This is a genomic window from Bacteroidota bacterium, from assembly GCA_018266835.1.
GTDB lineage: Bacteria > Bacteroidota > Ignavibacteria > Tepidaquicellales > Tepidaquicellaceae > JAFDZO01.
Map to the genome: position 1 here is coordinate 138,419 of JAFDZP010000002.1, position 57,671 is coordinate 196,089.

Annotated in this window: 63 protein-coding genes and 1 tRNA gene (1 of these 64 cut by a window edge); 21 read left to right on the forward strand and 43 right to left on the reverse strand. The window is 35.7% G+C overall.

What is annotated here, in order from left to right:
* Positions 1–675: 675 nt before the first annotated feature.
* A complete protein-coding gene (locus JST55_02445) occupies positions 676–3,273 on the reverse strand; it encodes a response regulator (protein ID MBS1492339.1) in 2,598 nt (865 codons plus the stop codon).
* A gap of 173 nt (positions 3,274–3,446) precedes the next feature.
* Here JST55_02445 and JST55_02450 point away from each other — a divergent pair, with 173 nt between their 5' ends.
* Genes JST55_02450 through ppx form a run of 8 tightly spaced genes read left to right on the forward strand, consistent with a single transcriptional unit; the run spans position 3,447 to position 9,658 of the window.
* Positions 3,447–4,130: a hypothetical protein gene (locus tag JST55_02450; GenBank protein ID MBS1492340.1), complete on the forward strand. Its 684-nt coding sequence runs from the start codon at positions 3,447–3,449 to the stop codon at positions 4,128–4,130.
* Positions 4,131–4,170: 40 nt separating this feature from the next.
* Positions 4,171–5,289, forward strand: coding sequence for a succinate--CoA ligase subunit alpha (sucD, locus tag JST55_02455; protein ID MBS1492341.1), 1,119 nt, complete (start codon positions 4,171–4,173; stop codon positions 5,287–5,289).
* Between the two features lie 3 nt (positions 5,290–5,292).
* Positions 5,293–5,646, forward strand: coding sequence for a dihydroneopterin aldolase (folB, locus tag JST55_02460; protein ID MBS1492342.1), 354 nt, complete (start codon positions 5,293–5,295; stop codon positions 5,644–5,646).
* 5 nt (positions 5,647–5,651) lie between these two features.
* Positions 5,652–6,152: a 2-amino-4-hydroxy-6-hydroxymethyldihydropteridine diphosphokinase gene (gene folK, locus JST55_02465; protein ID MBS1492343.1), complete on the forward strand. Its 501-nt coding sequence runs from the start codon at positions 5,652–5,654 to the stop codon at positions 6,150–6,152.
* A complete protein-coding gene (locus tag JST55_02470; protein MBS1492344.1) occupies positions 6,139–6,798 on the forward strand; it encodes a deoxynucleoside kinase in 660 nt (219 codons plus the stop codon). The genes folK and JST55_02470 overlap by 14 nt, the downstream gene beginning before the upstream one ends.
* 10 nt (positions 6,799–6,808) lie before the next feature.
* Entirely contained in the window at positions 6,809–7,000 is a 192-nt protein-coding gene (locus JST55_02475; GenBank protein ID MBS1492345.1) for a hypothetical protein, read from the forward strand.
* Positions 7,001–7,005: 5 nt separating this feature from the next.
* Complete coding sequence (locus tag JST55_02480; GenBank protein ID MBS1492346.1) at positions 7,006–8,103, forward strand: glycosyltransferase family 9 protein; 1,098 nt, start codon at positions 7,006–7,008, stop codon at positions 8,101–8,103.
* Position 8,104: 1 nt separating this feature from the next.
* Positions 8,105–9,658, forward strand: coding sequence for an exopolyphosphatase (gene ppx / locus JST55_02485; GenBank protein ID MBS1492347.1), 1,554 nt, complete (start codon positions 8,105–8,107; stop codon positions 9,656–9,658).
* 14 nt (positions 9,659–9,672) lie between these two features.
* Here the strand turns inward: ppx and JST55_02490 are convergent, their stop codons facing one another.
* From JST55_02490 to JST55_02500, 3 genes are read right to left on the reverse strand one after another with little or no spacing between them, the layout of a single operon-like run.
* Positions 9,673–10,716 (reverse strand): hypothetical protein, encoded by a 1,044-nt coding sequence (locus tag JST55_02490; GenBank protein MBS1492348.1) that lies wholly within the window; start codon positions 10,714–10,716, stop codon positions 9,673–9,675.
* Complete coding sequence (locus JST55_02495; protein ID MBS1492349.1) at positions 10,713–11,747, reverse strand: hypothetical protein; 1,035 nt, start codon at positions 11,745–11,747, stop codon at positions 10,713–10,715. Before JST55_02495 ends, JST55_02490 begins: the two co-directional genes overlap by 4 nt.
* Positions 11,748–11,762: 15 nt before the next feature.
* Positions 11,763–12,602 (reverse strand): enoyl-CoA hydratase/isomerase family protein, encoded by an 840-nt coding sequence (locus JST55_02500; GenBank protein ID MBS1492350.1) that lies wholly within the window; start codon positions 12,600–12,602, stop codon positions 11,763–11,765.
* A gap of 163 nt (positions 12,603–12,765) precedes the next feature.
* Between JST55_02500 and JST55_02505 the strand changes: the two genes are divergently transcribed.
* Complete coding sequence (locus tag JST55_02505; GenBank protein ID MBS1492351.1) at positions 12,766–14,157, forward strand: tetratricopeptide repeat protein; 1,392 nt, start codon at positions 12,766–12,768, stop codon at positions 14,155–14,157.
* 110 nt (positions 14,158–14,267) lie between these two features.
* Here the strand turns inward: JST55_02505 and JST55_02510 are convergent, their stop codons facing one another.
* From JST55_02510 to JST55_02530, 5 genes are all read right to left on the reverse strand, one after another.
* Complete coding sequence (locus JST55_02510) at positions 14,268–14,936, reverse strand: ATP-binding cassette domain-containing protein (GenBank protein ID MBS1492352.1); 669 nt, start codon at positions 14,934–14,936, stop codon at positions 14,268–14,270.
* Positions 14,933–15,949 carry a 4-hydroxythreonine-4-phosphate dehydrogenase PdxA gene (gene pdxA / locus JST55_02515; protein MBS1492353.1) on the reverse strand — a complete coding sequence of 339 codons (1,017 nt, stop codon included), beginning with the start codon at positions 15,947–15,949 and terminating at the stop codon, positions 14,933–14,935. The genes JST55_02510 and pdxA overlap by 4 nt, the downstream gene beginning before the upstream one ends.
* A gap of 32 nt (positions 15,950–15,981) precedes the next feature.
* Positions 15,982–16,473, reverse strand: coding sequence for a ribosome silencing factor (gene rsfS / locus JST55_02520; GenBank protein ID MBS1492354.1), 492 nt, complete (start codon positions 16,471–16,473; stop codon positions 15,982–15,984).
* The gene (locus JST55_02525) at positions 16,474–16,947 is read right to left on the reverse strand and encodes a LytR C-terminal domain-containing protein (protein MBS1492355.1); all 474 of its coding nucleotides are present in this window, start codon (positions 16,945–16,947) and stop codon (positions 16,474–16,476) included.
* 111 nt (positions 16,948–17,058) lie between these two features.
* On the reverse strand, positions 17,059–17,538 hold the full coding sequence (locus tag JST55_02530) for a hypothetical protein (protein ID MBS1492356.1): 480 nt from the start codon (positions 17,536–17,538) through the stop codon (positions 17,059–17,061).
* A 172-nt stretch (positions 17,539–17,710) separates the two neighbouring features.
* On the opposite strand from JST55_02530, the gene JST55_02535 reads away from it, so the two are divergent.
* Both JST55_02535 and JST55_02540 read left to right on the forward strand, forming a co-directional pair.
* Entirely contained in the window at positions 17,711–19,954 is a 2,244-nt protein-coding gene (locus JST55_02535; GenBank protein MBS1492357.1) for a UvrD-helicase domain-containing protein, read from the forward strand.
* Between the two features lie 152 nt (positions 19,955–20,106).
* Entirely contained in the window at positions 20,107–20,511 is a 405-nt protein-coding gene (locus tag JST55_02540) for an EVE domain-containing protein (protein ID MBS1492358.1), read from the forward strand.
* Between the two features lie 974 nt (positions 20,512–21,485).
* On the opposite strand, the gene JST55_02545 is transcribed toward JST55_02540, so the two are convergent.
* The 26 genes from JST55_02545 to JST55_02670 all read right to left on the reverse strand — a co-directional run bounded on the left by JST55_02545 (position 21,486) and on the right by JST55_02670 (position 41,150).
* The gene (locus tag JST55_02545; GenBank protein MBS1492359.1) at positions 21,486–25,148 is read right to left on the reverse strand and encodes a CoA activase; all 3,663 of its coding nucleotides are present in this window, start codon (positions 25,146–25,148) and stop codon (positions 21,486–21,488) included.
* Between the two features lie 16 nt (positions 25,149–25,164).
* Positions 25,165–25,362 carry a type II toxin-antitoxin system HicA family toxin gene (locus JST55_02550; GenBank protein MBS1492360.1) on the reverse strand — a complete coding sequence of 66 codons (198 nt, stop codon included), beginning with the start codon at positions 25,360–25,362 and terminating at the stop codon, positions 25,165–25,167.
* On the reverse strand, positions 25,355–25,579 hold the full coding sequence (locus JST55_02555) for a type II toxin-antitoxin system HicB family antitoxin (protein MBS1492361.1): 225 nt from the start codon (positions 25,577–25,579) through the stop codon (positions 25,355–25,357). Before JST55_02555 ends, JST55_02550 begins: the two co-directional genes overlap by 8 nt.
* Before the next feature lie 21 nt (positions 25,580–25,600).
* Positions 25,601–27,379 carry an activator of (R)-2-hydroxyglutaryl-CoA dehydratase gene (locus JST55_02560; protein ID MBS1492362.1) on the reverse strand — a complete coding sequence of 593 codons (1,779 nt, stop codon included), beginning with the start codon at positions 27,377–27,379 and terminating at the stop codon, positions 25,601–25,603.
* Between the two features lie 22 nt (positions 27,380–27,401).
* Complete coding sequence (locus JST55_02565) at positions 27,402–28,712, reverse strand: oleate hydratase (protein ID MBS1492363.1); 1,311 nt, start codon at positions 28,710–28,712, stop codon at positions 27,402–27,404.
* A 107-nt stretch (positions 28,713–28,819) separates the two neighbouring features.
* Positions 28,820–29,695, reverse strand: a complete 876-nt coding sequence (locus JST55_02570) for a phytoene/squalene synthase family protein (GenBank protein ID MBS1492364.1) — start codon at positions 29,693–29,695, stop codon at positions 28,820–28,822.
* Entirely contained in the window at positions 29,696–30,562 is an 867-nt protein-coding gene (gene hpnC, locus JST55_02575; protein ID MBS1492365.1) for a squalene synthase HpnC, read from the reverse strand. It lies immediately after the preceding gene.
* An 8-nt stretch (positions 30,563–30,570) separates the two neighbouring features.
* Positions 30,571–32,361 carry a tetratricopeptide repeat-containing sensor histidine kinase gene (locus tag JST55_02580; GenBank protein MBS1492366.1) on the reverse strand — a complete coding sequence of 597 codons (1,791 nt, stop codon included), beginning with the start codon at positions 32,359–32,361 and terminating at the stop codon, positions 30,571–30,573.
* 369 nt (positions 32,362–32,730) lie between these two features.
* The gene (locus JST55_02585; GenBank protein MBS1492367.1) at positions 32,731–33,099 is read right to left on the reverse strand and encodes a VOC family protein; all 369 of its coding nucleotides are present in this window, start codon (positions 33,097–33,099) and stop codon (positions 32,731–32,733) included.
* Positions 33,100–33,119: 20 nt separating this feature from the next.
* Positions 33,120–33,632: a 2'-5' RNA ligase family protein gene (locus JST55_02590; GenBank protein ID MBS1492368.1), complete on the reverse strand. Its 513-nt coding sequence runs from the start codon at positions 33,630–33,632 to the stop codon at positions 33,120–33,122.
* 90 nt (positions 33,633–33,722) lie between these two features.
* Positions 33,723–34,154, reverse strand: coding sequence for a VOC family protein (locus tag JST55_02595; protein MBS1492369.1), 432 nt, complete (start codon positions 34,152–34,154; stop codon positions 33,723–33,725).
* Positions 34,155–34,269: 115 nt separating this feature from the next.
* Positions 34,270–34,665, reverse strand: a complete 396-nt coding sequence (locus tag JST55_02600) for an SgcJ/EcaC family oxidoreductase (GenBank protein MBS1492370.1) — start codon at positions 34,663–34,665, stop codon at positions 34,270–34,272.
* A 4-nt stretch (positions 34,666–34,669) separates the two neighbouring features.
* Positions 34,670–35,095, reverse strand: coding sequence for a DoxX family protein (locus tag JST55_02605; protein MBS1492371.1), 426 nt, complete (start codon positions 35,093–35,095; stop codon positions 34,670–34,672).
* Positions 35,096–35,119: 24 nt separating this feature from the next.
* The gene (locus tag JST55_02610; GenBank protein ID MBS1492372.1) at positions 35,120–35,659 is read right to left on the reverse strand and encodes a dihydrofolate reductase family protein; all 540 of its coding nucleotides are present in this window, start codon (positions 35,657–35,659) and stop codon (positions 35,120–35,122) included.
* A gap of 10 nt (positions 35,660–35,669) precedes the next feature.
* Positions 35,670–36,218 carry a dihydrofolate reductase family protein gene (locus JST55_02615; protein MBS1492373.1) on the reverse strand — a complete coding sequence of 183 codons (549 nt, stop codon included), beginning with the start codon at positions 36,216–36,218 and terminating at the stop codon, positions 35,670–35,672.
* Positions 36,215–36,784 (reverse strand): dihydrofolate reductase, encoded by a 570-nt coding sequence (locus JST55_02620; GenBank protein MBS1492374.1) that lies wholly within the window; start codon positions 36,782–36,784, stop codon positions 36,215–36,217. Before JST55_02620 ends, JST55_02615 begins: the two co-directional genes overlap by 4 nt.
* Positions 36,785–36,799: 15 nt before the next feature.
* Positions 36,800–37,006 (reverse strand): hypothetical protein, encoded by a 207-nt coding sequence (locus JST55_02625; GenBank protein MBS1492375.1) that lies wholly within the window; start codon positions 37,004–37,006, stop codon positions 36,800–36,802.
* Positions 37,007–37,020: 14 nt separating this feature from the next.
* Positions 37,021–37,506: a VOC family protein gene (locus JST55_02630; protein MBS1492376.1), complete on the reverse strand. Its 486-nt coding sequence runs from the start codon at positions 37,504–37,506 to the stop codon at positions 37,021–37,023.
* A gap of 80 nt (positions 37,507–37,586) precedes the next feature.
* Positions 37,587–37,997, reverse strand: a complete 411-nt coding sequence (locus JST55_02635) for a VOC family protein (GenBank protein ID MBS1492377.1) — start codon at positions 37,995–37,997, stop codon at positions 37,587–37,589.
* A 24-nt stretch (positions 37,998–38,021) separates the two neighbouring features.
* On the reverse strand, positions 38,022–38,462 hold the full coding sequence (locus JST55_02640; protein MBS1492378.1) for an SRPBCC domain-containing protein: 441 nt from the start codon (positions 38,460–38,462) through the stop codon (positions 38,022–38,024).
* A 36-nt stretch (positions 38,463–38,498) separates the two neighbouring features.
* Positions 38,499–38,855 carry a nuclear transport factor 2 family protein gene (locus JST55_02645; protein ID MBS1492379.1) on the reverse strand — a complete coding sequence of 119 codons (357 nt, stop codon included), beginning with the start codon at positions 38,853–38,855 and terminating at the stop codon, positions 38,499–38,501.
* 32 nt (positions 38,856–38,887) lie between these two features.
* Positions 38,888–39,226 carry a nuclear transport factor 2 family protein gene (locus JST55_02650; GenBank protein MBS1492380.1) on the reverse strand — a complete coding sequence of 113 codons (339 nt, stop codon included), beginning with the start codon at positions 39,224–39,226 and terminating at the stop codon, positions 38,888–38,890.
* Positions 39,227–39,242: 16 nt separating this feature from the next.
* The gene (locus JST55_02655; protein ID MBS1492381.1) at positions 39,243–39,752 is read right to left on the reverse strand and encodes a DinB family protein; all 510 of its coding nucleotides are present in this window, start codon (positions 39,750–39,752) and stop codon (positions 39,243–39,245) included.
* A gap of 29 nt (positions 39,753–39,781) precedes the next feature.
* Positions 39,782–40,159: a DoxX family protein gene (locus JST55_02660; GenBank protein MBS1492382.1), complete on the reverse strand. Its 378-nt coding sequence runs from the start codon at positions 40,157–40,159 to the stop codon at positions 39,782–39,784.
* Positions 40,160–40,170: 11 nt separating this feature from the next.
* Complete coding sequence (locus JST55_02665) at positions 40,171–40,746, reverse strand: dihydrofolate reductase family protein (protein ID MBS1492383.1); 576 nt, start codon at positions 40,744–40,746, stop codon at positions 40,171–40,173.
* Between the two features lie 17 nt (positions 40,747–40,763).
* Positions 40,764–41,150: a DUF1428 family protein gene (locus tag JST55_02670; GenBank protein ID MBS1492384.1), complete on the reverse strand. Its 387-nt coding sequence runs from the start codon at positions 41,148–41,150 to the stop codon at positions 40,764–40,766.
* A gap of 132 nt (positions 41,151–41,282) precedes the next feature.
* Here JST55_02670 and JST55_02675 point away from each other — a divergent pair, with 132 nt between their 5' ends.
* Complete coding sequence (locus JST55_02675; protein MBS1492385.1) at positions 41,283–42,266, forward strand: helix-turn-helix domain-containing protein; 984 nt, start codon at positions 41,283–41,285, stop codon at positions 42,264–42,266.
* A 6-nt stretch (positions 42,267–42,272) separates the two neighbouring features.
* On the opposite strand, the gene JST55_02680 is transcribed toward JST55_02675, so the two are convergent.
* The 3 genes from JST55_02680 to JST55_02690 form a co-directional block, all read right to left on the reverse strand.
* Positions 42,273–43,976 (reverse strand): CocE/NonD family hydrolase, encoded by a 1,704-nt coding sequence (locus JST55_02680; GenBank protein MBS1492386.1) that lies wholly within the window; start codon positions 43,974–43,976, stop codon positions 42,273–42,275.
* Positions 43,977–44,081: 105 nt separating this feature from the next.
* Positions 44,082–44,489 (reverse strand): DUF2809 domain-containing protein, encoded by a 408-nt coding sequence (locus JST55_02685; protein ID MBS1492387.1) that lies wholly within the window; start codon positions 44,487–44,489, stop codon positions 44,082–44,084.
* 133 nt (positions 44,490–44,622) lie between these two features.
* A tRNA-Ser gene (locus JST55_02690) sits at positions 44,623–44,712 on the reverse strand.
* A 211-nt stretch (positions 44,713–44,923) separates the two neighbouring features.
* On the opposite strand from JST55_02690, the gene JST55_02695 reads away from it, so the two are divergent.
* Both JST55_02695 and JST55_02700 read left to right on the forward strand, forming a co-directional pair.
* On the forward strand, positions 44,924–45,244 hold the full coding sequence (locus JST55_02695) for a rhodanese-like domain-containing protein (GenBank protein MBS1492388.1): 321 nt from the start codon (positions 44,924–44,926) through the stop codon (positions 45,242–45,244).
* Between the two features lie 66 nt (positions 45,245–45,310).
* Positions 45,311–46,639 (forward strand): MBL fold metallo-hydrolase, encoded by a 1,329-nt coding sequence (locus JST55_02700; GenBank protein MBS1492389.1) that lies wholly within the window; start codon positions 45,311–45,313, stop codon positions 46,637–46,639.
* Positions 46,640–46,643: 4 nt separating this feature from the next.
* On the opposite strand, the gene JST55_02705 is transcribed toward JST55_02700, so the two are convergent.
* On the reverse strand, positions 46,644–46,802 hold the full coding sequence (locus JST55_02705; protein MBS1492390.1) for a hypothetical protein: 159 nt from the start codon (positions 46,800–46,802) through the stop codon (positions 46,644–46,646).
* 2 nt (positions 46,803–46,804) lie between these two features.
* Entirely contained in the window at positions 46,805–47,314 is a 510-nt protein-coding gene (locus JST55_02710) for a hypothetical protein (protein ID MBS1492391.1), read from the reverse strand.
* A gap of 465 nt (positions 47,315–47,779) precedes the next feature.
* Between JST55_02710 and JST55_02715 the strand changes: the two genes are divergently transcribed.
* Both JST55_02715 and JST55_02720 read left to right on the forward strand, forming a co-directional pair.
* Entirely contained in the window at positions 47,780–49,876 is a 2,097-nt protein-coding gene (locus JST55_02715) for a tungsten formylmethanofuran dehydrogenase (protein MBS1492392.1), read from the forward strand.
* 84 nt (positions 49,877–49,960) lie between these two features.
* Positions 49,961–51,571: a M1 family metallopeptidase gene (locus JST55_02720; GenBank protein MBS1492393.1), complete on the forward strand. Its 1,611-nt coding sequence runs from the start codon at positions 49,961–49,963 to the stop codon at positions 51,569–51,571.
* Here JST55_02720 and JST55_02725 read toward each other — a convergent pair.
* The gene (locus tag JST55_02725) at positions 51,534–52,205 is read right to left on the reverse strand and encodes a hypothetical protein (protein ID MBS1492394.1); all 672 of its coding nucleotides are present in this window, start codon (positions 52,203–52,205) and stop codon (positions 51,534–51,536) included. The two genes, JST55_02720 and JST55_02725, sit on opposite strands and share 38 nt — an antisense overlap.
* Position 52,206: 1 nt before the next feature.
* Positions 52,207–53,859 (reverse strand): acyl--CoA ligase, encoded by a 1,653-nt coding sequence (locus JST55_02730; protein MBS1492395.1) that lies wholly within the window; start codon positions 53,857–53,859, stop codon positions 52,207–52,209.
* Between the two features lie 78 nt (positions 53,860–53,937).
* Here JST55_02730 and JST55_02735 point away from each other — a divergent pair, with 78 nt between their 5' ends.
* Genes JST55_02735 through JST55_02745 form a run of 3 tightly spaced genes read left to right on the forward strand, consistent with a single transcriptional unit; the run spans position 53,938 to position 56,832 of the window.
* Positions 53,938–54,522 carry a hypothetical protein gene (locus JST55_02735; GenBank protein MBS1492396.1) on the forward strand — a complete coding sequence of 195 codons (585 nt, stop codon included), beginning with the start codon at positions 53,938–53,940 and terminating at the stop codon, positions 54,520–54,522.
* A 28-nt stretch (positions 54,523–54,550) separates the two neighbouring features.
* Positions 54,551–56,212 (forward strand): ABC transporter substrate-binding protein, encoded by a 1,662-nt coding sequence (locus JST55_02740; GenBank protein ID MBS1492397.1) that lies wholly within the window; start codon positions 54,551–54,553, stop codon positions 56,210–56,212.
* 8 nt (positions 56,213–56,220) lie between these two features.
* A complete protein-coding gene (locus tag JST55_02745) occupies positions 56,221–56,832 on the forward strand; it encodes a hypothetical protein (GenBank protein ID MBS1492398.1) in 612 nt (203 codons plus the stop codon).
* Positions 56,833–56,862: 30 nt separating this feature from the next.
* Here JST55_02745 and JST55_02750 read toward each other — a convergent pair whose 3' ends face one another.
* Complete coding sequence (locus JST55_02750; protein ID MBS1492399.1) at positions 56,863–57,054, reverse strand: hypothetical protein; 192 nt, start codon at positions 57,052–57,054, stop codon at positions 56,863–56,865.
* Positions 57,055–57,206: 152 nt separating this feature from the next.
* On the opposite strand from JST55_02750, the gene JST55_02755 reads away from it, so the two are divergent.
* Both JST55_02755 and JST55_02760 read left to right on the forward strand, forming a co-directional pair.
* Positions 57,207–57,452, forward strand: a complete 246-nt coding sequence (locus JST55_02755) for a hypothetical protein (protein MBS1492400.1) — start codon at positions 57,207–57,209, stop codon at positions 57,450–57,452.
* Positions 57,453–57,468: 16 nt separating this feature from the next.
* On the forward strand, positions 57,469–57,671 hold the 5' portion of the coding sequence (locus JST55_02760) for a VOC family protein (protein ID MBS1492401.1). Its footprint extends 169 nt past the window's final position; only the first 203 of its 372 coding nucleotides appear in the window; it begins with the start codon at positions 57,469–57,471; the stop codon falls past the right edge of the window.

The window sequence follows — 57,671 nt, forward strand, 5'->3', positions numbered from 1 at the left end:
GAACACAAAATGTGACAATAATGTGACTATTATTATTCGACCTGACAGGATTAAAAACCTGTCAGGTTAGCCGGAACAAAATGCGACAATAATGCGACTATTATTATTCGACCTGACAGGATTAAAAACCTGTCAGGTCAGCCGCAACAAAATGTGACAATAATGTTACTATTGTAATAATCAGTGACATCATAAAAATCATAATAATCTGTGCCTCAGAATGCGAAGCGAAGCGGAGTCCCGCTTTAGCGGGATGACAATAATGCGACTATCCGTTCCAACGCTAGAGCATTGGAACGAGTGGGACAAGCCCCCCTTCATTTTCTAGGAGAGGACGAATAAAAATGTGACAATAATGTTACTCTGATGCTGATTGGATTTCCGTGCCCCCGCCGGAGTTTATTCCTCACTTGGTGCGGGACGGGAATGACAACTTGGGTGAATAAATGTAGTTGTGAAATGTACTTTATACATTCTACTTTCTACCTATTACTAAAGAAAAATTTTTAAATGGATTTTAAAACCTGACTGAGGTAATTTAAAAAAAGTAGTTTTAAGAACTAAAAAATGTGAAATGAGTTTAACGGCAATAGTGGTATCTTTTATACTTTCAACGGTAATACTGTTCATATCAATGATACCGATGTTTATAAAAGAAAAAAAATCCAAATAATTTCAGCTTACTTTTTCAGCTCTGTATTCCTGAATTTTTGTATATGCGCGCGAAAGGCTATCCGATAATTTTACTATATCGATTGGTTTAAGTATCACATCATTCATACCAACTTCAAAACACTTATTGTACTCTTCTTCCAGCGCCGATGCAGTCAATGCAACGATGTAGAGATTTCTGTTATCAAATTCATCATCGGGCAATGCACGTATGGCAAGGGTTGTTTCAAGTCCGTCCATCACAGGCATCTGTACGTCCGTAATAATTAAATCGTATTTTTCTTTGTTGATTTTCTCTAATACCTGTTGACCGTTTGAAACGATCTCAGCTTTGTATCCGAAACGTTCCAGCACTTTTGCAATTAGCTTCTGATTGATAAGATTATCTTCAGCTAATAATATCTTCAGCGGATTTTTCTCGGCGAAGACGTAATCCATTTTGTGATATCCGTTAGTCTTTACTTCTGCAGCCTGCTGAGTTTTTACATCGGTAGCTTTTGCTTTAATATTAAAATAGAATACTGAGCCTTTGCCGACAATACTTTCAACCCAGATGTTGCCTTCCATAAGCTCGCAGAGACGTTTGCAGATAACAAGTCCCAGACCTGTGCCGCCGAACTTTCTTGTATTGGATGAATCAACCTGACTGAACGGTTTGAAGAGCTTATTAATTTTATCCGGTGGAATACCGATACCGGAATCTATCACGCAGAATTTCAACTGCCATTTTCTTTCATCAAATAAATATTCAGCATCAACTTTTATAATTACTTCGCCTCTGTTTGTAAACTTAATTGAGTTACCTACAAGGTTCATTAAAATCTGTCTTATGCGGACTTCATCGCTTAAAACTATCTCAGGTGTATTTTTACCGAAGACTCTCAGTAACTTAATTCCCTTTTCAGAGGCACGAATGCTTAATGTACTTATTACTTCATCAACGCATCGTATTAAATTGAACGGCTTATCTTCAAGTTCAAATTTTCCTGACTCAATTTTACTGAAGTCAAGAATATCATTTATAATATTAAGCAGATTAGTTCCGCTGATGCGAATCGTCTTCATGTAATCAGCCTGCTCTTTATCAAGCTTGCTGCCGAGCAGAAGCTCAGTGAAGCCGATGATTGCATTCATAGGAGTACGGATTTCATGGGACATCATTGCAAGGAATTCACTCTTAGTCTTGTTTGCTTTTTCAGCGGCGACTTTAGAATCTATTAATTCCTTATCCTGTTTTCTTCTTGTTGTAATGTCTCTTATAATTCCGCTGATGGCAATAATTTTTCCTTCGTCGTTCTTTATAAGAGAAGCCGTCATGTAAATCGGGAATATAGAGCCGTCTTTCTTTCTTTCAAGTTTTTCACCGACCCAACCACCCTGCTCAGTAAGTGATTTGAACACTGCCTCTGATACTTCCGGTTCATCTCCGTTTAAAATAGAAATGTGCTGATTGACAAGCTCATCAATTCCGTACTGATAAAGATTTGAAGCGGTCTCATTATAATAGAGTATGTGTCCCGATATATCGCAGATGATTACTGCATCCAATGAGTTCTTAATACAGTGGGAGAACAGCTTTAAACTTTCCTGAGTCTCTTTTCTTACTTTTACTTCGTCTTCAATTTTTTTCTTCTGAATAAAGAAGCCCTCTATAAGCTTAGCAATTTCACTGAACTCAGAGTGCTGAAGCTTTATGGGCTGCAGCTGCGTTACATCTTCCGTTATAAGACTTTTTGATACGGCGTTAAGCGGACGCGTTACCCATCCGTAAAGTGAAAGTAAAAGTATTATAATAAGTATGATGGAAAATACAACGTACAGTATGAAGTAAAATGTAGATGTCTTTAAAATTTCTTTTGCAACGGGAGAGTCAACTGTTATCTGAACTTTTGCAATCGGCTTGTTTTCAAAATCCTTAATAATTTTGTAAACTTTTATAACTCCGTTATCAAGCTTCTGAACTGTTTCAACCGTATCTTCCCCAGTAATTTCTGTAAGCGATGTCCTGTTACCTGTAAGGTCGGTGAGGCCGTTCATGTAGTCCGTATCCCAGAGTTTTCCCAAAAGAAAATATCCCTGTCCCGGAGTCTTACGCATGTTGTCACCTGTCGGATGAATTGTAGAAGCTTTCACTTCCATAAGACCCTTAGTGGTGTTTACAAAAAAGCTTGGAGTGTTTGAGTATCTGAAAATTTCTTTGAGTTTTTCTTTTGCGAGCGGAAACTCTTTGTAAGGTCCGTCAATGGAACTATTGGAATAGACTAAATCAAAATTTAAATCGTAAATGTAAGCAGCAGAGTAATTGTAATTTTTACCTAGAAGGAAATCGATATTTTCTTTTGCAAATTCTCTGTCACGGGTTTTAAGAAAATTTACCATCTCAGACCAGACGCTTAAATTAAAATCAGCGACAGTCTCCATCATCTTGCTGTTGAGAGAAACTACCTTATCGTAATACTCAGCCCCTTCTTTTGTAATATCGCCGTATATTCTATCAACCTTCTGTTTTTCAAGAATGTTCAACATGAAAAGTCCCGCAATAAAAAATGCGACGACAACGGTGAGTAGAACAACGACTCTATTTCTTATACTTCCTGACATTTATACCTGCTTGACAAACAAAATACGTTAAATAATAATTAAATTAAAGAAAAAAAGTAGTCGTACGACTATGTTTTTTTCCGCAAAATAAGAGAAAAATTATAAAGTAATTGTTAAATTTTCTAAATTGAATATAAAACAAGAAAAGGGTAATTTGAATAAATTTTGATAACATGAACCGTAAGAATTTATTATTTACAGCGATATTTATTTCGTTGCTTATCATTGCAGGTTGTAATAAAAAAGAAGAGCAGCCGCAGACATTCATTCCCCCGCCGCAGGAAACTTCCTCCGATAAGGAAAAAGAGCTTAAGGAAAAAGAAGAGTTCTTAAAGCTAAAAGAAGAAGAATTAAAAAAGCAGGGCATACAGGATACCACTACAAAAAAACTTTCAAAGAAAGATTCGATTGCTGCAATAACTAAAGACACTACTAAAACAAAAAAAGAAGTTAAAAAAGAAGAGCAGAAAAAAAAGTTTACTGAAAAAGAAAAAGAATTAAATAAAAAATTCAGCGACCCTAAATCTGCAGTGAAAGATTATCTTGAATACATCAAGCGCGGTGTGTCAGAGTCAGGAAGTTTCGACGGCAACATGAAGAAAGCAAATGAAGTGTGGGATAGCAACTCACTCGATAAATTCAAAGCAAATTATAAAAACACTAAAAAGTTTGTAGTGCTTACCGAGCCTGAGCTTGTATCACAAAAAGGATCTACTGCAGTTATAAAAGTAAAAGTTAAAAAGACTGATAAAGTTAAGAGTAAAGAAGTTGAATCGGATTTGACCGTAACATATACACTTGTTGCAGATGCAAACGGCAAATGGAAAATTAAAAGCAACGCAGTAAAAAAGAATTAAGAAACACACATAAAAAATTATAAAAAATCATACAATATAAATGAGCGTATTAGTTAATAAAAAAACCAAAGTAGTAGTACAGGGAATTACCGGCGGTGAAGGAACATTTCACTGCTCACAAATGCTTCAATACGGAACGAATGTAGTTGCAGGTGTTACACCAGGCAAAGGCGGAACCGAATACTCAGGCAAGGGTGAAGACATGTTCACAAGACCTGTTCCTGTATTCAATACAGTAGCAGATGCAGTGAAAGCAACCGGCGCAGACGCATCAGTAATTTTTGTACCTGCAGCATTTGCAGCGGATGCAATCATCGAAGCAGCAGATGCCGGCATTCATGTTATAGTTTGTATCACAGAAGGAATTCCTACAAAGGATATGATTAAAGCTTATGACTTTGTACAGAAGAAAAATAATGCAGGCGGCAACGTAAGATTTATCGGGCCAAACTGTCCCGGAATAATTACTCCCGGCGAATGTAAGATCGGAATCATGCCGGGCTTCATTCACAAAAAAGGAAACGTCGGTGTTATATCAAGAAGCGGTACTCTTACCTATGAAGCAGTGTTTCAGTTAACATCACTCGGCTTAGGTCAGTCAACATGTATCGGTATCGGCGGCGACCCTGTTATCGGAACAAGATTTATAGATGCAATAAAATTATTCAACGAAGATAAAGATACACATGCAATTATAATGATTGGTGAAATTGGCGGAAGCGCAGAAGAAGAAGCTGCTTATTATATAAAGAAGAATGTAAAGAAACCTGTTATCGGATTTATCGCAGGAAGAACAGCTCCTCCCGGAAGAAGAATGGGGCATGCAGGCGCAATTATTGCTGGCGGAAAAGGAACAGCAGAAGAGAAACTGAAAGTAATGAAGTCATGCGGAATTTTAACAGTTGAATCACCTGCTGATATGGGTATCACAGTAAAAAAAGCTCTGGATAAAAAAGCAGGTAAAGCTGCTCCTGCTAAGAAAGCTTCTGCAAAAAAACCTGCAGCGAAAAAATCAGCTCCGGTAAAAAAATCAGCTCCGAAAGCAACAAAGAAAGTTGCAGCAAAACCTGTAAAGAAAGCTGCTGCAAAGAAAACAGCGGTGAAAAAATCTGCTCCTGTTAAGAAAGCAGCAGTGAAATCAAAAGGAAAGAAGAAATAATTATTGACTACAATAAAAATAAATAACGCTAAGTTCTATGCATACCATGGAGTATTGGATTACGAAAAGCAATACGGCAACTTGTTTGAAGTGGATATAGTTATGCAATGTGATTTATCCGAGCTGCAAAATTCTGATGACCTGCATAAAACGGTGAACTATCTTGAAGTCTATAACAGAGTGAAAGAGTTATTTCACAAAGATAAATTCCACCTGATTGAAACAATGAATCAGCATATATGCGATATGGTTCTGAAAGAATTTAAGCTTGTAAAAGAAGTTACTGTGAAGATAAGAAAACCGAATGCTCCATTGGGAATAATTGATTCTGTAGAAATAATTAATACAAAATCCTGAGTCTGATGACAAAAGTTTTTCTCGGACTGGGCTCAAATATCGGCGATAGAAAAAAGTATCTTGAAGAAGCAATCGAAGAGATAAAAAAAATTCCTCAGACGAATGTTGTTAAGCTCTCCGGAGTTTATGAAACTGAGCCTTGGGGATTTTCAGAGCAGGATGAATATTTAAACGCAGTAATTGAAATTGAAACTGGCATTAACTATCCTGAGCTTTTAAAAGAAGTAAAAGATATTGAAAAAAGATTAGGGCGTGATAAAACGGATAAGTGGAAATCACGAAAGATTGATATAGATATTTTGTTCTTTGGAGATTTGGTTTACGACGGCGAGAATCTCCAGATTCCCCACAGGCATATCGAAGACAGAAATTTTGTATTGGTACCGTTGAATGAGATCGAACCTGATTTTGTTCATCCCGTTACTAAGAAAAAAATTTCTGAGATTTTAGAAAATTCAAACGATAAATTGAAAGCAGGTTTTCATTCAAAATTTGAGCAGCAATAAAGTTAAATACATAGCAATTGAAGGCGTTATCGGCGCCGGGAAAACCACACTTTCAAAAAGATTAAGCGAATCACTCAACGCCCAGCTTGTGCTGGAAGATTTCGATGAGAATCCTTTTCTTGAAAGATTTTACGAGAATCCGAAAGCATATGCTTTCCATACTCAGATTTATTTTCTGCTAAGCCGCTTTAAGCAGCTACAGAAACTAAAGCAGCCGGAATTATTTCACGAATATATTGTTGCAGATTATATATTTGAGAAGGATAAGATTTTCGCTTACTTAAATCTGCACGATGACGAACTGAAACTTTACGAGACGATAACAAGTAATATAGAGAAAGCAGTTATAGTACCTGATATAATAGTCTATCTTCAGTCAACTACTGAGAGACTTATGAATAACATAATGTACAGGAACAGAAGCTACGAGCAAAATATGTCCGAGCAGTATATAAACGATCTGAACGAAGCGTACAATTATTTTTTCTTCAGATACAGAGCAACTAAAGTTATGATTGTAGATACAAACGAAGTAGATTTTTTAAACAACGAACAGGATTACCAGAATCTCCTTGCAGAGATCTTAAAAAACGACCATCCTTCTTTATCATATTTTAACCCTGCATCCAAAAGGATTGCGAAATGAGGATTGCAAAATGATAAGAGCACTTGGAATATTAATAATAGGATTTTTTATGTATTACGTTATCAAAGTTCTTGTAAGAATGTTTTTAACAAGTTTATCACGTAAGGCAAATACAAACCCGCCTTACTCCGCACCTCCAAAGCCAAAAAGCAATCTGGATAAATCCAAAGCAATAGAAGCGCAATTCGAAGAACTTAAATAGTTTAATTGGCACTGAAATTACTTAAATCAATTTCCAAGACCAGAAATATAAGTGCCGGGAAAATTTCACCCGATAAGGTGAAAAGCATATTGATTGTGCGCCAGCATAACCAGCTTGGAGATATGCTCTGCTCACTTCCAATGTTTGCATCAATACGAAAAGAATTTTTTAATGCCGAAATAACTCTCGTTGCTTCTCCCGATAATTATGAAATTTTAAACTCCCCTTCCAATAAATATCTTGACCATATAATTTTATATAAAAAAGATTCGCCGAAAAGTTTACTGAATTTTTATTCTAAGCTTAAAAAAAGGAAATACGATATTGGTATTGTTCCCAGCACAGTTTCTTTTTCAAAGACATCGCATCTGATAAATCATTTATCAGCCGCGAAGATAAGAGTCGGTGTTTCACAGATTGTCACTAAAGACGGATTACTCATAAACGAAAGCGAATTTCTTCTCGATATAAAAAAAGAATTCAGTTGGGATAAGGATAAAATTCATCAGTGGGATAGAACATTATCTATTGCAAAACAAATTGGCTGCGGATTAACAAAAGAAGAAATTCAGAATGTTGAACTTAATTTAAGCAAAAGCGAAATTGCATTTGCAGATAAATTTTATTCGACTTATTTTCGTGAGAACGATATTGTAATAGGTCTGCACATAGGCGCAGGCAAACCTCCTAACAGGTGGAGCGTGAAAAATTTTATAAAGCTTGCGAAGAAGTTGAGCGATAATCCAAAGGTAAAGTTTCTTTTAACAATCGGACCGATGGATGATGAAGTTGCATTTGAATTCAAAAAGCAGGCTGTTGCAGAAAAGTTAAAAATTACTTTTCTTGAAAATGAAAAGATAAGAAACGTTGCGGCAGTTTTAAGCAAATTAAATTTATATATTACTAATGATACAGGAACGATGCACATAGCGGGATTTGTGAAGACAAAATTAATATCACTCTTCGGTCCTACTCCCGGATGGGAATGGTCGCCGAAATTTGAAAATCAACTGTACATACAGTCGAAATCAGATAACATCAACGAAATAACTGTTGATGAAGTTTACGAAAAAGCGTTAAAATTATTAAAACCCGTAAAATAACTTGGAAACACTCGGCGCTATAGATATAGGCACAAACTCATTTCACTTAGTTGTTGCACAGATACACAGCAACAAAAGTTTTACAGTGCTTACAAAAGATAAAGAAGTTGTGCGGCTTGGAAATGCATCTAATGATATGAAGTACATCACTGAAGAAGCAATGCAGAGAGGTATTTCCGTTCTGAAAAGATTCAAGCTCGTTTGTCAGTCATTCGAAGTTGAAAAAATCCGTGCAGTTGCAACCAGCGCAACAAGAGAAGCTATAAATAAAGACGAATTCATAAGAAGAGTAAAGCATGATACAGGAATTGAAATAGAAGTTATATCAGGAAACGAAGAAGCGCGCTTAATTTATCTTGGAGCACTACAGGCATTACCAATTTACAATGAAAAAGTTTTAGTAATCGATATCGGCGGCGGAAGTACTGAATTTCTTATTGGTAAAAGAGGAAATATAAAATATGCTAACAGCATAAAGCTCGGCGCAGTGAGAATGACTCAGAAGTTTTTTCCTGATGATAAAGTAAAGAAGAGTTCAATTGAAGAAGCAAGATTATTTGTAAAAGGAGTTATTACTCAGGTTGTCCGTGAGATAAAAAATGAAGAGTATGATTTAGTAGTTGGAACATCAGGTACAATTTCCAATATAGGATTTTTAATCCGCGCAGACAATAAATTTGAGTTCGAAGACAATATCAGTATGAATAAATATTCATACGATAAATCAGGGATGGAATCTGCCGTCAAGAAAATTTTAAAAGCGGAAAATCATAACGAGAGGCTGAAAATTCCCGGCATTGACCCCAAGCGTGCCGATATTATAACTGCGGGAGCAATTATCCTTGAGCAGATTTTTGAAGAACTGAAATTCAAAAAACTTACTGTTTCCAGTTACGCTCTTAGAGAAGGAATAATCTTCGATACCATTTCAAATTTTGCAGGAGATGATTTAACCAGCCACTTATCGAACGTTAGATACAAAAGCGTAATAGGTCTCGGTGAAAAAATGAAGTTCGACGGCAAACATGCTGAACAGACACGAAGCATTGCAGTTAAAATTTTTGATTTCCTTGGAGAGAAGTATTCAATGACTGAAAACGATGAAGAGTGCCTTGAAGCCGCATGTTTATTGCATGATGTAGGATATTACATTTCACACTCGCAGCATCACAAACATTCATATTACTTAATAAGAAATTCCGAGCTGCTCGGCTTCAATGAAAACGAAATTGAACTCATTGCAAACGTTGCCCGCTATCACAGGAAGTCACATCCAAAGATGAAGCATGAGAATTTCAATAAACTTGATGTGGAAATGCAGGAGAAGATTAGAAAGCTTGCAGGAATTTTACGAATTGCGGACACTCTGGATAGAAGCCACAAATCACTTGTGAATAACCTTGGAATTAAAATAGAAGACAAAACACTTGTAATCACAATCGGAACAAAAAATAATACTGAACCAACTCTTGAAATGTGGGGAGTGAATCTGCGAAAGGATTTATTCGAGCAGTCTTTCGGACTGGAACTCAAAATTGTGTTCCAGCCCGTTTAATTTTTTTCTTTCTATTAAGCTACTTTATAGCCGCGTAAGAATCTTTCCATCTTTGCTTTATTCTTGGAAGCTTTCAGGAATGCAGCATTCATTTCTTTGAATGATTTCTTTCTCTTATAAATCAGCTCATCTATTATTTCATAAGCATTATTATCGGATATAAAATTACTATAGTATGCCTGAACAAGTTCGCTGGCAAGTTTTGCCTTATTATCCATCACTTCAACTAAGCGCTCCGACGGAGAATCTTTTGTACCGTCAAAATAAATTATATTAAAATAACCTCCGACTCCCATATTAAATCTTGCAGCAGCATTCGTTGCGCGAATCAGCTGAATTATCCCTTCAACTCTGTCAATTTTATTTCTTCTCTCATCAAGAGTTTTTACTCCTGAATAAGCTGCAAAAATAATCTGCGATGCATCAGAGCCTGAGCCGACTGTTTCAAAAATACTCGGCACTAAATCACACGTCATATCTGTTTTCAAGTTAAGCTTAAAAATTTTAAACTCCCCTGTTTCATCAAATCCGCAGATAATAGCTGCATTGAGAAAAATTCCGTCCGCCTCTTCTGCATCCTTCCAGTTAATTAATCCGAAGACTTTATCCTTAACATCTTTCTGGGAAATTTCAATTTTTTTATCTTCTTCCTTATTGTAAAATCCCTGATTGAAATCCTTGCTTTCAAAACTGAAATATCCTTTTATTATATCGTTCACGTGTCTGTGTTTCACTTTCATCATTTCTTCAAAACCTATCTGAGCAATTTCATCAATTGTTTTTAAGTGGTCTATTCTTTCCTTCGTTTTGTTTTTCAGCTCTTCGTATTCTTTTAATAATCGTGTCTTCATCCCTTTACGGATTTCATCGCCAATTGCAGTTGTACCCGTTCCGCCGTATAATACTTCAAGCTTTACATTTTTTCTTATAGCTGTAGGAACTATCTGCTGGATTTTATCAGAAGACATCATTCTTCTCACGTCTCCGATAGTCGTCTGCTCATCACAGCACATTGCCCCTGTGTTTTTATCGAACTTAATTGCGTTGATTACTGTCATATTTTGTACCCCCTGAGATAAAGACTTAAGTCTTCTTTGTTTTTGCAGCCTGCATACATTTCTTTTTCAAGATCGTCAATTTTAGGTTTCGATTTTGAAAAGAAAATTTTATCTATAAGGTTAAAACATGTTTCTTTTTTCAGGTAGCCTTTATCATAAGCTGATACAATTTCTTTAGTAATTTGAGCAGTATCTCCCGTGATTTCCGTTAATCTCTCTTTGTGATTTTTTCCTTTACCATTGAGGTAAAGAATATTATAGTAACCGCCTATCTCGTTATTTTTTTCCAGAGAATAGTTTGTACCTCTTATCAATTCAACTAATCCAAAGACTTTATCAATGCCGTCTCTGCGCTCATTTAATGCAAGTGAATTTATAAGATTGGAGAAATATAACGAAGTGGATGTTGAACCTGCGCCGAGCGCATTATACAATCCTGTTGAAAGGTAAAACTGAGTTGAGCCTCCGTAAAAATCAAACGAAGCATATCCATTGGTCATATCTGTTCCGACAACCATACCGGAGTTATCAAAAATATCTTTACATCCGGCAGCGCCGTCGTTAGTCATTATCTTCAGCGCCTTGCTTATAACTTTCTCTTCTTTAATCTCTATCTTCTTTTCATCAATCATATAAAAACCTCTAATAAGGTCTTCCCCCGTAAATCCGAAAAGACCATAGAGCTTCTTATCAACTTTATCTCTGCAGACTTCCTGAAAAGTTATGAAAGCAATCCGCGCAATTTCCTCAACGGAGTTAAATCCGTCCTTGGCATCATTCGTTCTTTTATATACTTTGTATTTTTTTTCAATTGCCTGTTTCGTCTTTACAATAACTTCATTTGTAAAAGCGATTGCACCGGTACCGCCATAGATTGCTTCAATTCCGAATTCATTACTGATTTCATCGGAGAGAAGTGACTGAAGAGAATCGGCTATCTGCGCCCTGCGCCTGCCCAGAATATAATATTCTTCGTCAGTGATTATTGCCCCCGAATAACCATTGAACTTTAAGGAATTGACTAATCCCATTTAAGTGTGTTTAATTTATTTTGTCTTTCTAACTTTTTTGTAGTTTATTTTTCTCTTCTCGTTAAAAGCAGAAATACCTTCCTTCACTTCGGCAGAATGATTATGAATGGAGAGCCAGTCCCTAGCGTGACCGATTGTAGTATGCCATGAAACATCTCTCCAGTAATTGAGCTGCTGCTTTGCATAACGCAGACACTCAGGCAGTTTATTGAAAAGTTTTTCAGCCATTACATCAACTGCAGCATCAAGCTCGTCATAAGGGACAACCTGATTTACAAGTCCCCAGTCAAGCGCTTTTAATGCAGGGATTTCCTCACATAAAAATAAGATCTCGCGGGCACGTCTGTCTCCGACAAGCAGCGGTAAAAATTGAGTAGCGCCTGCAGCAGCTACGCTTCCGCGCGCAGCGCCGACTTGTCTTATAATAATGTGGTCAGCAGCTATTGCAAGGTCGCAGCTCATGTTAAGCTCGTTCCCGCCGCCAACTACCATTCCGTTAAGTCTTGCAATGGTTGGCTTTCCTAAGTTACGCATTACTTCATGGAGCTGTATGAATTCATACATCCATTTATAGTAGTCATTCGGATTTCCTAAGAAATATTTTTGCTGCTCATCAAGGTCAGCACCTGTTGAAAAAGCGCGCTTGCCTGTTCCGGTAAGGACAACGACTGCGATGTTATCATCCCATGCTGCATCTTTAAAGCAGGCAGTGAGTTCCTGAATTGTCTGCAAATCTAAGCAATTCAGCTTCTTTTCGCGGTTAATTGTGATTGTAGCTTTGTAACTCTTCTTTGTGTAAATTAAAGTTTTTAATTTAGACTTCTTTGGTAAGTAAGATTGAAATTTTTCGGTCATATTGTTGGTTAAATAATATAAGTAACAATTTACGGATAAAAAATTAAAGTTCTAAATTATTACATATCCAAAAAAATTTACCTCAGTACTAATTACTTGACTTATGCTGAGGTTTTATATAATTTATTCTTGATTCATTTAAAGCAAAATTAACAGAGGTAAAATGGAAAATTTTGATGATCTCGACTACTACGACTCGAACAATAAAAACGACGACGAAAAAAAGAGAATATCCAAATTAGAAGAAGAAACACTAAGCAACTTAGACGCGGAAAATCTTGAAGAATTAGTAAACCTTTATTTCGATAAGGGCAACTTCGATAAAGCACTAAACTACGTAAACGTACTACTTGATTTATATCCATACTCTACAGATTCCTGGCATAAAAAAGCTCTTATTTTAGACGGATTAGGCAGATATGATGAAGCTATCGAATACTTCGATAAGGCTTTAACATTGAATCCCACCGATATTGACCTTTATATCAATAAAGGAATTGCATTGGATAATTCAGAAAATCACGAGAAGGCAATTCTGAATTTTCAGAAGGCGCTTTCATTCAATCCTGAAAATCTTGATGCAATGTTCAATCTTGGATTAACTTACGAGAAGACAGAAAAATTTACTGAAGCATGTGAGTGCTTCGAAAAAATTATAAAGCTTTATCCTGAAAACATCGATGCTTATTATGAGCTCGGCTACTGCTATGATTTTCTTGAGAGATTAGACGAGTCTCTTGTTGCATACGATGCGCACTTGGATAAAAATCCGCTGAACTTCAACTGCTGGTATAATAAAGGCATCGTTCTTAACAGAATGGGACGTTATATGCAGGCAATTGAAAATTATGAGATGTGCTTAGCCATTAAGAGCAACTTTGCTCCTGCATGGTATAACTGCGGAAACGCATATGCATCCGTGGGAAGATTTTATAAGGCAATTGAGTATTATAAAATTTCGCTTCAGTATAAAAAAGATAATGCATTCGCATTGCAGAATATCGGCAACTCATATGAGGAAATCGGAGAGTATGAAGAATCGATAAAGTATTTTTCAGATGCAATTAAATATGATGTAAAAAATTACGAGTCGTTCTACGGCCGCGGCAACTGTTACTTTAATCTGAAGGAATATGAAAAGGCAATTGAAGATTTGAAATCTGCTCTTGTGCTTTGTAAAGATTATTCGGACATCTGGTACTTAAAGGGCGATGCTGAATTTGCATTGAACAGACTTGAAGATGCGAAGAAGAGCTATGAAACAGTTTTAAATCTTGACCCTGATAACTACGATGCATGGTTTGATTACGGATGCGTTCTTTGCGATACAAAAGAATATGATGATGCAGTTAAGGCGCTTGATGAAAGCTTAAAATTAAATCCTTCATGGGCAGACCCGCATTTTGAAAAGGCAAAGATATATTTTTCAATCGGAGATCTTGAGCAGGGAGTATTTTCTTTAGAGCATGGATTTAAATTAAGTCCCGAAGAAAGATTTGAATACGACTTCAATAAAGACTGGAAAAAAATTCTTGAGTTTTTAACTGCAAGATAAATTCAAAATAAAATTAAATATAAAAAGAAAAGGCGCAGAGTATGCGCCTTTTTTGTAACACTTAAAATTTTTTGTTGTTCTCAATACCCACTACTCAATACTCAATACTATCAAGACTTCAACCTCACCTCAAACAACTTCTTTTCTTTTATCTGAATAATTCTCTTATCCTTCATCTTCCTTACGATTTCAAAGTTATGCGTTGAAAGTATTACTGCCGTTCCGAATAAATTAATTTCATTTATAAGTTTCAAAATCTCAACTGATACAAACGGGTCAAGGTTACCTGTCGGTTCATCGGCTATTAATGCAATCGGGTCATTTATAATTGCGCGGGCTATGGCTAGTCTTTGCTGCTCTCCGCCTGATAAATCGTATGGCATATCGTTAACTTTGTCTATAAGTCCAACCTTTGAAAGAACATCGTAAACTTTCTTCTTAATATACTCCTTCTTCAGTCCCTCTATATATAAAGGTATTGCAGCGTTTTCAAAAACGTTCCTGTCGTGCAGGATCTTAAAATCCTGAAATACTACTCCCAGCTTTCTTCTTAAAAATGGAATCTCCTTCTTCTCAATTCGTGACGAATTATAATTATCAATCACCATATTCCCTCTAGTTGGGAAGAGCTCAAGATAAATTAACTTGAGCAAAGTACTCTTACCGATACCGCTCTCGCCCACAAGAAATACAAATTCACCTGCGTTAATTTTTAGTTCGATGTTATCGAAGACCTGCTTATTGGGATATGAATATGATACGTTCTGGAATTCTATCATGAGACTACAAATGAATTGCGGTTCTTTGCGATTTTCCTTGCAAGCTTTATTGCCTTAATCGTGCTTGTTGTATTTGCAACTCCCCTGCCTGCAATATCGAATGCAGTACCGTGGTCAGGAGACGTTCTGATAAAATCTAATCCTGCAGTGAAGTTAACACCTTTCTCGAATGCAATCATCTTGAACGGAATTAACCCCTGGTCGTGGTACATAGCAAAAGTTAAATCGTATTGTTTATATTTTCCTGTTGCAAAAAATCCGTCCGATGGGAAAGGTCCCTGTATGTTAAAACCGAAATCTCTTAACTCTTTTATTGCAGGGATAATAATTTCATCATCTTCTTTTCCTATCATTCCGCCATCGCCTGCATGCGGATTTAATCCAAGCACAGCTATCTTCGGCTCTATCTTCCTGAAATCTTTTATAAGAGAATTATTGATAAGAATAATTTTTTCAATCAGCATTTCTCTTCCTATCTTGCCTGCAACTTTCTCTAATGGAATATGAATCGTAGCCAGAGAGACAGTTATTTTCTTCGAATACAGCAGCATTGCAGATGCGAACGAATTCGATAACGAAGTCAGCATCTCAGTGTGCCCGTTGAACGCATATCCTCCTAAGTTAAACGCTTCTTTTGATATCGGCAAAGTAACCATTGCTTCGACTTTCTTTTCAAGGCAGAGCTTTGCAGCTGCAGCGACACAGTCACCTGAATATTTTCCTGATGATTTGTTTATCTCACCAATCTTTACTTCAAACTTTTCTTTAATGGGAATTTCACAAAATAAATCGGACGGGATTTCATTAAGATTAAATATCTGCGCATAATAATCCAGAATTTTTTTTGAGCCTGCAACTTTAAGATTGTAACTCGTAAACAAACTTGTCTCGTTATATATCTTCAGAATGATTTCAGGACCAATGCCGTTAGCATCGCCCATGGTTAATATTATTAACGGTTCGTTTGCCCTGTGCTCTTCTAAATTGGATTTTATTACGCTTACTAATTTCATTTTTGTTGGTTCAATCAATTAATTCATTAACATTATTCTGCATCTTCATTTACTTCTTCGTCAGCTACTTCACTCTTTTTTGATTTTCTTTTTGCTTTCACGGGCTTATCACTTGTCGTCTCATCGACTTCAGTCACATCAGCATCAGCTTTTTTACTTGTCTTCCTTACAGGCTTTGGTTCGTCTTTAACTTCGGTCACTTCGGCATCTGCCCAGAGACCTTCAAGATTATAAAACTTTCTTGACTCGGTTAAAAATATATGAACAACAACATCTACGAAGTCTAAAAGCACCCAGTTCATATTACTCATTCCCTCGTTATGCCAGGGCTTCTCATCAATTTTTTTTGTTTCTTTTGAAATATGGTCGGCAATCGCCTTCACCTGTGTATCCGATGAAGCGGAAGCAATAACGAAGTAATCCGAAATGTTTGTTAAATTTCTTATATCAAGTATCTTTACATCCTCACCTTTTTTATCAAGTATAAGCTGCGAGATTTTTTTTGCAAGTGCGGTAGATTTCATTTATTTTTTTTCTTTTTCTAAAAATGGTTTTAAATTCTTAAAATCTTTTCCTATCACAACTGTTGCATCAAGGTAAAGACTTTTATTTATTTGCTGTGTAATACTGTTCTCACTCACTCCCAGCGCCGAAGCAACTGCAAGCGCAATTTTCTTATCGCCTTTCCTGTCAATGATAGTCGTCTTTTCAATATCTTTGTATTTGCTGTTACCCATATCAACAACATCAAATCCTTTTTTTCTGAGGTACTCAGTAAACTTAGATGCAACGCCCTGCTCATTCGTTCCGTTCTGCACATCAAGCTGCGCAGTAAGGTTGGGTTGATTCGTAACTTTATTTGTATCTGTTATCTGTACGCTGGATTTATCTTTGGACTTGAGCGAGTTTGTGACGAGCGAGAAGGTCAAATATCCGACGACTGCAATAAGAATAATTATTACTGCATTAAGAATGTAGTTAAGAAAATTTTTCTTCATTTAAGAAGTCTTGTGTAAAATTATTTATAAGAAGATGTATTTTTTTCTGAAATAAAAAAACCGGAACAAAAACAATTTCCGGTTTTAAACTTTGATGATATTTAATAATTTTTATCTTCCGTAAAAACCATTGTATCCATAAGGATTGTAATAACCGTACGGGTCATTCTGCATATTTCTGTATTCAAACTTTATTGAGGAGTTCTCTGATAATTTGTAATCTATCGAAGCTCTTGATAATGAAATTCCTGAAAAATCTTTCTGCAATTGATTTGAATATCCCGTTCCATAAACTGAGCTTGCAAACGGAGAGTACTGCATCGATACATCTGCGCTTACAGTTAACTTATCGTTAAATCTGTATGCCATTGAGTTCGTATAAGTTGCAAGTGATAAACTTCCTGTTTGAGTGCTGAGCATTGAAACATTAAACGAATGTGACATTGAGAAATTTTTCGGATTAAAAATTCCGAGAATTAAATTTCCCGTTGACTGAGTGTACGGATTTTTTTTGGTTTCTATTGGTTTAAATTGAGAGTAGCCGGAGTTAATGATGACAAGGGATATTAAGACAATCAGAAGATGCTTCATTTTATAATTTATTTAATGTAAAATTCATAGATTATAACAGAAATGTCAATGTAAAAATTCAATTAAAATCGTTTAATCTCATCTTAATTTTTCCTATTTTACAATGCCTCACAATCATTTAATTCACTTAAAAAAAATTAGTTCCAAAGGACTTATAAGGATTTAGCAAAAAATGCCATTAGACTTAAGCATTCTCAACGAAGAACAGAGAAAGGCTGTTGAAGAAATTGAAGGACCAAGCATAATTATTGCCGGCGCTGGAAGCGGCAAAACCCGTGTTTTAACATACAAAATAGCACATTTAATTGAATCAGGCGTAAGCCCCTATGAAATTTTAGCGCTCACCTTTACCAATAAAGCTGCCTCAGAAATGAAGGAGCGTATCGGCAAGCTTGTTGAAATCAATGCCGATAAGATATGGATGGGCACGTTCCACAGCATCTTTGCGCGCATACTCAGATTCGACGGAGATAAAATTGGTTTTGACCGGAACTTCACTATTTATGACTCAGATGACTCTGCAAACGTTGTTAAGCAGATAATGCTGAACAGAAACCTTTCTATTGAGAACCCGACTCCGAAGAGTATTCACTCGGAAATCAGCAAACAGAAGAATAAACTCATAACTCCGGCAGTATATGCATCGATAGCAAAGTCCCCTTTTGAAAGAAGAGTTGAAGAAATTTATCCTCTTTATCAGGAGACGCTGCAAAAAAATAATGCAATGGATTTTGATGACTTGCTGATGAAGCCTATAGAATTATTTATGCAGAATCCCGATGTGCTTGAAAAATATCAGGAGCGGTTCAAATTTATTTTAGTGGATGAGTATCAGGATACGAACCGCGCGCAGTACATGATCGTGAAAATGCTTGCGCAGAAATATAAGAATGTTACTATAGTTGGTGATGATGCGCAGTCAATTTATAAATGGCGCGGAGCTGAGATACAGAATATTTTTGACTTCGAAGAAGATTTTGATGACAGCAACGTTTTCAAGCTTGAACAGAACTACCGCTCAACCAAAAAAATTCTTGCGCTTGCAGATGATGTAATCAAAAGAAATAAAAAACAGTTCAAGAAAGATATATGGACAGATAATTTTGACGGCGAGCATATCACTCTGCTTGAAACAATGTCAGATAAAGATGAAGCATATAAAATTACGCGATATATCACCGAAGAAATTTATAAACAGAAATATAATTTTAAGGACTTTGTAATTTTATACAGGACAAATGCGCAATCAAGAATTATTGAAGATAGTTTAAGACAAAACGGCATTCCCTATTTAATCGTTGGCGGTATCCGTTTTTATCAGAGAAAAGAAATTAAAGATATAATTGCAAATTTAAGGATTGTTGTAAATCCAAATGATAATGAATCGCTTCTTCGTGTTCTCAATATCAAAGAAGGTATCGGCAAAACTACAATTGATAAGCTTACCAGAATTGCTGAAATCGAAGGCAAGCAGTTAATGGATGTGTTGAAAAATGTTGAAGATTATCCTGAATTCGGCGGCAAAACAAAAAATTTACTTGTTGAAGTTGCAAAGTTCTCCGCTAAGTATAAATATCTCAGCGAAGAAATGTCACTTACGGAATTATCAAAAAGTATAATTGATGAAACCGGATTGATGTATAAGCTGAGATTAGAAAATACACTGGAATCTGATGAACGGTTGAGCAACCTGCAGGAATTAATTTCAGCAATCGCTCAGTACGATGATAACAATGAAGGTGCAACACTGGAAGGATTTTTACAGGAAGTTTCGCTCGTTGCCGATATAGATACCCTCGATGACAGGAAGAATGCTGTAACTCTCATGACTATTCACGCAGCAAAGGGACTTGAGTATCCCGTTGTATTTATCACGGGACTTGAAGAAGGACTTTTCCCTTCGATGAATTCAATTTCAAATCTTGAAGATCTTGAAGAAGAGCGAAGATTATTTTACGTAGCAGTCACACGAGCAAAGACGAAGCTCTATCTTTCATTTGCAAATATGCGGTACCGCTTCGGCACTCCGCAGTACCAGATGAAGTCAAAATTCATAAAAGAAATTTCTGAAGATATTTACAATGAGCATATAAAGTATGAGGGAGTTAAAATTCCACATGCAAAAAAAAGTTCTTCATCCACTTCTTCCGGCTATCAGAGGCAAAGCATTGCAGTTAAGTTCGATGCGCAGAAAGCAGGATATAAAAAGGAAGAGTATTTTGCGCAGACTACTGATGATGCCTTTTCCGATATTAAAAAAGGCGTTGTTGTAAGTCACAGCACGTTCGGCAAAGGCACTGTGCTTGAAGTCGTTGGCAAAGGCGTAGATAAAAAGGCGGAAATATATTTTGATGATATCGGATTAAAAAAGATTGTACTGAAGTATGCTAAGATGACGGTTTACAATAATGAATAATTAATAATGAATAATTAATAATTAATAATGAATAATTAATAATTAATAATGAATAATTAATAATTCATTGCTCATGTAAAATCTTGATGTTCGTTCATTAAAATAAAAATTTTCGTTATTCATTATTAATTACTAATTATTAATTATACAAAATGAATTGGTTACTCAAAAGTGAGCCCGACGTTTACAGTTGGGACGACCTTGTAAAAGATAAAAAAGCTGTCTGGGACGGCATCAATAACAACGCTGCACTTAAACACATGCGCGATATGAAAAAAGGTGAGCTTTGTTTAATATATCATACAGGAGATGAACGCCAGGCAGTCGGTATTGCAGAAATAACTAAAACCGTTTATCCAGACCCTAAGCTTGATGATCCGAAGAGATTAGTATTCGATATTAAACCTAAGAGCAAACTTAAAAATCCCATAGGCATTGCCGATATAAAAGCAGATTCATTTTTCAAGGACTGGCTGTTCGTAAGAATAGGAAGACTCTCCGTCGTTCCCGTTACAGATGAGCAATGGGAGAGATTGATGAAGATGGCAGGAATGTAGCAAGTAGAAAGTAGTAGGTAGAAAGTATTTAGACTTATAAAATAACCTGACTCGTGCGAAGTCCGCCTTGGCGGATCAGGTCAAAAGAAAATCACACCCACAGCCGTTGTTGGTCTCCTGACCAACAACCACAATTCTTGTAGAGACGCATTACATGCGTCTCAAAACATATCTAATGCAAGACACATGTAAGGTGTCTTACAAAAACCAAGAACAATTAACAAACAACCAAACTCAATTCCTGTCAAGTAAAATTTAAATATTTCTAACTATTAGTAGTAATAGGTATCATCTGATTTCATTCCAAAAAAATTCTGATTAAATTTATATACACTCGGCTTCCTCTTCATTAAAATAATGGTGCAAGAGAAGGTCTTAGAAAATGTGACAATAATATTACTTTCAGTACATTGACCTGACAGGATTAAAAACCTTTCAGGTCAAAAGTAAAATGTTATTCGCCTAGGCGAATTACTCTGTAACAAAATTTGAAATCCTTATTCGCCGAAGGCGAATCCGTCAAAAATCCGTCAAAATCAGAAAATAAAATTTTCCGGTATTGTAAAAACAATATCAACAGGTATTGAATGATGAAAAGATGGATTAATTAAAAACAAAATGTGACAATAATGCGACTATAACACACGGCTTCCCCCTCCTTACGAAGGAGGGGGACTGAGGGGGCGGTCAGAAGAAAATGTAACAATTATGCGACTTTTCAATTAACAATTAGTAATTAACAGTTAACAGAAAAAAGTGACAATAATGTTACAATGCAACATTCCCAACGAGGACGTTGGGAATGAGAAGAAAAAATGTGATAATAATGTACAATAATGCAACTATCTGTGACATCATACGAATCATAAACATCTGTGATCCAAAATGCGACAATAATGTGACTATAAAACAAAAAACCTGACTCCGCTTTCGCAAAATCAGGTTTAAAAATTTCTACCCACTAACAGGTAAAATTATTCTACTTCAGATAGTTCTTTCTTCTTGAACCTCTCAGGAATATTAATCTCAATTTCCCTGTGAGGCTTTGGAAACATAGAACCGTTGCCGTTTTCATCAGCCAGCTTTGATAGCTTTTTGCCAAGCTCAAGCTGTCTGCGGATTTTCATTTCGTATTCTTTCAGCTTCTCCTCTATAGTCATAACTTTGTTCTTATTCGTTACCATATCTTCGCGGTAGCGTTTTAAGAAGTAGCTGATAGTTTCAATTCTGATTTTTATAGCTCCCGTCGGCTTATTCTCATCGATATCTTTGAATGAGAAGTAAGGCGTACCGGATGACTCGACGATTTCCTGAACAACTGTATAGATAGGAGCGTCGTGTCCGCACTTGAAAGACGAAAGCTCAAGCGCAACTAAGTTCGGATGGCGTGCAGTGTACTTTGCAGCCCAGACTTTACGCGATGTATTTTCAGAGTAAGAATTTTTCCATACGTCATCAATATCCATAGGAGAGCGGAGCAATCCCGAGCGTACATCATCGCCGAAAAGCTTATCGAGTGTTTCATCATCAGTCGGCAATGCATCCTGGAAAAATACAGGATAGCCGAGCTTCTGAAACTCTTCAAGGATTTCGTGGTTGATACCCGGGTCATTATGATAAGGTCTTCCAAGCAGAACTATACCAATGCGGTCTTCGTTCTCTAACTGTGTAAGAACTTCTTTGGATTTTGTTTTTAAGTCTTCATAGAATTTATAGAATGCCTTGAAGCCTTCTTTAACTGCTCTGCGATTTTCTTCCTCGGATAATCCGAGACGGTCTTTGAATTCATTGAACAACTGCCTTGCAGTAAGCTGCTCGCTGTTCAATTGAATAAAAGGACAAAGGTATTCAAGTCCTGATTCTTTAAATAAGTCACCTTCTTTAGTGAAGGCAGCTTTAGCCGCTTCGATAGTTGCAGTGATAGTCGGGCATGCAGTGTGCGCCTGTGCATATTCTAAATCCGACGGCATTGTATCAACTATCGGAGCAAATATAAAATCTAATTTTTTCTTTTTATTCTGAACGTAAACTAAATTATGAATATGCGGAATCGCAACCTTCGAAGGAAAACATGGGTCAATGCTTCCGCGCTTGGCTCCGGCTTTATACATTTCTTCGGAAGTGTATTCGCTGAATACAAAATTGCCTGGTTTTATTCCCAGCGCTTCAAAGTAAGCAGTGAAGAAAGGAGTATGCGAGTACATGTTCAGTAAACGCGGAATACCAATAACAATTTTTTCTCTCTTTGCAATTTGCTCTAAACGTTTTGATATTTCTTCCTCTGAAGATTTATTCTTTAATAGTTTTTTTAACGGAGATTTATAAACCTGATTTCTTACATCTTCATCTGTGTCTTTTACAATCGGAGGTTTAAAGGTCATCCATACTTTCGTAGCAGCTTCATCAACTATATTCGGATTTGCTTTCTTGATTGTATCGAGTCCCGATTTAATTCCCTTCATATCGGCGATATCTTCTACAGTTCCTTTTTCGCAAGTCGCAATGATAAGCCGCTGAATTCCATCTTCCATAGGGACTTTGGATTTCGGGTTAACAATTTTTTCCGGCTGAATGATATTAAGCTCAACAAATTTTCTTTTTTCTTCTTCGAAAACTTCAGGAGCAATGTTATCTGTCTTAACATCAATAAAAGTCCTGAGACATTTATTCTTGCAGAAGTAACAGCGTGTATCTTCTGAGCGTGTTGTCTTATATAAAATCTGAGAAACTTTTTCTAAACCAATGAACTCTGTTCTATGACCATTATGATACAATCGGGCCGCTTCAATACCACACCCAATTGCGCCCGCTTCACCGGTGTGCCGGTGAACATAAATGTTAGGGGTAATGCCGGAGCCTTTGAAGCGCTCCTCTATAAAATCTACTTGGGATTTTACTGCAGCAAGATTATGCTGTGTTCCGCCCTGCAATACAAATGTAGAGCCGAGCTTTGCAAGATTCGGAATCTGCGATACATAGAGCCAGATATTTTTCGGAAGAACGTTTGCAAGTCCTGCCATAATCTCTTCTGCTTTCCATCCCTGGCGTTGGAAGTCAACAATATCGGACTGCATAAATACTGCGCAGCCGTAACCGAAAGTCGGGAATGTTGTAGCAGAGAAAGCAACGTTAGCAAATTCTTCTACTTCATATCCAAAGCCCTGAGCAGTGGACTGAAGAAAATATCCGTTACCGGCAGAGCACTGTGTATTCAGTTTAAAATCAACTACACGTCCCTGATTCAAAATTATAATTTTAATATCCTGTCCGCCAACGTCACAGATGACATCGGTCTCAGGATAGAAATGCAATCCTGCCTGAGTATGGGCAACTGTTTCTACCAATGCAACATCGGCGTGAAGAACTTCTTTAAGAATATCTTTGGCGTAACCCGTTGTTCCTACTCCAAGAATTTCAAGAGTAGCGCCTTGCGCTTCAACTTGTTTCTGAAGCGAGCCAAGTATATCTATACAATCTTCGATTGGATTTCCCTTGGAAAGCTGGTAAGCTTTTACCATCACCTGTTTATCAAGCGAGACCAAAGCAGCTTTTGTAGAAGTAGAGCCGCCGTCAATTCCTATGAAACCACGTACAACTTCACCGGGCTTGAACTGATGCGGAGTGAATTTTGGAACTTTATATTTTTCTTTGAATGCAACAAGTTCTTCGGGAGATTTGGAAAGTCCTGTAGTATTTCCAACTGTGTTCAGTTTCTTTTCAGCTTCACGGCCGAATTGAATATAGTGTTCAAGACCTTTATAACCTTTATAAATTCCAATGTTATCTTCTTCATCTTTACCGAATTCAACTGCGCCAATACAGGCAAAGTATTGAGCGTTATCAGGTACTCGAATAAGCTCTTCAATAGGTTTATCTGGTACAACAATTTTTCGCTCTTCCCAGATTTTTGGAATATTCGAGCGCCAGCAGTCAATCATTCCTTTTATGAATGTATTGGGTCCGCCGAGCAGAAGCACTTCAGGCTTAAGTGTATGTCCGCGTGTAAGCACGGAAATATTTTGCTGTATGATGGATTCAAAAAGAGATGCCATAAGCTCATCGGCAGGTACACCGGATTTTTGCAGACCGTTAATATCGGTCTCTGCAAATACTCCGCACTTCCCTGCAACGGGATGAAGGCGAAGACCTTCGTAGCCCATGTTACAAAGTTCTGCAGTCGGGATTTTCAGCTTGGCATTAATTTTATCTATAACCGCGCCTGTACCCCCTGCGCATTTGTCATTCATCGAAGGGATTTTTTTCTTCTTCCCTGTTTCAGCATCTTCTTTAAAGATGATAATTTTAGCATCCTGTCCGCCAAGCTCAATGACGGATAATGTATTTGGATATAATTTTTCAACGGCAAGCGAAACTGCATTCACTTCCTGTACAAACTTTGCTCCTATGTGTTTACCGATGTTAGAGCCGCCGGAACCAGTTATGAAAATACGGACATCGGAAGGATTGGAAATTTTACAATCCTCTTCCATTTTTTTAAGAAGCTCAAGTGATTTTTCCGGCTGTTTAGTATCGTGCCTTTGATAATCAGACCAGATAATTTTATCTGTTACAGCATCAATAACAATTCCTTTTACAGTAGTAGAACCAACGTCAAAACCGATATAAAATTTAGGCATGTTTGTAATAAAATTTTTAATCAGAATCTATCGCATCAAAAACTTGTTTAACAATTTTAGGATGCAATATTTTTCCAGAGTGAAATGGTACTACAACTCTGATTCCATTTTTAAAATAAATTCTGTGACTTCCTTTTGTTCTTTGAAGTTCAAATCCTACTTTAAGCAAAAGATCTTCTGCATCCTTTGCTGTTAACCTTGGAAGCTTAGCCAACTTTAGCCTCGTAATAACCAGTTAGAATTTCTTTGCTTGATAATTCGCTAAGTTCTTCAGGTGTTAAAGTTTCCAGGTATAAATCTATGGCTTCTTTAATATTAGCATAAACTTCATCCAGTGTTTCACCCTGTGTCTGACATCCTTTTAACTCAGGGCAATAAGCATAATAACCATGCTGATCTTTTTCTATAACTGTACTAAATTTTACACTCATAGTTTTTATTTATTAATAATTTTAACCTTCAACTAATGTTTCTTTTACCGTAGTCTTTATTCCTTCAGCTTTCATAATTTCAGCAACATCAAGAATGAAGTTTGCGCCGATTCCTGCAATACCGTGTCTGTGTGAAACTTTAAAGAAAGGCTTTTGCAGGTCCTCTCTTGTTTCAACAAATGCTTTTATTTCTTCTATTGAGTATCTTGTTTTAGCAAGGCATTCGTTATATTCAATTTTTGCTTTTGCTTTAGCTTCACCGAGAGCCATTTGGACTCTTGAGTGTGCGTTAACATCTCCTTCACCTGAAGTTTCTATAGGAAGGAATATCATATCTTTGTAAACAGATGTAACAACTGACTGAACTCCGTCAGATTGTGTCGAAGGCATACAGCCAAACGGCTTCAATGAAAGCACCATATGGCAAAGATGATTTATTGTATAATAAATACTTTTCCCGACTTCAAGATGGCCTTCGCCGCCTTCTACTCTTGTATTATAAAATTTATGAGCAAGGTCTTTCAGCACTTGCTGGTCAACGATTTCATGGGGCATATTATCAAAAGCTTTACGAACTCTGTTATATTCTCTGGTAAATATTTTTTCAGCTAATCCAAGGATGAACATATTCTGCTTGAACTTCTTTTTCAATAAGAACTTTTCTTTCATTGATAAGTTTTCGTTGAGGTCTTTTGCAAGGTCTAAACCTTTTTCATCTTTGTTAACTTCTTTTGCCTGGTGCAGCATGTATAAAATCCAAGTGGCAATCGGCTCAACTAAAAGCTGTGCGCCTTCCCTTTCCAGGAAAGGAAACATATTAAAATTACCGTCGCCTTCAGTTGTCTGCGCCCAGAATTCACCTGTGATTTTCACAATCGGTTTCATTCTGGTCCTGTCAACTTTTATAGCATTAAATTTTTCTTTTATTTCATAGACTGTCTCTAAATAATAATCACCGAGTATCTGGTCAATAAATTTAGAAACATAGTCTGAAGATGGAATGAACGAAAGAAGTTTTCCTAACTTCGTATTGAAATTGAAATACTGTTTTGATTTGAATTTATGATAAAGCATGTCAATCGATTCTTCCATGACTTTATCTGTTTCACCTTTATTAACTTCGTATGGTCTTATCTGGTAAGCTATATCGTTTATTAAATCTCCGATCATCATTGCATTGAGAAGACCAAGAAAGAAATCAAGATTCATTTCAAGTCCTGCTTCAGCTTCTTCCTGTGAGAGTCCGCCTGTTTGCTGGAAGATAATAACTCTGAATCCATCAAAGCCGGAATTTCTTAAAGCTAAACGATACTCAGCTTCGTACATTCCGAAGCGGCAGGGACCGCAGGCGCCGGCAGTGAAGAATACATAATTTTGTTTAATATCATCTTTGGAAAGACCTTTGTTTTCTAGTCCCTGCAAGTGCTGAACAAGATTTCCTACTGTGAAATACGTAGGATTGCACTGGCCGTTATTGCCGTATTCTTTGCCAAGCTGAAATGCTTTTTTATCGGGAGTAGCAACGTACTCGGTTTTGTATCCGAGTCCTTCAAGAGCGCCTTGAATAAGTTTTTCGTGTTTCCATGTTAAGCCGCCGAAAAGTATAGTTGTATTTTCTCTGTCGCTTTTTTTGAAAGCGTGTTCGAAAGGACGTTTGAAGTGATCTATTTTTTTTGCTTCGACTCCATATTCTTTTTCAAGTCTCTGCTTTTCTTTTATTAAAAGTTCTTGTACTAAATCTTCAGTGTTTAATTCTTTTTCGTGGAACTTGATCTCTGATGAAGGAATGACAGTTGGCATAATTTTAGAATTAAAGTTTACACTAAAAAAAAGTTGAAATAATTTTGGAGCTTTTTATTGCGCTCTCTATTGTGGCAGGAAGACCTGTATTGGTCCAGTCCCCCGCTATAAAAAAATTTTGTATTGCTGTTTTTTGATTAGGTCTTTCGTTAATACTGTCGTTATCCGGAATAAATGTTGCGCGTTTCTCTTTTATAATTTTATAATCTTTAACTTTTAATTCATCGAATCCTTTTAAGCACTTAAATAATTCAGACAAACAATTTTTGTAAATCGTTTCATTTGATTCATCGGTTAATTCGTCTAAGAAATCCGATGCGCTTATAACTAAAGATAGATGTTTGGGGTTTCTTTTGAAAATCCACTGAACTTTCGTTCCGATAAGACCTGTCATCCCGAACGAATTATTTTTCAATAAATCGGAAGGGACTTCATTTTCAAAGAACAAATGAAGGGAAATTATAGATGATGAATGTAAATTGCCCCTGCCCTTAAAATATTGATTATAATCGTTAATTTCAAATAATTCTTTAAATCTGAAAAACGGAACTGCAGAAATATAATAATCAGATTTTACTTTATTTCCTGACTCTGTAAGTGCAAAATCTATTTCGTTATCTTTAAATACTAGCTTTGATATCTTTTCCTTTTCAAAAATTTTAATATTGTTCTTTTCAAAGTAGGTTAATGCATCATCAATAAAAAGCTCATTTAAGTTTACCTTAGGTATGACAAGATTTGAGAATGACTTTTTCGAAAATCCGTTCTTTAAAATTTCAAGAAAGGTTTTACAATTAATATTTTCAGGCTTTGCATTAAACACTGCAAGTATAAACGGCTCCCAGAAATATTTTATAAGAGTCGAAGTTTGTTTTACAACCTTCAACAGTTCTGCTACATTATCTAGTTTCTCTAAACTTTTATCAGTAAATATTTTGTAAATTTTTAATACGGAAAGTTTATCTGAAAATGAGAGTGCTTTAAAATTTAATAAGCCAAATAAAAGATTAAACGGAGCAGGGAGATTATACGTTTTTAAGTTGTAAGAATTTTTATTGTTATCATAAAAATTAACTTCGAGGTTGGATTGAAAATCAAGCTTATCATAGGAGCCGATTGCTTTTAGATACTCAAAAGTATTTTCATACCATCCGGCTAAAATATGCTGACCGTTATCGAAGTAGAGATTTTTTTCTCTGTCATAAAAACTGTATGCGCGGCCGCCGAGCTTGGGTGATGATTCAAATAACTGAACATTGTAACCTTTCTTATTAAGGAAAACTGCCGATGAAAGTCCTGCCAAACCGCCGCCTATTACAGTTACAAGTTTCAAATTTCGAGTTACAAGTTAAGTAATGTTTGGTATTAAAATAGTTAATTAGAGGATAGGATTACATTCTAATTTGCCGTTGCTAATTTGCCGTTGCTAATTTGCCGTTGCTAATTTGCCGTTGCCAGTTTACGGTTATCTTTAGAGTTGTAAAGAAGTTTATACTTGAAGAGTACTCCAAAAGTAATATATAATTTTTTTGCCTTGGAAATTTTTGCTTTCTTTTGGAAAACATTGTAGTTCATCTTTTCAATTTTTTCTAGGATGCGGAAGTAAATATGCTCCATAATTCTTGCAGCAAACATAAGTCCCTTATCATCTTTTGATAATGACTTATTCGCTTTCTCATAATATTCGTGAGCGCGTTTGCATTCATATTCCATTAGAGCAATGAATGAATCATTATACTTATTTGCCATTAAGTCCTCTTCGGTGTATCCGAATTTTTCCATGTCTTCCTTAGGAAGATAAATTCTGCCATTCTCTGCATCGATTTTTATATCGCGGAGAATATTTGTAAGCTGAAGAGCTACTCCTAAGTTAATTGCAAACTCACGTGTGCTTTTATTTTTGTATCCGAAAATTTCTATGCACATTAATCCGACCGTTGCGGCAGCGCAATAGCAATACTGATAAAGCTCATCGAAGGTTTTATATCGCTGGTTTTGTAAGTCCATTTCCATTCCTTTGATTAGTTCAAAGAAAGGTTCAACGGGGATATTATACTTTCGGATAATATTATTGAGATGATTTAATAAAGCGTATTTTGATTTGCCGTGCTCTGCAAGTTCAAATTCGTTTTTCCACTCACGGATTTTTTTATACTTAACTTCAACTGAGTCTGAATTTTCATCAACTATGTCATCGGTCTTTCTGCAAAAAGCATATACGGTATTAATAGCGTCGTTCTTCTCTTTTGATAAAAAAGAGAACGACGATAAAAAATTCGATTTGCTTTCCGCTGCTATTTGCTTTTGTTCGCTCAATTAAAATATTGTCTTTATTAAGATCTTAAATTTATCAGAACCGGAAACCACGGGTCTTGTGGTCAAAGTTCTGTAATTTAGCATTTCTATTTTATTTATAATAGTCATTCCCCCGTAATAAGTTGCTTTTAATTCGTACTTTAATCGGCCGCTTACTAAATTCGGCAGCTCTTCGCCTTTTTTATAGAATTCTTTTGTTTTGGCTATAAGCTCTTTTATTATATTAATATAATTTTCATTCTCTACTTTATTATTAAGAAGCTCGTAATTGTAATTATGCTTTTGCAAAATTTCATTTGGAATATAAACACGATTGATTTCTAAATCCCGTGCTACATCCTGCCAGAAATTAATAAGCTGTAGTCCTGTGCAGATATAATCTGATAGTGCAAACAATTTTTTGTCTGTATATCCAAAGATATAAAGCACTAAATGTCCTACAGGATTAGCTGAATACTTTGAATACTCAAGCAGCTCTTCGAATGTATCATACTTATCTTTTACAGAGTCCTGTTTAAATGCTGTTAACAAATTTTTAAGTTCAATTGAAGGTATATTTAAATCAAGCAATGTTTTATAAAGAGCAATAAAAATGTATTTTGTCTCTTCTTGCAAATTTTCAAGTTGATTATTTAATACGCAGTCAAGCTCATCTTCCAATAGATTTAATCTTGCAAGCTTTTCTTCTGAAGTTAAAATAGCAGAGTCAGCTATATCATCTGCGTATCTTGCAAACGAATAAACTGCATATACATATTTTCTTTTATCTTTGGGGATTAAAAAAGAAGCAACAGGAAAGTTTTCGTAATGATTTTTAGTAATTTTTTCACAGTGGGTAAATGCTTCATCAAAATTAATATTGTTCATTAACAAATTTAATCGGAAATCAATTTGAATTTCACTCTAAAATTACTGCCTTCACCGTACACGCTTTCACACCAGACTTCGCCGTCCATGGATTCAATTAACTTCTTAACAATTGATAGACCTAATCCGGTTGAATTTTCTCCCGCTGTTGGTTTTGTACTGAGCTTTGAAAATTTCTTAAATAGCTTTGGCATTTCTTCCTGCTTAATCCCTACACCTTCATCTATGAATGAAATAATAACAAACTGCTGAGAAATATCTTTTTCACATTTAACTGTTACTTCGGATTTCAGAGGAGAATATTTAATTGAATTGGAAAACAAATTTTCGAAAACTTCATTCAACCCCATATAGTCTCCGAGAATGATTAATTTGGCACAGTCGCAAATCATATTTATCTTAATACCTTTTCGTTCAGTTAAAACATTGTTATCGTTAATAACTTTTTCAAGCACTTCCAGTACATTGATTTCTTTTTTTGCTAAATTAATTCTTCCGCTTTCGATTGCATTTATATCAAGAAAATTTTTAATTATATCCTGCATCCGCATCGAAGTAAGCTCGATTTGTTCAAGTTTTCTGTCAATCTGCTCAGGAGTATATTTATCTTTCAGCTTTCTTAAGGCAGATACCGATAAGGAAATTGCGCTTAGGGGATTTTTCAAGTCATGCGCTGCCATACCTAGAAATTCATTCTTTTCATTATTAAGCTCGAGTAGTTTTTCATTGGCAGTTTTTAATTCTTCGTTAACTGTCCTATGGAATTCAGCTTCCTGCTGGACGAGTTCAACTCTGTGCATTACATTCAGATATTCTATTTTTGATTTCGATGATTCCTGATAAGATTCCAGGAAAAGTTGATACTTCTGACTGTAACAATTGTAAGCTTTCTCAAAATCTTTTGTGTCGTGATATACAAGCGCAAGAACATCGTTCATATTTGAAATAATCTGCTTGTAATTATTTTTGAAGGCAATTTCTCCGCATAGATTTAAATACTCAATTGCCTTTTCATAATTCTTAGCATTATAATTATTGGAGCCTAATAAGAAATAAATTTCAGCAGTATAGTAATCGTAATTATGTTCCTTACTTATTTTCAGCGACTCTGTATAATACTCTAAAGATTTATCCTGGTCCTTATAATAATCTGCCGCAATGTTGCCGAGATTATTATAACAAATTAAAATTCCCTGATAATCTTCAAGTTTCTTTTTTATTTCAAGTGCTTCATTATAGTATTTTTCGGCAGGTTCATAATCTTCTTTCCCAAAATAAACATTGCCGAGATTTATAAGAATCATTGCTCTGCCTTTTTCATCGAAGAGTTCATCTTTTATCTTCAATGCAAGATTCAAATAATCCAATGCATTATCGAACTCCTTCATCTGAAGGTAGCAGTTCCCTATTGTATTACAACAGGTAGATTCAAGTAATCTGTTCTTGGTTTTTCTGGTAAGTTTTAATGACTCAAATGCACTCTTAAGACTTTCTGCATAGTCACCATATTTATACTGGCAAACAGCTATAAGATTTCTGCAATCAGCTTCTTCATTAATCAACCCGAGTGAGCTGAACATCGGCAGAGCTTCCAGTGTTTTTTCGAGTGACTTATCGTAGATTGTACTGCGGTAATAAATTCTTCCGGAGAGCAAGAGGCTTTTAGAAAGCAAGGCTTCGTTATCCTTTTCGCGGGCAATTGCTTCAATTTTTAAAGCTTCTTCAAGAGCTTTATCTCTGTCAGAATCAATTTTTTTCTGATATTCTTCTAATACGGCGTTGAGGATTTTTTCGTCCATTAAGATGGATAAATTTGCTGCTTATCAAATTTCCCGAAAGGATGTATTTCAGAATATAGCAAAGAATTGAAGAAAAAAAAGCAGAAATAAAGAAGATTTCATTTATATAAATGGAGTTTTTGCTCAAATAATTTCAATGGTATTGAATAATATAAAATTATATATTGCATTTCCTGGGCTGGGAAAAATTTCAAAATAATAATCAAATATTATGGAAGAAAAAAAAACAAAAACAGGAAGCATTATGGTGAAGGGAATAATCGGAATTGTAATACTTACAACTCTTCTCATGATTTATCTAACAATTGTTTTGTTGTATGAAGGTAATACTTTCAGATAAATAAATTTGTTTGAAATTTCATCTGCAATTTAACCTCTTTCCTGAAAAATACTGAAAATATTTCCTGCCGGGTCACTGAACTTTGCAGTTATCTCCGGTGTATGCGCTCCAATTCCATGGGTAATTTTGCCGCCTTCTTTTACAATTTTTTGCATTATTTCTTCAGCATCATCTACCATGATATAAATATTTAATCCGGAATCACCATGAGGTTTTCGGTTCAGAACCCAAGTTCCGCTTACCTGACCAACTCCGTCATCGAATGCAGTACTCCCATCGTCACGTGTACGGACTTGCCATCCAAAAACATTTTTATAAAATGTTGAGGAAGCTTTTATGTCATTTGCCGGGATTTCAACGTAACAAATTTTCCCGTTACCTAATGTTGGTTCACTCATAACATTCTTTAAACTTATTATTATAATTTTATTTTTTCCAGAGTTGTGGCACCTTCATAATTTACTATATCAATTGAAGATATTGTTCCGGATATTTCGAAATCGTGTGAGTTCCAGTCGTCCACCATTTTTTTACACGCTATTACATTTGTAGAATTACCAATTGTAATATGGGGAATAAAATCTATATCCAATTGATGATAAGGAGCTAATTTGCCACTGTAAAGTTTATCATGCATTTTCCTGATTTTACTCTGGCCTTCATCGGGGACAAGAAATGCATAATAATTATCTATAAAAGCATCTTTGTTTATTGTAGCGCTCCGTAATGTAAATGAAAAAGGTTCAATTCCCTGCAACTGCTTTTTAATTTCTTCAGTAAATATTTTTTCGGTAAAATCTTTAACAGGAAAAACTATAGTGAAATGAGTTCTGATTATTGAATACAATGAATCATGCTGCCTTCGGTAATTTTCGATAAGCTTAAAGTCCTTCTCGCTTAGTTCGGGATATGCTACTGCTAAGAGTTTCATGTATTCAATGATAACTCTTTTACAAAAAAACTTACACTTATAAATTTCGGACTTTGAGAATTACCCAAAGTCCGACTTAGTATTCAAATATTAATTGTTACGCGGAGCATCGTAGCTTATCATCCAGGATATACCGAATTTATCCACGCACATACCGAAGTAAGAGCCCCAGAATGCATCTGCCATTGGCATTATTGTGTTCCCGCCGGCTGTGAGTCCACCGAAAAATTTATCAGCATCTTCTTTGCTATCTGTGCTGACTGAAATATTATATCCCCCGCTGCCATATGTTACTGACATTAATGGAGGGCAGTCACTTGCCATAAGCACACTATTTCCAATAGGAAAAGATATGTGCATAATTTTGTTTCCATCAACTTCACCATGATTCATTGGAACATCACTTGGTACATCTTTATAACGCATTATCATTGCGAACTCACCGCCAAATACTGATTTATAATAATTCATTGCTTCTTCGCAGTTGCCGTTGAAATTTAAGTAAGGATTTAATGCTGACATTTTCTTTTTATTAAAATTATGAAATATTTTTTACTTGAGAGATTTTTGGGGTTATAAAATATTTAATTATTATTGAGAATCTTTAAATACTTCTCTGAGCTCACCTGTTAACTTTTCAGCTAACTCCAAATGCAGCAGGCGTATTTTGGAATATTTCAACAAGCCACTTACTGTCATGTTTTGCAGCAACTAAAGTTTGAACGGCATTTACTTGCGGAATGATATCCGTTCCTTCAGGATTTACCATACTTACAACTGAACGCAGAATGGCAGAATCAGAATTTAGAAATCTTACTTCACGTACTTTATATACATACGGATTCACTTTATGCTCAGTGAAAATCTGCTGCATCTGTTTTTCTATATTTTCTTTTCCGTCATGCTGACTTCCGTCAAAGCCTATAAAGTTTGCTCTATCTGTGCAAAGTTCTGACATACCTTTAGCATCATTTTCATTCCATGCTTGTAATAAATTGTGATATAGTTTTCGAATATCATTTTCGTCCGACATATTTTTATGCTTTATTTTTCTTAAAGAACAAATAATCAAGGCTGTACTTCCCTGCTCCTAAGAATATCAGACAGATAAATACTGCAAGCATCTCAACCGGCTGAATAACGTTGTACCACTGGTCCTGCATTTTTAAATGAGTACTTGTTGCAACTATCATCGTAAAAGCCATAAATGCAGCTGCTGGTCTGACAAATAAACCAAGTACAAGTAGAATACCACCGCCAAACTCACTCATTGTAGCCATGAATCCCCAGAAAGTTGGCGCAAAAGAAATTCCGAAATTTCCCATTGATTGACCAATCATAGTCCACATTTCCGGTCCCATTTTTATTTTCATCATTCCATAAATAAGAGCAAAAGCGCAGCCAACCCCAAGTCGCAAAGCTAAAATTCCAAGGTCTTTATTATTTTCAAGAAAATTTTTCATGATTATTTTTTAAATTCTTTTGATTTACTTTTTCTCGTAATGATTTACAATTACACCAGAAGGTGAAGCTTTCGATTTGACAAGTTTAAGCACTTTCATATCAATACCTTTGAATAAATGTAGTCCATTGCCGAGTATAACAGGAACAGTCATAAGGTAATATTCATCTATAAGTCCTGCCTTTGCAAATGATGTAACAAGTCCGCATCCGCCGTAAAGAATTAAATTCTTTCCATCCTTCGCTTTTTGTTTTTTTATTTCTTCTTCTATATTAGCGGATACCGTAACATCGGGATATTCCATTGAAGTAAGAGTTTTAGAAAAAACTATTTTAGGAAGGGCATTTATCTTCTCTGCAAATTCAGAAGTGTCGTTTGGCCAGTAATCTAAAAATCCTTTTGCCATTCCTCTTCCGAGAAGAATTAAATCGGACGAGTCTAAAAGCTCTGCTGCAGGACTTCCGGATTCAGTTCCTACATTAGCAAACATCCAGTCAAGCTCACCGTTTGGTCCGGCAACATAACCGTCGATGGAAGTGTACATTTGCAATATTACTTTTCTCATATTAGTAAAATTATTTTTTAGGTTCGTAATGATTTATTATTTCTCCTGAAGGAGTAGGGGTTGATTCTATAAGCTTTAGAACTTTCATATCCATTCCATCAAATAAATGCTTACCCTTTCCGAGAATTACCGGAACAGTGGAAAGGTAATAGTCATCAACAATACCCAGCTTTGCAAATGATGTTGCCAGTCCGCAGCCGCCGTATAAAATTATATTTTTACCCGGCTTGGCTTTCTCTTCTTTAATTTTTTCCGCAATATCTTTTGATATAGTAACATTGTCCCAGACTATATCTGATTCCTTCATAGTCCGTGAAAAAATTACTTTGGGAAGTGAGTTTATTCTTTTTGCAAAGTTTGATGTTTCTTTTGGCCAGTAATCGAGAAATTCTTTTGACATTCCCCGTCCTAAAAGAATCAGGTCAGATTCCTCTAATAATTTTTCTGCCATTTTAAAGCCTTCTTCACCGCTGTTTTCAAGCATCCAGTCCAGTTCACCATTAGGTCCTGCCACATATCCGTCCATCGATGTATTCATTTGCAAAATTACTTTTCTCATGATAATTTTATTTTAATTTTTTCAGGCTGATAATAGAGAACTATCACACCTGAATTTAATTTTCTTGTTTTAAAAAGATTTAACTTTATTTTACCGTCAATATTTTTGAACATAGGACTTCCTTTTCCTAAAATAACGGGATTCAAAATAATTCTGTATTCATCTATTAATCCGAGATTTGAAAGATAAGAAACAATTTCACCGCTACCGAATATCACGATATCTTTGCCGGGAAGTTTTTTCAATTCGTGAATTTCTTCAGGAATATTTTCTTTAATTATTCTCGAATTATTCCAATCGGCTTTTGAAAGTGTTTTTGAAAGAACTATTTTAGGAAGCTTATTCATCATATGTGTTATCGTGGCATCATTATCAGTCGCATTAGGCCAGTAAGCTGCCATATGCTCATAAGTTTTTCTACCATACAATATGGTATCGACTGTTTTGAACATTTCTTTTACGTAATCAAAAAACTCTCCTTCGACAACAAACCAATCCAATTCTCCTTTGAGCCCTTCAAAGAATCCGTCGAGCGTTACAAGATTTGATACAATTACTTTTCTCATCTAAAAAAAATTTATTTACTCTAATACTTCACAAATAAAACCTTTACAAATTAAAACTTCAGAAATTTTCTCCGGTATAACTTCATCGCTTTCAACCCGAAGGATTTTATCGCAGTCATCGAGGTCATAATTTATATCACCGCCAAACATGGATTGCAGCTCGGCGGTAATTTTATCTGCGATTATTTTATCTTCAACATTTGTTTTAAAAACTTCCACCATTGTCCCGATAAAATTTATTTTCCTTCAGCTGCATCTTCAAGCTTTTGAATATCAATCTTCTTCATCTGGTATAAAGCATGCAGCACCCTTTTAGTGGTATCACCGCCTTTTGATATAAGCTCGAATAAACGCTTTGGAGTGATCTGCCATGAAAGGCCGAATTTATCCTTAAGCCAACCGCATTGTGACTCCTGCCCGCCATCTGCAGTAAGCGCATTCCAGTACTTATCTACTTCTTCCTGTGATTCACAGTTGATGACAAATGAAATTGACTCATTGAATTTGAACATAGGCCCGGCGTTCATTGCTCCGTATTTAACTCCGTCAAGCTCAAATGAAAGCGTAAATACTGACCCTTCGTCCTTACCGGTCATTTGGGCGCTCTCTTTATCAAGATATCGGACTTCAGTTATTTTTGAATTGGGGATTAAAGATGTATAAAGCTTTGCAGCTTCTTCTGCCTGTGAATCGTACCACAGGTATGGCATCACTTTGCTCATAATGTTTTTAATTTTATATTTTTAAATTTTTTTTTGAGAAGTTAAATTAAACTGAATTATTAATTACTCCTTATTAATTATTAATTAGAAGCCGGCATTTTGCTCATATCCATATATACATATTCCCAATAATGTCCGTCTAAATCCATGAAACCGCGACTATACATAAAATCAGGGTCCTGACTTTGAGGAGATTTGTCCGCTCCTGCATCAACAGCCTTCTTTATTATATCGTCTATTTCTTCCCTGCTTTCTGCAGAGAGACATATAATAGCTTCGTTACACTTTGATGTATCTGCTATTTCTTTTTTAGTGAAGCCTTTAAAGAACGGCTCAACTAAAAGCATTACAAAGATATTTTCGCTGACTATCATGCATGTTGCATTTTCATCAGTGAACTGAGGGTTGAATGTATAACCAAGTTTGGTAAAAAACTCGACAGTCTTTTTAAGATCTTTTACAGGTAAGTTTACGAAAATTTGTTTTGACATTTTTTTATGTAATTGTTTTAGTTTTTAATTTTGTTCTGCTAGTTCTTTAAATTTTGCAAAAGCCTTTTCCCAGAGACCTGACATCATGTCGTACATTTCTTCATTCATATCACCTTCCAGTTCTAAAGTCGTAACACCTTCTTTTTCATTCATAATATAAGTTTCTCTTCCTCCTGCAAAATCTTTTGCCATATCACTTTCGTAATCTTCTTTGCCGTTGACAAGCATACCCGTATATTCCATTGAAAGAATTTCCGTCGGATCATTTTTTATAATTTTAGCAACGATTCCGTTACCGCTATTGTCCTGAAAATATGCCGTGCTGCCGACTTTCCAGTCAGTAACTGCATGTGATTCCGGATGAAACTCTGCATACCATATTCTTGTATATCTGTCTTCAGTTAACACTTGCCAGACTTTTTCTTTTGAAGCATTTATCTCAATTGTTTTTCTGATTTTCTTCATTGTATAATTTTAAATTATTAAAAAGTTTGTTTTTGTTTATGTTTCCCTGCCGAAGTAAACGTCTACAGATTTTATTTTTCCGTTTTCTGCAGTAAAAAATTCGGTGTTACGAAAAGATTTACCGTCTTTCATTATACATTCATATCTGGCAAATGCTTCGCTGCCCTCTGCAAAAATTTTTTCAACAGTAATTTTTTTCATATCAGCGCTGTGCGGCCAGCATCTTTTGAAATATTCTTCCCTGTTTATAAAATCATCGTACGGACTTGAGAAAACGAAATCATCACTTAAAATTTCTTCTATTACTTCCCGTGTTTTGTCTTCATAAGCCTGGAAACATTTTCTTATTAGTCCGGCAATATTTGAGTTAATATTTGAGTTATCGTTTTCCATATTTAATTGTTAGAAAGTTTTTAAATTGTAAATTACCTTCCGAAGTAAACATCTATCGATTTTATTTTCCCGTTATCCATAACAAAAAATTCCGTATTGCGAAAAGAATTTCCGCCGTTCATTTCTGCTTTATATCTTACAAATGCCTCGCTTCCCTCATCAAAAATTTTTTCTACACCTATTGATTTAAATTTTGAGCTGTGGAACATGCAGCTTTTTAAGTGTTCTTCTTTATTAATATAGTCATCCTTAGGACTTGAGAAGACGAAATCATCACTTAAAAGCTCTCCAAAAGTATCCCAGTCTTTTTCCATATATACCTCAAAGTATTTACGTATTACTTCTGCAATATCTGATTTATTATTTTCCATATCTTCTATTAAAAAATTAATCGTCGTATTTAATTCCTTCGTAGCCTAAAAGTCTGCGCCATAAAATAATTTGTCCTATAAGATTCGCCTCCCTGTAAGTCATAAATGCAATCAAATCAAAGTAAGGCATTTTCATATCAGGCATTTCCGGCATTTCAAAAGTGCTGTCAAGTTTTTCATCGGTTATATTCATCAAAACTTCTCTTAAAGCGGGAGCAGCTATATCGGCATCTTTTTTAAAATCCGCCATTGAAGGATACTTAGCATCATCCTTGATTCCCTGATGATTTTTAAATAATTCATCTGCATTCTGTTTCAGCTCACTGCCGCTCAGCATGTTTGCCAGCTGCATTCTTTCCTGAATAAAACTTCCAGCAAGCCATGCAGCATGGTTAGCTTTAGTGTTAAGACGGTTTTGTGCATCCTGTTCAGATATACCCTCAATTGCTTTATTAAAAAATTTTGTATGCATATCGTACAGAACTACTAGGGGGTACATTCTGTCACTAACCGGCTTTGTTTTCATTTTAAAATTATTTTAATTATTCAAAAAATTTAATTAACTGTTTGAGGTTTTTCCAGTTTCTTCCATAGGAAATAGGATACTAACATCAAAGCGAGAAGGATAAAAGGGAATATTACAAGAAATAACCCGTCACTGGCGTATGCCCTAGAAGCTGAAGCACCCAGAAAATGAAAAGTGCATCCGGCATAAGCCCACTCTTTAAGAGTTTTGAATTTATTTTGAAAAATTCCGATGCCTCCGAGGATTTTAAACGTTCCCAAAATTGTCATTATATAAACCGGATAACCGAGATGCCTCATAATTTCCTGCCCTTCCTCCACTCTCATTACTCCGCTGACTCCATCCATTATCATGAACAGACAAAAAATGGTTGTTACAATCCAGTATGTAATTTTTATTTTTTTCATTTTATTAGATGTTATCTTTTAACTTCATAAATAAGTTTAACAATACCGGATTTATAAACATGAGAGTCCTTTAGAACAAGTTTAGTTATATCCACATCTTTGAACATTGGAATTCCTTTGCCGATTACAATTGGATTTAAAAAAATTCTTAACTCATCCAGTAAATCCAGCCTCATAAATTCCTGTACAATGCTCGGGCTGCCGAATATCATCATACTTTTTCCTTCTTCATTTTTCATCTTTGTCACTTCTTCTTTTATATTATCTTTTATCTGAACTGTGTTATTCCACAACTCTTCTTTATTTGAATCAATTGTTTTTGAGAAAACCACCTTACGAACATCTTCAACCCACTTTGCGTGATTCAGACTTGTCTCATCGACATTTTCCTTGTTCAGCAATGTCGGCCAGTAGTTTTTCATCATGTAATAAACCACTCTGCCATAGATAGCAGTATCTATATTCTTCATATGTTCCATTATTTCTTTGTACATATCCGGGTCAAGATTTATCCAGTTCATCTCTCCGTTTGGTCCTGCAACGAAGCCGTCAAGCGACATGTGCATTAACGAAATTACTTTTCTCATTTTATTATTTTAATTAATTATAATTCAACAAATGCTTTAAAGCCTCCGTACATCATTTTTTTCATATCGAAGAGCGGCATCATGTTCATCATCTTTTTCATTCTTTCATCAGCCATAACTTTTTTATTAACCTTATTTCGGTTGGCTTTAGAAACGAAGCTGACCATAGAAGTTACAATTACTTCATTTTTTGTTGCCTTCAACAATGCGGGATATTTATCTGCAGGAAGATCATCTCCGATAAACTCACGGCACTCAAGCGCGCCGTACTCTACAACAATTTTTGCATACTGTACTGCAATTTTTTTGTAAGCTGGGAAATTCTTTTTAGAAATTACCATCAGATAAGCATCAACGTACCCTTTAGCACTTTTATTTGTTTTTGCTTTTACCATCTCTTTCATTTTCCTTTGGTTAATTATTAAAGTTGTACAAATATACAGGCATTGGTTCTCTCATCAAAGAGGTAAATACGGCAATCTAAGGGGTTGAATACGACAACCATATTTTATATTTTTATTTATACTAATATTGATATGAAAAAGCACATTTCAATCCTGATTCCCCACGGTCACACAAGCGTTTCGAATATTGAAGGAACGCATCAGATATTTTCTGAGGTCAATTCCCTGCTTGCATCAATGGGCAAAAAACCCGTTTTTGATATACAATTAGTAGGAATTTCAAAAGAAACACCGCAAAGAAACGGATTATTCAAAATTACTCCGGACATACTTACTAAAGATTTAAACAAAACGGATTTAATTATAATACCCGCTATTCACGGAGACCCCGAGAAGGTAATGGAAATGAATAAGGAATTTGTTCCGTGGATAATGAAGCAATACAGAGGCGGAGCGGAAATTGTCAGCTTTTGCATAGCCACCTTCTTTCTTGCTAACATGGGATTGCTGAAAGGAAAACAATGCGCAACTCACTGGAGATTTGCAAATGAATTCAGAAAAATGTTTCCGGATGCTAATCTTGTTGACGATAAAATAATGACTGAAGATGACGGTATTTATACAAGCGGTGGAGCGTATTCATTTTTAAATCTTAATTTATACTTAATAGAAAAATTTGCGGGACGTGATGTTGCTATTGTAATTGCAAAAGCGTTTATGATTGATATTGATAAAATCAGCCAGTCTCCTTTTATTATTTTCCAGGGACAGAAATCACACGAAGATGATATAATAAAAAAAGCGCAGGATTATATAGAAGGAAATTTCAGAGAAAAAATCACAATAGATGAACTTGCGCATGAAGTTGCGCTTAGCAGAAGAAGTCTTGAAAGAAGATTTAAACATGCAACATCAAACACCGTTACAGAATATATTCAGAGAGTAAAAATAGAAGCCGCAAAGAAAAGTCTGGAATCAACAAACGAGAATGTAAATGAAGTAATGTACAATGTAGGATATGCCGACCCGAAGGCATTCAGAAGTATATTTAAAAGAATTACAGGACTTTCACCTGTAGCTTACAGAAATAAATACAACCCCGCAGTAGCAGCGTAGATAATTTTATTTCCATACAGGAATTTTTATATAGCTGTCATTGAACCATTTTATTTGTAACGGTTCTCCTGCATCGTTCATTGTTTCATCATTAACGTCTTTGCCGCTTCCGTAATTTATGACATCATAAGGATGTTTGTTCACGTTAAGAATAATCAACAACCTGCTTCCAATATTTATCTGCTTGCAAACCAATCTTGTATTATCGAAATCAATTACCTCTTTTTTACCGGGCTGAAGCAAATTCCTTTTACCCGCATCTTTTGTATAGCTTGCCCGTCCTAAATATCTTGTAAGATAAAAATACTTAAAGTCCGGAGTTACCTCATAAAATGCAATAGATACATCCATATCTTTCTTATTTATAATTGTTTTCAAAGAGCCAAAAAAGGAACCGGTAATATTGAATGTTTTTTGAAAAGGTTCAGTTTCGAAGACCAATCCGTTACTTGCGTCTAAAGAATCATTAATAATAAACGGAGTGAAATAATTATTCTGAGTTGTTCTGTCTTTGAAATTAACTGTTTGCTCAAGAAATGAATTCTTCTTAGAATTTTCAGTCGACAATAAATAATTACTTCCTATTTTGGAATCGCTTAAATAAAAAGTCAGAGTATCATTATTCATTTTTTCTAATGAAGGAACATGTTTCCATTCATTAGCACCCATGATTTCGAAATTAATTTTATCTTTTAAAATTTCAGGCTTCTCTGCTCCTTTAAAAATATAATCAAGCCATTGATATGCCAGTTTCCTCATACTTATATTTGCAGCAGAATCAATTTTATACCCCATTAAATCAGCAGATGCTTTTCCCTGTCCGCCCCAATGGTCATATGGTCCGATTACAAGATAATGATTTGCATTATTATTATATTGATAATGAAGTTTAAAATATTTCAAAGCTCCGATTTGTGAGCCGTCATAATATCCCGTTGTAGTTAGCAGAGGAATATTTATCTTTGCAAATTCATTTTCATTGGGAATCATGTTTTTCCAGTAGCTGTCATAATCTGGATGACTCAGCCATTTCTGAAAAATCGAATTAGGTTGTCCGGCAAGTGTATCCATAGAGCGGAATGAAGTCCCCTTCTCATACCAAGTGTCATTCAGATTTTCAGGCAGCCGTTTATATTTGTAAATATTGTCATTGCTCCAGCTAAGTACTGCAGGATAAGGAATATTATTTTCCATTGGTGAATCATATCCGGGCATTACTGCAACCTGTGGAACAATTGTTTTTAATGCGGGATGTAAATTTTTAGCCGCAGCCCATTGAACAAATCCTGTGTAGCTGCCGCCGAACATACCGACTTCACCGTTACTCCATGTCTGTTTTGTAATCCAGTCAATTACATCATAAACATCATCGCCGTCATGTTCGTATGGAGCGTAGTCATTTAAATCAGTTCTTATACCTCTTGAGTATGCAACTATTCCTACGTAATCCCTATCCGCTGATTGTTTGCCGAATATTGCATCACCGGGTCCCTGGTAATAAGTTGTATAAAATAAAATAACGGGAAGACGTTTATTGTTATCTTTTTTCTGAACGATTGTCGCACAGATTTCAAATCCGTCCCTCGTTTTTATCAGAACAGAATCCTGAATACTATAAACACTGTCTGAAAGATTTTGTGTGGATTGCTGTGCTGATGTGATATTAGAACATATCACAGCTATAAATAAAACGATGAGGAGTTTTTTCAATATTAGAATGCCTCTGTATTTAAGCGAATAAAATTCAACAAAGATACATTTATTAAAAATGAAAATTAATTCTTTTGGGAAGTCTGAGTCAGATATGTTTTATAACTATGCCAATGCAAAATTATATTGCTTTCTCTTAAGAATGTATAATTCTAAAGTTGCTGCTACGTGCACCCCTATGTAGTAGGCAAGCAAATCGCTCCATAAAAATCCCGAGCCCAATACAAGTCCGCCAAGCGTAGTAGCCCTTATTGTATCAATCCACGGAGCATGATACAGCTGGCTTATTTCAATAAGAAAGCAAAACGACAATGAGATTATTGCTATGTATCGAGTATCTTTATTGAAGAATATAAATCTGAAGATAAGGAATATCATAGATGCCCATATAGCATCACCGAGATAATCATTTATAATATCAGGTAAGTATGGGTAAGCAATTTTTCGTGAGAACAATCCTAAGGCAATTGTAAGCACAATAAGCACTCCGTAAAATAATCTGTTTCTTTTCATAAAACTTCTTTCACTAATATAACTTAACAGCCAAACACCTACGTATTATTACATACTAAATATGTATAAAACGCTAATAAGGAACAATCTATATAAAAATAAAAAAAGCCACTAAGTTTCCTTAATGGCTTTGCGGAAGAGGAGAGATTCGAACTCTCGTTAAGGATTTACTCCCTAAGACGGTTTAGCAAACCGTTGGTTTCAGCCACTCACCCACCCTTCCGGGTAATATAATAAGCTGAATTTCTTACTTCAAAAATCTTCTCACGGTTTAGTTCGCCGCGGCGAATTGGTTTCAGCCACTCACCCACCCTTCCGGATAATTATTAGCTGAAAGTATCTAATAAAATTATTGAGTTAAAATTCCGAAAAATTATATCTATTTTCAATGACAATCGAAAACAATTTCACTTAATTTAAATAAATTTTACAAAATGCCTCATAAACATATAGACAGCCACTCTTTTAAAGAGAAAATGCAGAATGAAGAGTACGTTATCTTAGATGTACGCACTGCTGAAGAGCATAATGACAAGAAAATTGCTCATTCCATGCAGTTGGACTTCTACGCCCCTGATTTCCAGGCCCAGCTTGAAAAACTTGATAAAGATAAAGTTTATCTCGTTTATTGCCGCTCAGGGAACAGAAGCGGACAGACAATGGATATGATGAAAAATATGGGATTCGATGAAGTTTATAATCTTGATAACGGAATTATTGGCTGGGAAGCAAATAATTTAGAATTCATTAAATAGTATTAGGTAGAAAGTAGTAAGTATAAAGAAAAAACTTTTAACCCCAAATTTTTCAATAAACCTCCAATGAAAATTGAACAATTCTACGATGAGAATCTTGCTCATGCATCGTATGCAATATTAAGTGAAAACGAAATTGCGCTTATTGACCCTGCGCGTGACCCGCATCCGTATTTTCAATATGCAGAAAAAAATAATGCAACAATAAAAGCTGTTATAGAAACACATCCTCATGCTGACTTTGTAAGCTCGCATGTAGAAATCAGCAAAAAGACCGGCGCCGATATTTACGTAAGCAGCCTGCTGAATCCGCTGTATGATTTCTGTCCCTTCGATGAGGGTGATACAATTTCTATCGGCAAAATAAAGTTAAGAGCAATAAATACTCCGGGACACTCACCCGATAGCATCAGCGTAATTATTACCGATGAAGAAGGAAAAGATTATGCGCTTGCCTCCGGCGATACGTTGTTCATAGGTGATGTAGGAAGACCTGACCTTCGTGAAAGCGCAGGGGCTATCCAAAAAGCACGTCAGGATCTCGCTCGAATGATGTATGAAAGCATTTACGAAAAATTATTGAAACTCTCCGATGATATTCTGGTATATCCCGCTCATGGTGCAGGTTCACTTTGCGGAAAGGCATTAAGTCAGGAACGTGTGAGTACAATAGGTAAACAGAAGAAAGAAAATTATGCGCTGCAGCCGATGAGTGAAGAAGAATTTGTGGAAACACTTTTGCAGGACCAGCCTATGATTCCGAAATACTTCGGCAATTCAGTTGAGCTTAACAGAAAAGGCGCTCCCGATTTTGAAGCAAGTATTGCAGCTGTTCCTATGTTAGATAAAAATTCAAAACTGGATGAAAGTATTTTAGTTGTTGATTCGCGTTCAAAGGAAAATTTTGGCAAAGGACATTTAAAGGGTTCAATTAATATTCCTGACACAAAGAGCTTTGAAACATGGCTTGGCGCAATCGTTGCTCCCGATGAAAATTTTTATCTTATTTGCGAGAGCGAAGAGAAGTGTAATGAGCTTATAAGAAGAATTGCAAAAATCGGTTACGAAGGATTGATTAAAGGGGCTTTAACAAATCCCGATAATGCAAATGAAAAATCAGCAGAGTTCAATTACGATTCGTTCAAAGAAAATTCTTCATTCTTTAATATTCTTGATGTAAGAAACTTTGGTGAGAGAAGAGACAGAGTAATTTTCGATAAAAGTGAATTCATTCCGCTTCATCAGTTAAGAGAAAGACTTGATGAAATAAAAACTGATAAGCCTTTGGTTATTCACTGCGCCGGCGGCATGCGCTCTGCAATTGCACAAAGCATTGTACAAAGTAAAAAGGATACTCAGGTTTTTGATTTAGGTGAAAAGGTGAGGGAGTATTAACGAATTATTTAATAGCTTTTCTCTTAGAAGTATTTGTACTCGTTTGAGATTTTTTGTTCTTAAGTTTTTTCATTAAGAGTCTAAAATCCTTTAAATCCCGTTCAGACCATTCTTTTGATTTTATGTTTAAATCAATATTTTTAGGTTCTTTTATTAAAGCCATAATTATTTTTTAAAGTATAATGAAACTAAATGTTTTGCTGCATTAGTTTCAATGAACATTCTTTGCCCTCTAAAATGTGTAGCTCCTAATATCTTTTTATAATGTTTTATTAAATTTGTTTTTGCATCAAAAGCCACAAATCCTTCATATCCTTTTTCAAAAGAAACCTTACAAGCATAAGCCACAAGATTACCCGGTACACCCAGATAAACTTTATTTTTTCCAAGATTAAATTTGGAGCTTTCAATTAATCTCATAAAAATATGATCGTTCTTATCTTCAATACTTAATAGACCCTGAATTATATTTTGATTACTGACCGTATTAAGCTTGTAAACTTCACAGTTAATATTTTGAATTTCAGTTTTCCAATCAAAATTCCAATCAGTTTTGTCAATAGTCTTAATATCTTTTTCTAATAATCGGATAATCTCTGTATCAAAAGTCTCTCCAGTTAAAGAATTTTCTATTGAATTGGTAAGCTTATCTATATAGATGGAAAAGGATTTCATAAGATACGTTAAGAGTATCAAGTTATATATTAAAAATAAATTTTTCAGTAGTAATAATAAAAATAATTCCCGCAATTTTTTTACTCTTCAATTTGTTAAACAAATCATATGCAGAAACGTAAAAGTTCTGTCAAGCTATAAAATTTTATTTTTACTTATTAGCAGTAATAGGTTTCCATAAATCGACTATGTAAATTATTATGACTAAATTTATAAGCCTTAATTTCTCTCTCATCAAAATTAGGCATAATGAATTTTGGGAAAATTTCGTTATTGATAAAACATGATTTAAGTGGAAACTTACGAGGGGGCGTAAGTTCCGATATATGAAAAATCAATATTTAGCAGGCAGAAAAAAGGAAACTACAATTTTCAAATTATCTTTCAATAAACATTCAAAAACGTTATATTTAAGGTTCACGTTTATTTTATATTAATTAAAACCAAAGCATGAGCGATACGCAAATGGCGGATATTCTTGTGAATTCCGATAGCAAAAAAAACGGCACTAAAAAACCAAAATCCTCTTCAAAAGAAACAAAAGACAAAGATAAATTCCACGGGCTCTCAGAAGTTCAACTGAAAGAAGCATACATGATTATGCTCCGCTCACGTCTGAACGATGACAGAGTTGATACATTAATAAAACAAGGCAAGGCAACTTTCCTCATTTCAGGTTCAGGACATGAAGGCATTCAGGTCGCAATGGGAATGGCAATGCAGCCCGGCAAAGACTGGCTCTATACATATTACCGCGATAATGCAATCTGTATGACAATGGGTGTAACAGTTGAACAGATGATGCAGCACTCAATGGGTAAAGGCACTGATACATTTTCAGGCGGAAGACAGATGCCTATGACTATCGGCAGCCAGCAGTTCAGAATTCCTACAGCATCACTTACAACAGGTTCACAATATCTTGAAGCAGCAGGCGCAGCATTAGCAGAAGTTTATAAAGGAACAGATGCAGTTGCTTACGCAGGCGGCGGTGAAGGTTCTACTTCGGAAGGTGAATTCTGGGAAGCAGTTAACTGGGCTTCACGCGATAAGCTCCCCGTAGTTTTTGTTATCCAGAATAATAAGTTTGCAATATCAGTTCCTGTATCTCAGCAGACTGCAGGCGGTTCGGTTTATAAAGCAACTGAAGGTTTTGTTGGTTTAAACAGAGTTGACCTGGACGGAACAGATTTTCTTGCAAGCTATGCTGCATGTAAAGAAGCAGTTGAGCATGCAAGAGCAGGTAACGGACCTACATTGATTCATGCTAACGTAGTACGTTTGCGTTCACACTCAGCATCTGATGCACAGGAAAAATACAGAAGCAAAGAAGACCTTGAAGAAGATACAAAAAAAGACCCGCTATTAAAATTAGAGAACATTCTTATAGAGAATAATATAATTACAAAAGAAGACGCTGAAAGAATAAGAAAAGAAGTTTTTGATGAAGTAATGAAAATTGCAGATGATGTATGGCAGCAGCCTGCTCCTGATGCATCGACAGTTGAAGATTATGTATTCTGTCCTGCCGACCAGCAGACTCCGATTGAATATGAAAAGACCGTTCCTTCAGGCGAGCCTGTTGTGATGGTTGACGCAATCAATCACGCGCTGCATGAAGAGATGGAAAAAAATCCTAACATGATCGTTTACGGTGAAGATGTTCAGGATAATAAAGGCGGTGTATTCACTGCTACAAAAGGACTTACAAATAAATTCGGAATAAAAAGATGTTTCAACTCACAGCTTGCTGAGGCAACTATAGTTGGTACTGCTATCGGTGCTGCAATTGCGGGATTGAAACCTGTTGTTGAAATTCAGTTTGCAGATTACATCTGGCCTGCAATGATGCAGATAAGAGATGAGCTTGCAATGTACAGATACCGCTCGAACAATACTTTCCCTGCTCCTGTTACAATCAGAACAGCTTGCGGCGGATATATTAACGGCGGACCATATCACTCACAAAACATCGAAGGGATTTTTGCAAAATGCGCAGGTATTTATATTGCGTATCCTTCAAATGCTGCTGATGCAAAAGGTTTATTGAAGACTGCATGTCAGTTGAACGACCCGGTTTTATTTTTAGAGCATAAATTTTTATACAGACAGGGATTTGCAAAATCACCTGAACCGGATGCAGATTATTATTTACCGTTCGGCAAAGCTGCAGTAAAAACTGAAGGCGATGATATTACAATCGTAACATACGGCGCAATGGTAGATAAGGCAATGAGAGCTGCAAAAGAAATGGCTAAGCAAGGCGTTGGCGTAGAAGTAATTGATATAAGAACAATCGTTCCGCTTGATATGGAAACAATTTTAGCTTCTGTAAAGAAAACAGGCAAGGTGATTGTATTCCATGAGGATTCAAAGTTCATGGGATTCGGCGCTGAGATAGCCGCTGAAATTTCTGAAAGAGCTTTCACATATCTTGACGCTCCTGTAAAAAGAATTGCAGGGTTACATGTTCACGTTCCTTATCATTCTAATCTTGAGAAAGCTGCCTTGCCGCAGAACGACTGGATTTTGAAAGCATGCGAGGAACTTGCTGCATTTTAATTAGTATAATTTTAAAAATTCTTTAATTATAAAAACCCGGGGAATTTTTTCCCGGGTTTTTTTATATCTGATACTAATAAACATATGATAAAAAAACTGATTCCAATTCTCCTTCTCTTTGTCTCTTCCCTGCTCGCGCAGGATAAAAATATTGATGTGCTTAATTATTCAATAGATGTAGACTTCACCAATAATTTTAAGCCGCAACGCAGTTATGTATTCACAGGCAATGTGAAAATAAAAGTAAAAGCACTGGAAGATATTAATTCTTTAGTTCTCAATGCCAACAATGCATCTTTAAAAATTGAAAACGTTTCAACTGCGGCCACATCATTTACGCATGAAAAGAACGAAGTGAAAATAAGTCTGGACAGGACTTATCAGAAGGATGAAGAATTTGAGATAGGAATCGGCTACTCACATACAAATTATTTTGATACTGCATTTTATGTAGGCAAAGGAATTGTTTATACTGACTGCGAACCGGAAGGCGCAAGATGCTGGTATCCCTGCAAAGATTTTCCTGATGATAAAGCATTGTTTGAAATAAAAGGTAAAGTTCCAGCCGGTGTTTTGCTGGGATCAAACGGTTTGCTAATCGATTCCACTTCTGACGGCAAGACAACCACTTACACTTGGAAAGAATCTTATCTTATGCCGACATATCTGGCAGTAGTTGCTGCGAGCGAAAATTACTCAATGAGGGTTATTGAATGGAAGGATAAGAACTCCGATAAGACAGTACCAATCAGATTTTATTATCAAAAAACAGATGAGAAGAGTAAACTTGATTTAATGATGCAGCGTGTTCCTGAAATGATGGATTTTTATTCGGAAATGTTCGGGACATATCCTTTCGATAAGCTTGCATTTGCTACTGTAGATAATCAGTTCCCATGGGGCGGAATGGAAAACCAGACTTTTATTACCCTCTGCGGAAACTGCTACAATGATGACTTGCTTGCTCATGAACTTGCCCACCATTGGTTTGGCGATATGATTTCTCCTACACGGTGGTCAGACATCTGGCTTAACGAAGGATTTGCAACTTACTGCGAAACCATCTGGGCTGAAAGAATGGAAGGTAAAACTCAATACAGAAGGCTGAATAAAATAAATGCAGATGAATATTTAGTTACAAATCCGGGAAGACCAATTTACAACCGTTCATGGGATTCAATCGTGCCTAATAATAATATTCTTTTCAATGTAGCTATGACTTACAATAAAAGCGGAGCAATACTTTATATGCTGCGATACGTCCTTGGTGATACATTATTTTTTTCAAGCATTAAAAAATATACTACCAATTCTGACTTAATGTATAAGAATATCAACACGAATGAATTTGTGAAACTGATGAGTGAATATTCCGGTAGAGATCTAAGCTGGTTCTTCGATGAATGGCTCTATAGACCTAACCATCCCGTTTATGATAACCGATATGAAATAAAGAAGGAGGGAGACGAGTGGAAAGTTACATTTAATATAAAGCAGACTCAGAAAGAAGAATTTTTTAAGATGCCTGTTGAGATACAGGTTTTATTCCAGAAGGAAACAAAGATTGTCAGACTGGAAAACGACCGCAACGACCAGACATTTGAGTTAAAATTTTCGGACAAACCTGTTCAGATTGTTTTTGACCCGAACAATGAAATTATTTTAAAGCGAGCAAGAACCGTTCAGGGATTTTAGAAAGCTCCAGTTCATTTGGAAGCTGGAAGTTTAGTTTTATTACGTTTACTTCAAAATCATTTTTGATCTTAAAATGTGTGCCTGATTCTTTTATCTCGCTTACATTTTTTTTATCTGTATAGTATAAGGAAGAATTAAAACCTATCATCGCTCCTGCTGTGGGGAAAGTTCCGGCAAATATGTATCCTCCAAGTGAGTTGGCATTTCCATTTGCAACATAAAGAACTGATGCCGTGCTTCCTGCCAATCCGCCTAAAATTGTCAATCCGATATTGCCGGATACGTGGCTTGTTGAAATTCCCTGTGTTACTCCCAAAATACTTCCTGCACTATGACCTACAATAAAACCGATTACAAATCCGCCAAATCCTGCCATCTCTCCATGTGAGCCGCCCGATTTTTCAATCCCTGTACCAATTGCTCCGATGCAAAATCCTCCAAGACCTCCGAGCAAATTCCCTAAGGCAAATTCACCTGCCAGGTCTCCGACATCTATTTTAGGTGATTCTTTTAAATTTAATTTTTTAAGTGTATCGGTTTTGCCTGCAGTTTTATCGAGTAATTTCAAACTTGTTTGTGATTGTGCAGAAGAAAAGATAAATAGAATTGAAACAGCCAGAATTATTGTTTTCATTTTATTTGAACTGAGTCTCTTTATATTTTTGGAATAAGTGCTTTACTTTATTCCTCTGATATTTTCCTGTTGATGTTACAGGAATTGTGTCCGTGAAAATCACAACTTTCGGCGCTTTGTAAGCAGGCAGCTTGCTCTTAAAAAATTCAAGAATTTTTTCCTTAAGTTCTTCGCTTTCCTTAACGCCTTCGTTTAACTGGATAAGTGCCCCGACTTCCTCGCCATACCAGTCGTTTTCAAAGCCGACACATATTCCTGCCTGCGCAAACTCGCAGCCTGAAATAACTTCATCAACTTCCAGAGTTGATATATTAACTCCGCCTCTTATAATAAGTTCCTTAAGTCTTCCCGTTATAAAAAAATATTTATTTTTATGCCTGTCATATCTGAAAAATCCTTCATCACCACTTCTGAACCATCCAAATTCAAACGTCTTTGCATTTGCCTCGTCATTTTTAAAATAATATTTCATGACGTTATGCCCTCGGATAACAATCTCCCCTTTTACATTTTCATCCTGCGATTCTCCGTGCTCATTATGTATTTCCATTTCATTCCAGTATATCGGAATGCCGATTGCAGGATATCCGAATCCGTTCTGCCACTGAAAATGCTCTGCAATTGATAAGTCAATCGGAATAAAACAGGAGTAGCACGTTGTTTCAGAAAGTCCGTAACCGTGAACAATCCTTAGCTCAAATTTCTCTTCAAAATTTTTGGCAACTTCACATGTTAAAGGTCCGGCACCGCAGATTATATGTGAGAAATTTTCAAGATTATATTTGGAAACATCTTCACTGGAATGATTCATAAACTGCAGAAGTGTTGGCACCACACTCACAATTTTTACACTTTCATCCTGAAGGCGTTTAAGAAATTTATCGGTCTGGAATTTCTGATTGAGGACTAACTTCCCCCCGTAATACATTGTTGTCATAATTGTTACTACTGTTCCGTTCACGTGATGAATCGGAAGCACACACATCATTGTATCATCTTTATAAAGCTTATGCCAGATTGCAATTCCATCTGCATCAATCATTAAATTATATTGCGTAAGCACAACTCCTTTTGGATTTCCTGTTGTCCCTGAAGTATAAACTATCATTGCCTCTGTTTCCCTGTCGACAAGCTGCCTTTGCATTACCCGGTCTTTCTCCTGACTGTAATCTAGAGTGTCGAACAGCACAAGTTCTCCGGGCAAATCATGAACTGCCTCTTTCAATTTTTCTTCATACATCTTCAGAGTAAAAACCATTCTTGTATCGGAGTCTTTGAAAATATAATTCACTCTTTGCGGCTCTTCGTTCACATTAACAGGAACTACAGTTGCTCCGATTGACCAGCATGCAAAATATAAAATCACAGTATCGTAATGGTTGTGAAGGAACGTTCCGACCCTTGCCTCTTTTCTAATTCCGTTTTCAAGAAGATAATTTGCAAGCTTAAATGCTTTCTTTATAAATTCTTCATATCCGAAGCGGGTAACTTCTCCGCTCTCACTATAATAGACTAAATATTCCTTATCAAAATTTACGTTTAATCTTTTTTGTAAAAGTTTATAAATATTATCGTAAGCTACAAAATATTCATCGGGTTTATTATTTGTCAGCGAATGCGCCTTCTTAATATTATCTATTATATTTTTATTCATATTATTTTGTCATGTTGGATTTAATTTCAGACTGTGATTGACTATTTTCCAATATCTAAAATTCTACCTTAGCATAAAATGAAAAAATCCCTAAGTTTTTTCTGCCGTTCTGTTTTATTCGTTATGGTTTGTATCAACTGTAATGCGCAATCATTGAAGTCTTCTTCCAATGATGTGCTGTCTTTAAATCATTTACCTTCTCTGAGCAAAATGAACAAATCTGAAGCAGGATTGGGAGTTGAAATTATTTCGGTGATCTTTCCCATCAATCCGATTATTGCAGTTGAAGACGGCAAAACATACTTTGGACTTACAAAAGAAATCGGAATAGGAATGGTTAATGCCGGACACATCTCTGCTGAGTATTCCCATCTTTTCAGAAGTGAAAACAGCAATCACTTAAGGTTTTCATATAACTATGATTTTTATCCTAAGCCGGGGGACTTTGCCGCGTTTATGATATCAGTAGGCGGAGGATATTTTACAGATTTCAATAAGAAAGGATTTTTTCCGCAGGCATCACTTGGAATGCTGTTAGCCTTCACAGACGGAGTTGGAATTATCCCTTATATAAAATTACGAAACACGTTTATGACAGATAAAACTCAGGCTGATATTTTTGATTTTTCACTGGGACTCAAAACAATTTTTTATATCAGATAACAATTTAATAATTAATCAAATGCGATTTTTGAAGTTTTCTATTTTACTTCCCTTAATAGCCGGCATATTTCTTTTCAATTCCTGCGGACCAAAAAACTCTTCCGATAAAAAGATATTCAATCTCAATATAAAAGAAGGAATTGAAACACTTGAACCTGTTATGTCAAATTCCGCTTTCAGCATCTGGGGAGTTCAGCAGATTATGGAAGGACTTGTTCAATTCGATAAAGATAAAAACATCGTTCCCTGCATTGCAAAAAGCTGGACTATTTCTCCCGACGGAATTATTTACACTTTCAATCTCAGAAGCGATATTAAATTTCAGGACGATGAATGTTTTCCATCCGGCAAAGGAAGAAATGTAACTGCAACTGATTTCAAATATTGTTTGGAACGAGTCAATAATCCTAAATCAAAAACCCGCGGCATGTGGGTTTTCAGAGATAAAATCAAAGGCGCAAAAGAATATTCCGAGGGAAAAGTAAATGACATTACAGGTATAAAAACAGTTAACGACTCAACTCTTACAATTGAACTATATAATGCATTCTCTCCTTTCCTCTCGCTTCTTACAATGACGTACGGATTTGTTTATCCAAAAGAAGCTGTAGAAAAGTACGGAGAGTCATTCGGTTTTCATCCTGTAGGCTCGGGACCTTTCAAGTTTAATCACTGGAGTATCGATAAAGAACTTGTATTGGATAAAAATCCAAACTACTGGGATAAAGATTCAAAAGGAACGACTCTCCCCTATCTTGACGGAGTGAAGATAACTTTCACCCAATCGTCTGAAACAGAGTTTCTTGATTTCCAAAACGGCAAGTATGATTTTCATCAGCCGTCATCGGAAACATTCGATGTTATCACGGATGAATCCGGAAAGCTAAAAGATGCAGATATAAAAAATTTCTTATTGGTAAAACAGCCCTGGCTGCAAACCGTTTTCCTCGGTATGATGCAGTCACCTGATTTACCCGGAGGAAAGTCAGGACCATTTGCCGGCAACAAAAAATTACGAGAAGCTCTTAACTATGCGATTGATAAAGACAAGATTGTAAAATTTGTTTTAAAAAACAGAGGCAAGCCGGCTGTTAACGGACCAATTCCTCCCGGAATGCCGGGTTTTAATCCTGAAATAAAAGGATATACATTTGATAAAAACAAAGCAAAGGATTTGCTTAAAGAAGCCGGATATCCCGAAGGAAAAAATTTAAAGCTCAGCTTGGTTTGCGGAAACGAAGAAATACAGCGCTCAGTTGCAATTGCTATTCAGGAGCAGTTAAAGTCAGTCGGAGTTGAGATGCAGATTGAGCAGCTCCTCCAGGCAACACTTGTTTCAAAACAGGAGAACGGTGAGTTTCCGTTCTGGCGCGCAAGCTGGGGAGCAGATTATTTTGACCCCGAAAATTTCATGGCATTGTTTTACAGTAAGAACATAACGCCAAAAGGACCGAACAGAGTCGGTTACTCAAATCCTAAAATAGATGAGCTTTATGAAAAATCTTTAAAGGTAACTGATAACAATGAACGAATGAAAATCTATGATGAGATGCAGAAAATCGTTATTGAAGATGCTGCATGGCTGCCGTTATATTATAATGAACAGATTTATTTACTCAACAAAAATATAGAAGGCTTTTATATAGACGGATTGAATATTATAAATCTCAAGTATACATTGAAAAAATAAACCATATTATGAGAAAAATATTTTTAATAGTCTTTCTTTTAATTTACAACATTTTATTAGCACAAACAAATTTCTTTTGTTTTAAATCAATAAACATAAAAGATGCTTTTGTCATTGAAAAAAAACTAAATTCAGAATTATATAAAGATACTGCAAGAGTCTATATATCTCAGGATTATATACCTAATGCAGGAGAAATTATGCATGACTTAGTTTTCCCTTATGTTTTTTTCAGAGTGGATACTTCTTTTGTACGACCACCATTTGTGGAATATTTTTTTTCAAAAAAAGATTCAACTGTGAAGTTGATTGAATATACTTGGGATAAAGTTCAATGGAAAATGTATAAGCATGATACTAACAGTGATAAAGTAACTGAAATCGAGAAAATTATTTATTATAATAAATTCGATAGTTTAGCTGTTCAACTCATAAATATACTAGGTAATTCCACTGGTAACAACGGGAATGAACAATTTAAAGGCGATGGTTTCGATAAATACGCAACACGTGAATTAATTTGGCAAAAGAACAAATTATATGTTAGATTATGGATGATTTGGACTGGTCGATCATCCTCTAATACAAATAGAATCAGAGTAACTGTTACCTGGCTCTAAATATATAATAAAAAAATAGTCTGTTTGTTATTATGCTTGCAGCAAACCAATAACAGAGCTTGATGCATTATTAATTTGTACGTTCATGTTTTCTGTTTCAGAACTAATAAAAGAATTTTGCATAACTTTATTGAATTCTTCTCTTTGATTTTGTTCTATTGTTCTGATTCTGATTTTCTTTAAAAGATTAGGGTTTGTGTAATAGCTTTTTGTAGTAAGCATTATTTTATCCTCGTTTTAAAATTCTAAACTAGGAAATACAATTAACATACCTTTCAAAATTGCGAATAAGTTTCATTTTCAAATACTTGTATTTTTCATTACTGACACATCAATTAATATGATGTCAAATTTGTCATTCAATTTTACTTTTTATGGAAGAAAACAAAACATGCAGTAAGTGCAATTCCAAGCTGGAAGCAGGTTTTTTTTATGTAACAAACAGCGAGCACCCTATCAATTTCAATTACACTGTCTGGGTAAAAGGTGAAAGGGACGAAATTACAAAATTCATGGGTACCAATGCAAGCGCTCCGCAGCATCCTGTAAGAATTTACAAATGCGAGGCATGCGGGCATCTTGATTTCTACGCAGAAGAACCTCATCGCTGGAGACATTAATCATTAAAACTTTACTATGAACTATTCAGTCAGATCTATTACTCCGATGCTTGAAACAAAAAGCATGAAGGATACACTCCAATTTTACACCCAAATACTCGGCTTCGAGAACGACGGTTACTCCGAAGAATGGGGATGGATGTCACTTAAAAAGAACGGGTTATCAATAATGTTTATAACCCCAAACGATCACAGAAATTTTCCTGAACCGATTATGAG

Coding starts and splice junctions, on each gene's coding strand:
- JST55_02445 (MBS1492339.1), bottom strand. CDS start 3,273: ATGTCAGGAAGTATAAGAAATAGAGTCGTTGTTCTACTCACCGTTGTC.
- JST55_02450 (MBS1492340.1), top strand. CDS start 3,447: ATGAACCGTAAGAATTTATTATTTACAGCGATATTTATTTCGTTGCTT.
- sucD (MBS1492341.1), top strand. CDS start 4,171: ATGAGCGTATTAGTTAATAAAAAAACCAAAGTAGTAGTACAGGGAATT.
- folK (MBS1492343.1), top strand. CDS start 5,652: ATGACAAAAGTTTTTCTCGGACTGGGCTCAAATATCGGCGATAGAAAA.
- JST55_02475 (MBS1492345.1), top strand. CDS start 6,809: ATGATAAGAGCACTTGGAATATTAATAATAGGATTTTTTATGTATTAC.
- JST55_02490 (MBS1492348.1), bottom strand. CDS start 10,716: ATGACAGTAATCAACGCAATTAAGTTCGATAAAAACACAGGGGCAATG.
- JST55_02495 (MBS1492349.1), bottom strand. CDS start 11,747: ATGGGATTAGTCAATTCCTTAAAGTTCAATGGTTATTCGGGGGCAATA.
- JST55_02500 (MBS1492350.1), bottom strand. CDS start 12,602: ATGACCGAAAAATTTCAATCTTACTTACCAAAGAAGTCTAAATTAAAA.
- JST55_02505 (MBS1492351.1), top strand. CDS start 12,766: ATGGAAAATTTTGATGATCTCGACTACTACGACTCGAACAATAAAAAC.
- JST55_02510 (MBS1492352.1), bottom strand. CDS start 14,936: ATGATAGAATTCCAGAACGTATCATATTCATATCCCAATAAGCAGGTC.
- pdxA (MBS1492353.1), bottom strand. CDS start 15,949: ATGAAATTAGTAAGCGTAATAAAATCCAATTTAGAAGAGCACAGGGCA.
- rsfS (MBS1492354.1), bottom strand. CDS start 16,473: ATGAAATCTACCGCACTTGCAAAAAAAATCTCGCAGCTTATACTTGAT.
- JST55_02525 (MBS1492355.1), bottom strand. CDS start 16,947: ATGAAGAAAAATTTTCTTAACTACATTCTTAATGCAGTAATAATTATT.
- JST55_02530 (MBS1492356.1), bottom strand. CDS start 17,538: ATGAAGCATCTTCTGATTGTCTTAATATCCCTTGTCATCATTAACTCC.
- JST55_02535 (MBS1492357.1), top strand. CDS start 17,711: ATGCCATTAGACTTAAGCATTCTCAACGAAGAACAGAGAAAGGCTGTT.
- JST55_02540 (MBS1492358.1), top strand. CDS start 20,107: ATGAATTGGTTACTCAAAAGTGAGCCCGACGTTTACAGTTGGGACGAC.
- JST55_02545 (MBS1492359.1), bottom strand. CDS start 25,148: ATGCCTAAATTTTATATCGGTTTTGACGTTGGTTCTACTACTGTAAAA.
- JST55_02555 (MBS1492361.1), bottom strand. CDS start 25,579: ATGAGTGTAAAATTTAGTACAGTTATAGAAAAAGATCAGCATGGTTAT.
- JST55_02560 (MBS1492362.1), bottom strand. CDS start 27,379: ATGCCAACTGTCATTCCTTCATCAGAGATCAAGTTCCACGAAAAAGAA.
- hpnC (MBS1492365.1), bottom strand. CDS start 30,562: ATGAACAATATTAATTTTGATGAAGCATTTACCCACTGTGAAAAAATT.
- JST55_02580 (MBS1492366.1), bottom strand. CDS start 32,361: ATGGACGAAAAAATCCTCAACGCCGTATTAGAAGAATATCAGAAAAAA.
- JST55_02585 (MBS1492367.1), bottom strand. CDS start 33,099: ATGAGTGAACCAACATTAGGTAACGGGAAAATTTGTTACGTTGAAATC.
- JST55_02590 (MBS1492368.1), bottom strand. CDS start 33,632: ATGAAACTCTTAGCAGTAGCATATCCCGAACTAAGCGAGAAGGACTTT.
- JST55_02595 (MBS1492369.1), bottom strand. CDS start 34,154: ATGTCAGCATTAAATCCTTACTTAAATTTCAACGGCAACTGCGAAGAA.
- JST55_02600 (MBS1492370.1), bottom strand. CDS start 34,665: ATGTCGGACGAAAATGATATTCGAAAACTATATCACAATTTATTACAA.
- JST55_02605 (MBS1492371.1), bottom strand. CDS start 35,095: ATGAAAAATTTTCTTGAAAATAATAAAGACCTTGGAATTTTAGCTTTG.
- JST55_02610 (MBS1492372.1), bottom strand. CDS start 35,659: ATGAGAAAAGTAATATTGCAAATGTACACTTCCATCGACGGTTATGTT.
- JST55_02615 (MBS1492373.1), bottom strand. CDS start 36,218: ATGAGAAAAGTAATTTTGCAAATGAATACATCGATGGACGGATATGTG.
- JST55_02620 (MBS1492374.1), bottom strand. CDS start 36,784: ATGAGAAAAGTAATTGTATCAAATCTTGTAACGCTCGACGGATTCTTT.
- JST55_02625 (MBS1492375.1), bottom strand. CDS start 37,006: ATGGTGGAAGTTTTTAAAACAAATGTTGAAGATAAAATAATCGCAGAT.
- JST55_02630 (MBS1492376.1), bottom strand. CDS start 37,506: ATGAGCAAAGTGATGCCATACCTGTGGTACGATTCACAGGCAGAAGAA.
- JST55_02635 (MBS1492377.1), bottom strand. CDS start 37,997: ATGTCAAAACAAATTTTCGTAAACTTACCTGTAAAAGATCTTAAAAAG.
- JST55_02640 (MBS1492378.1), bottom strand. CDS start 38,462: ATGAAGAAAATCAGAAAAACAATTGAGATAAATGCTTCAAAAGAAAAA.
- JST55_02645 (MBS1492379.1), bottom strand. CDS start 38,855: ATGGAAAACGATAACTCAAATATTAACTCAAATATTGCCGGACTAATA.
- JST55_02650 (MBS1492380.1), bottom strand. CDS start 39,226: ATGGAAAATAATAAATCAGATATTGCAGAAGTAATACGTAAATACTTT.
- JST55_02655 (MBS1492381.1), bottom strand. CDS start 39,752: ATGAAAACAAAGCCGGTTAGTGACAGAATGTACCCCCTAGTAGTTCTG.
- JST55_02660 (MBS1492382.1), bottom strand. CDS start 40,159: ATGAAAAAAATAAAAATTACATACTGGATTGTAACAACCATTTTTTGT.
- JST55_02665 (MBS1492383.1), bottom strand. CDS start 40,746: ATGAGAAAAGTAATTTCGTTAATGCACATGTCGCTTGACGGCTTCGTT.
- JST55_02670 (MBS1492384.1), bottom strand. CDS start 41,150: ATGAAAGAGATGGTAAAAGCAAAAACAAATAAAAGTGCTAAAGGGTAC.
- JST55_02675 (MBS1492385.1), top strand. CDS start 41,283: ATGAAAAAGCACATTTCAATCCTGATTCCCCACGGTCACACAAGCGTT.
- JST55_02685 (MBS1492387.1), bottom strand. CDS start 44,489: ATGAAAAGAAACAGATTATTTTACGGAGTGCTTATTGTGCTTACAATT.
- JST55_02695 (MBS1492388.1), top strand. CDS start 44,924: ATGCCTCATAAACATATAGACAGCCACTCTTTTAAAGAGAAAATGCAG.
- JST55_02700 (MBS1492389.1), top strand. CDS start 45,311: ATGAAAATTGAACAATTCTACGATGAGAATCTTGCTCATGCATCGTAT.
- JST55_02705 (MBS1492390.1), bottom strand. CDS start 46,802: ATGGCTTTAATAAAAGAACCTAAAAATATTGATTTAAACATAAAATCA.
- JST55_02710 (MBS1492391.1), bottom strand. CDS start 47,314: ATGAAATCCTTTTCCATCTATATAGATAAGCTTACCAATTCAATAGAA.
- JST55_02715 (MBS1492392.1), top strand. CDS start 47,780: ATGGCGGATATTCTTGTGAATTCCGATAGCAAAAAAAACGGCACTAAA.
- JST55_02720 (MBS1492393.1), top strand. CDS start 49,961: ATGATAAAAAAACTGATTCCAATTCTCCTTCTCTTTGTCTCTTCCCTG.
- JST55_02725 (MBS1492394.1), bottom strand. CDS start 52,205: ATGAAAACAATAATTCTGGCTGTTTCAATTCTATTTATCTTTTCTTCT.
- JST55_02730 (MBS1492395.1), bottom strand. CDS start 53,859: ATGAATAAAAATATAATAGATAATATTAAGAAGGCGCATTCGCTGACA.
- JST55_02735 (MBS1492396.1), top strand. CDS start 53,938: ATGAAAAAATCCCTAAGTTTTTTCTGCCGTTCTGTTTTATTCGTTATG.
- JST55_02745 (MBS1492398.1), top strand. CDS start 56,221: ATGAGAAAAATATTTTTAATAGTCTTTCTTTTAATTTACAACATTTTA.
- JST55_02750 (MBS1492399.1), bottom strand. CDS start 57,054: ATGCTTACTACAAAAAGCTATTACACAAACCCTAATCTTTTAAAGAAA.
- JST55_02755 (MBS1492400.1), top strand. CDS start 57,207: ATGGAAGAAAACAAAACATGCAGTAAGTGCAATTCCAAGCTGGAAGCA.